Below are 57,671 nucleotides of genomic sequence, written 5' to 3' on the forward strand. Positions count from 1 at the left end.
TTAAACAAGTATTTAAAAATGGTCTGCCTGATTTTTGGAATATTGATAAGTTAGCAGACGGTACATGTTATGCATGGACGGATAATTACGATACAGCTGCTACCTACAGCGTCTCTTACATCAGCCTAGATAAATCCCCGGTGTCAAGCATAACAGGGGTGTATGCAGCCACTGAAAAGGGACAGCTACATGATCTTACGGATGGAGTAACTGAAGCTCTAGCGCGGGTATCCGTCGTTGAAGCAAAAAAAGCGGAGAAGGATGCAGGGCCTTGGATTACACCGTCCGCAGTGCTAAGCGGATTTACTGCTTTCGATTTAGCTTATCGCGTGAATAAAGGATTTATTGAATTTCGTGGGTACGTATATTACAACATTACTGACGTACCAGCGGGTACAAAGATTTTTAATTTGCCGACGCAATTTCGACCTGTGCGAATCTCTAGAATGCTTACATCCTCATGGACATCAAAAGTAGATCCAATGTCGAGCGCAGTGTCAGTAGGTGTAAATGGAGATATAACAACAGAGGTCAACGTAAAGCAAAATATTATATTTGATGGTCTACGGTTTCCGTTAGATTAAAGGAGGCGATATTATGAGAAAAGCAGTACCGAAAGTAGACCTAAACGGACTGTATATAGAAGATGTAGAACCGGACGACTCTTTAATAGGGGTCGTCCCTATTTATGCCCAGCCAGTGCAGGAAGAAGCTCCTGAGCTGCCGGAAGACGAAGAGATCGAAGATGAACCGGACGCGCTAGAAGAACCAGAACAGCCAAGAGAGATCATCGGTTATCTCGTAGGCATTCCGTTGCCGACCGGGTTGTATCATCCGCGTTTCGATCTGTTAACATGGGATGCATATCAGGACGCTGTACTAGAGGCACAGAGCGATTATGCCGACGAGCTACATGATTGGCGGGAGCAATGGGCGGAGGGCGAGGAACAAGGTCCTGAACCAGTTTACACACCTCCAGCACAGCCTGATAATTTATGGATCGAGGGCTTAACGCCAGAAGAGATTGCTGAGTTGACGAAGCCTGGAGAACTCTCAGAAATTGAGATGCTAAAAAAAGAAAACATGCTCTTAAAAGCACAGAACAACGCAATAACTGAACGTGCCGATTTTATTGAGGATATCATTGCTGAGATGGCAATGCAGATATACCAATGATAGCGCGCATTTTTTACTGGTTCATGTCAAAGAGGAAAGGGGGTGACATCATGATGGCTATGTTTTTCGCACAGCGCGTAATCTTAGGTAAGACCAAATATATTGAGGTTCCATCGACTTTGAGACCAGGAGTAAAAGAGATTTTGGTTGATAGCGGACTTGAATTCCTTGCTGAAGAAGAATAAATAAAGTTGGCGCCCATTGAGGCGTTTTTATTTTGCCCTCGGATCCCCGGGGGCTATTTTTAAAATCAGAGATAGAAGGGGCGGGGGCGTATGGATGACAAGGCTCAAATCATAAAAGCTGTATCAACAGCAGCAGGCGTTGTTGTTGGATACATTTGGGGAGGATGGACTGTTATGTTACAAGCACTTCTTGTGTTAGTATGCGTAGATTTTGTAACAGGATGGATCGCCGCCTGGATAAACGGAGAATTAAGAAGTATGAAGGGTTACATTGGTGTGGCGAAGAAAGTATCTATTTTTATGTTTGTTGTGGTCGCTCACTTCATAGATGTTGTACTCGGTGATATGCACTACTTGCGGGATGCAGTAGTGTTTTTTTATTTGGCAAACGAGCTTTTGAGCATTATTGAGAACGCTGGGAAAATGGGCTTACCTATGCCGCCAATCCTGCGGGATGCTGTTGCAGTCTTGGAGTCTAAATCTGGTGGAAAGAAGGAGGGGAAGAACGATGTTGACGCTGGATCAAGTAAAGAGTAAATCATCTACGAGATTGATTGGTTTACATCCCGTAGTTTTAGCAGCTGCGACAGTTTTAATTGAACGCTGTTACGCTGGGGGAGTGCCTATTTTGATAACTCAGGGGTTGCGGACAATAGCTGAGCAAAACGCTTTATACGAGCAAGGGCGCTCAAAGCCAGGAGTAATCGTCACCAATGCCCGAGGTGGATATAGCTATCACAATTTTGGACTCGCTGTTGACTTTGCTTTACTGCTGCCTAATGGGTCGAGTGTTTCATGGGATATGAACCGAGACTACAACGGAAACAACATCAAAGACTGGATTGAAGTAGTGGAAGAGGCTAAGAAGCTCGGCTTTGATTGGGGCGGTGACTGGACATCATTTAAGGATTACCCTCATTTCCAAATGGTCTTTGGCTTAACTCTTACTCAGCTGAGAGCTGGTAGCAAACCATCAGAAATAGCAATGGCAAAAGCAACAGCTATTATAGATCGACTAAAAGAGGAGGTAAAGGAAGACATGAGTAGAATTGAGGAGTTAGAAGCAATCGTAGTGAAGCAAGATGAACGCCTAGCAGCCGTAGAAAAACGATTAAACATCTCAGGCAAGGAAACATATGCCATCAATTATACTGAGGCTATTACGGCTGCTAAAGCAGTAGGGGCAATCACCACATCGGCTGACAAGTCAAAGCTTGAGCTTAATATTATTCAGATGTTCTTTAATCTAGGTTTATTTAGGAAAGGGGATAAATAATTAATGGACAATCAAAACTTAACAGATGTTCTAGCGTTCGCCTCGGTGATCGCTGTTTTTGTATTAGCAGGGGTACAGTTCGTAAAGAAAACTTTCAATGTTCCTAACAACGTGCTTCCTGCAATCGGTTTAGTCATTGGCTTGTTAATCGGGGTTGTAGCTTATCCATTTACAGACTTATCTTTAGTGTTGCGTTTATGGTCTGGTGGCCTTGCGGGATTGTCAGCTACTGGGTTGTTTGAACTTGCATTTAGTAATAGATCAGGGACAACTAAAGAATAAATTCTCAAATATTTGTAACTATAACAAAGCCCCGCCTTTTTATGGGCGGGGCTTTACTTACCATGTATTATAGTTCGATTGATACTTAACTTGTTTGTTCTCATAGTTCTCATTAGGATAATCACGTTTGACAGACTGCAAGTAGCCTGAAATTGCAAATGCTGCAGTAAGCCCTCCTACAATACCTGTGACTAAACTGAAAGCCGAAAATCCGAATGTGGCAGTGACCCCAACTGCAGACAATGCCACAAGCAATAGACTGAATAATTTCATCTTTATAAACACCTCCAGTCTGTATCTGTAGTAATTTGGAAATAAAGATTGTTACGTTACTTTGTTTGATCGGTTTCAATATTAGCTAGGCTTCATACTATTTTAAGCTAATAGGATTATAGTAATTACATAACCTCTTTATGATATAAATGTTGACCCTGTCATCATATGCAGGGTCATTTTATCATTCTTATTATTTAGAAGTATTTCCGTATGATAGTGAAATCTTCTTTTTTATTCCACAAATAGAAAGGGGAACTGAATTTAATGTCGAAGTATTATAAGAAATAAGTCACAAAAAGTCTAAGGAGAATTTCTGTATGTCAATGCGTATGATGATCTTTATACCAGGGATCAAAGGGTCTGAGCTATGGGAGGGAAGTAATAAAAGATGGTTTCCGAGAAAGAAAGAGGATCTTTATGCTAGCACGATTACTAATGAACTACGAGTCGAAACCCCTCTTTCATCCGTAAATGCATTTGGTTATACTAAAATTATTTATGAATATATTTTAGATTTTTATCCAAAAGAAATATTTGAATTTCATGCGTATGACTGGAGGAAGCCGATAGGAGAGAGTGTTGATCGTTTAATTAGAACAATTAAAGCTCAAAACGAACTCGGTTACAATGTGTATCTTGTAGCACATAGCATGGGAGGATTGCTTGCTAAATTAGCTATACAAGAACTGGAGAAAGAAGGGGTGTCGTCTTTAGTTTCGCGTTTGATTACCATTGGAACACCATGGAGAGGCGCGCCGGATGCATTCAAAGTTCTTTCTTATGGTGAACCAGGTTTATATAGTGATATATTTCAATTTCGCGAATTATTCGATGACAAAGAAACAAGGGATCTCGCCATGCAGTTTCCTTCAGTTTATCAATTATTACCCAGTGAAGAATATTATTCACACCAAAACGAAACGGAAGATAATCCTGGAAAATTCATTGCACCAAACAGTGAGAATATATATTTATCTTATATGGATGTCATAAGTAAGGTGCAAAACTTCTATATTGATGCCGGGAAAGTTACTGGGATTTATGAAGATGTTTTTTTGAAACATATGAAACCATTGCAAGATGCAATGCTCCAACCTCTACCTGAGGGCTTTAAACATGATTGTTTAATTGCTTGTAATTTTCCGACATTACACCAAATGCCACTAGAAAGTTCAGATAAAAGAAGGACTTTCAAAGGGGAATGCAAACTAGATGACGGAGATAGTGTTGTTCCCTTATATAGTGCAACACCTCCACATGTGGCAAATACATATTATGTATCTGGTCAGCACAGTGATTTATTGACATTAACTCCTGTACTAAGTTTTATTGATTGGTGCTTTAATGATAAGAGTGGTGATCAACCAGATTTCATTTATGATGCCCCTCTAGGAAACATATTCAAAAAGAGTTTGCTCGCAAAAATAATGTGTCCAGTTGATACAACTATTTTAGATAATGAAGGGAACTTTATAACAGGCACATTTGATCCCAGCGTAAAAGGGATAAGTGAACTCGCTTATGATAAAGATACATTGTTTTTAAACATTGGTGAATCTAAGTACGTTTTCATTAGGGATAATGAAGAGGAAAACATTAATTTGAAAATCAATTCCTATGATTTTGGGGTTGCTGATATTTCTATCAAAATCTTCGATGATGAAGAAAATTATACTGAAGTTAAGTTCGATCCACTACCTGTTAACTCTGAAATTTCGGCGGAATTAAAAATTCCAGTAAAGTCTAACTTAAATGAGGCAACCCTTAAATCAAACAAAAAAACACAGTCTGCTCGACTTGTTAAAAAAATGAAAAAACGGGATGAGATTGTTGTACCTGTTCCAAGGTTGCATATCTCTATTATAAATGCAGATGATGTTCAAAAAGCATTATATAGAAAGGTGTTCTCTGGAGATGTAATAATCAAAATTGAATCTGATGCCGATGAACTTATGGAAGACATTTATTATATTATTAATGATCAAATGCCTGTTCGGTACGAAGGTGAGACGATTGTCAATTTGAAGTCTGGAGAATATAATATCAGAGCATTTGGGAAAGATATCTACAATCGACCTACTTTGGATACAACTGTAAAATTCAAAATTGATGATGATGTACCAGAAACCAAAATTATTCTCGAAGTTAATCCGGAGGGATTATTACTTTCCTTTAAGCCACTAACTCAAGGTGCTAAGACAAAAACTTATTATAATGTTAATGATAAAGAGTCTACACCTGTTTCAGAAAATGAAATAATCCCTGTAACATGGGGGAAACTCCTAAACAATAGGAATGATTTTATTGAAATTGAGTACTATTCCGAGAATGAATTTGGATCGGTTGAAGCTCCTAAAAAATTCAGAATTTCATTAGGTGAGATTGGACTTTTGATGTGGGAAGATTACAGTGTTTGGGTTACTCCGGAAGTGATCTGGGGTAATGTATTTAAACATAATGACATATCTATTACTGATGCGAATGCATTTTTCATTGGTAAAAATGCTACAGCGGCTACACTTAATCAAAGAGTTCCTGATGACGTTAAGGGAGTTAAATTTATTTCGAGATTATTTGAAGTCGATGTAATGTATGCCGAAAAATATTCTTTATTCTTTACTGGACCTCCTACAGAAGTGTTGAAAATAGGTCAAGTTTATGACTTTACTTTTGAATTAATTGCTGAAAGGTCTAAAGAAAGAATATTACACTCAAAACCTGAAGCTCACTTAGTACCAATTAAATCTAAAATGAAAAACCAAAAATTAGATGTTCATTTGGAAAATGGTATTTTTAAAAGTCAATTTGTAGTTGATACTAGTTTTTTAACACAGAAATATAAGTTGGTTATATCTGATATCAAAAACACTAGTCCTGCTCTTAGAGAAATCCCATTAACATTAGGAGACGAAGAGCAGAAATAAAAATAAGGAGGCAGCGATTTATGTGGATTACAATGCAATTTATGCTTATTGTTTTTTGGATAATCGCTGCCTTCTTATTTTACCAGTACAAAGGTTGGAAAATTGGGAGCCCCCTAGATCCTATAACGGGTCTGTATTTGATAATTAGATTTGCTCTTATATTTGGTTTATTATCATCAATTTTGTTAGGATTCATTTATTTAGCATTTACAATGAGTAAGGCGGAATTTATTCCAATATTCACCTTAATGGTTGTGCCTGTGGTCTTGGTCATCGGTTTTTTTGCTAAATATTATTTTACAACATCTGTATCCAATAAAAGAGATAGTGACTTAATTAATAAAACAAATGAATGCAGAGAATGGGTACAGAAATTCCCATTTATAAATAATGAAATGATTGAAATAAAAATTTATATCTCTAATGGCAAGGCTACTGGAAGATTGATTGTTCATGATGTAAGTAAAAGTCAGAGGGAAGAAATAAATAAGAATAAACAAGGACTACCTGATGATATTCATTTGGTCGTCATCGCTGCTGATAAAGCCGATTACATTAACGATCCAAACGACAAACCTTTCCATTGAATTGTTATTAGATAAAAACCCGCCTGTTAGGCGGGTTTTTATTATATTTCGACTAGAAAATTAGTTTTCTTGTTTTATATTTTGTTTTAAGTTTAATCGATAGCTCTACAACAATAACATGTTGGAGTGGTTTTGAGTTAAGTAAAATTCTCTTTATCCTCACATACATAATGTGGAAAACGGTTTACATTAAGAATATACGGAAGCACAATACCTTGCCATTATGGGCGGGGTACTTCTTTGAGTTCAGGAAAATTTTCCTTACCAGTGATATAGAGTGCATATACATAATGTTCCAAATATATTATATTGTAGTTAAGGTCTCGCGAGGAAGCTCGTGAGTTTTTTTGCTGAGGAGGATAAAAATTGCTTAAGGTGTTAATTTTTGCTGGTATTATTGTAGTTGTTAGTATAATTGCTGTAGTTCTACTTTTATCGAAAAGAAAGCCACAGTACTCGAAAGGTGAAGTAATCGATCCTCTGAAGATTACAATCAAGGACATAGATCAGATGGAGGATGGATCAGACTTTGAAGAATATTTATATCTCCTATTTTTAGCTTTGGGATATAAGGATGCTTACAAAACTCCAAGAAGTAGAGACTTTGGTACTGATTTAGTTTTTACAGATCGTGAAGGGTATCGTAATGTAGTCCAGGCGAAGCGCTATTCGTACCCAGTAGGCTTAGGAGCTGTTCAAGAGGTATATAGCTCAATGAGGTACTATCAAGCCAAGAAATCTATGGTAATAGCCTCAAATGCGTACACTGCTGCTTGTGATGAACTTGCAGGATATAACGGTGTTAAATTACATAGTAGAAATGATCTTATTGAGATAATTAATTTATTTAAGATGGGACAATTAGACAAGGTCAAGGATATTATTGAAGGAGATCCACACTGGAAGTATGACTCTTGGGATAATTACATGAATAGTAATAAAGTTATTAAGAAGGATTTTAAGGCGGAAAAACGACTGGTCACGAAGAATAGATAGGAGTGATCGTATTGAGTAATATATACAAAGTCCTAAAGACAGACTCAGAATTTCTAACTGCAGCTTTAAAACAGTCTGAAGTTGATATACTTGAACGTCATGGTGATCTGGCAAGGTGTATAGTTGATTGTGGTGGCTCGATTCAGAAATGGAGTCCAGTTAGTGTTAAAGTTGCTGATTCTTATTATATGAGAAATGAATTTGAATTTAGGATGGTTTTGGCATAATTATTTAAATATCCCTGTCTACCTTAAATGGTAGGCGGGGATTTGTTTGCGTTCTGAGTTTCATCCTACCTAGTAGAATCTACGTCTTGTTTTATTATGTCTATCATTTGTTGCATAGCTGTCTTTGCTTCTGGAATAGGAAATACAGGGAACACGTGATTCATTTGGGGATACTCAAAATAGTTGATGCTTACTTTTTCTTTTTCGGCTAATCCCTTGAATTTTCGAGCATCGGGAAGGAATAACTCATGAGTACCTACAAATAGGGAGATTTTTCCTAAACCTTGTATAGGTCCATTAATCGGACTTAATAAATAATTACTTGTTGCTGCTTTCCCGGCATAAATTTTACCGACCTCGATCAAAAGTTTCGCATCGAGCATAGGTTCTTTGCTCTCCATTGTTGCTATATCCGGATGACTGAGTGTGATGTCTAGCCATGGGGAAAGAAGTATAATGTTGCCTGGCTGCGAAATATCATTTTCCAATAAGAATTGTGCTAGAGCAAGTGCAAAGCCACCGCCTGCTGAATCACCCATCAGTACAATATTCTCTGGTTGAACCTTGGTTAATAAGTCTTTATAAATAGGAAGAACCTGCTCAAAGGCTTCTTTGTAATTATGATTTGGAGCTTTAGGATACACAGGTACATATATTGTTCCATTCACCTTTTGGGATAATTTATATAAAAAACGCCAATGCCATGATAGTGGTTGTTCAATATATCCTCCGCCGTGTAGATACAAAATTACTTTTGTATGTGGATCTGAGGTTGATTCCAAAATATATGTGTCTAATGAATAGGTATTATCTTTCAGTATATGATATTTTTGTTGAAGCTTAGCTGGTATTACATAAGGGGTTTGATTAGCTATTCTTTTTTGTTCAATATAATTGGCAGTGTTGATCTTCTTTTTATTTAGTAATAATAAATGTTCGACAAGGAAACTTTGCCAACTTCTCATCCTGATGACCTCCAATAATGATAACATGCATAAATGTTCTGCTATATATTCATAATACCAACTCACCATGATAAAATATATTTAAATATAATTAAGGTTCCTAAATATATATTTAAGGATGAGACTGATGAATATCACGCAATTACAGTATTTGATTTCAGCTGCTAATTATGGGACTTTTACTAAGGCTGCTAGTGTGCATCATTTGACAGTACCTACGATTAGTCAATCGGTACGGCAGCTAGAAGATGAATTGGATACAGTTATCTTTCATCGTACAAAGAAAGGAATCGCCCCAACGAAAGAAGGACAGTTAATCCTCCAACATTCTGTATCCATTCTTAAAAGTGTGGAGATAATGAAGCGGGAGCTATCACTTCTTAAAGAAGAATCATCAGAAAATATTATCATCTCTACCATACCAGGAATGGTTCCACAGGTTGTTCAAACTACCATTGAGTTTGCTAAAAGATATCCTTTACTGAATGTTCAAATGTTAGAGGGTGATACAGAAACAGTACAAAGTCACGTGAATGAAGGATATGCAAGTATGGGTTTGGTTACTTACAGTTCTGAGCAACAAAAGGATGCTTCTTTTGATTGGATGCCTTTAATAGAAGGTAAGGCTGTACTGATCGTGAACAAGAATTCCCCATTACGTTTTTTAAACTCAGTAACTGCTGAAAATCTAAGAGATGAAGTGTTTGTCTTATATAAAGATGAATTTATCGAATCAATTGCTCATGGTTTGATTTCCGCACATCCCACTAATCGCATTGCGCTATCTACCAATAATATGGATGCCTTATACCAAATGGTTGTCAAAGGAGATACCATTACGATCGGACCTGATTTTATTATTCACTCGTTCCCTTCGAGTTATCAAAAACAGCTTGTAACTATTCCATTGAAACAGTACAATTCCGAGCCTGTAGTGTTAGGGAGGATTACTAGAAAACAAGAACAAGCTACGAAGATGGTTGAGGAGTTCACATCCCGATTAACAGAATTATTTATGGGGACTCAAAATAGTTTTGAAACAGACGATAAATAGAAGCGCGCTGTTCTCTATGATTATGGTTGGAAATAATAAATTCGTCATTTCGATGATGATTGAGACTGGATTATGATTGTGGATATTATAGATAAACTATATAACAAAACCCCGTCAGTGATTATACTGGCAGGGCTTATTTAATGTATCATCCCCATTTCACGGAGCCTATCTTTAATTTTTTTCAAACGAGCTTCCCTTTCATTTATTTCTTGTACCTTCAATAAATCTACTGGATTTTCTTTGTATTTTCCAATGAAGTTATTTAAGGTCAATTCTCCGATATCCTTTTCATTGCGCACTATAACCGTTGGGGCGATTTTGTGATTTTCTATTGTCTTGGGATCTGCAGAAATTCGTTCTAGTAAACTAATTAAAAGTTCGTGTTTTTTAACACCTATTCTTCGCGCCTGACATATTTCTTTCCAAGTACAGTTTAATAAACGATCAAGATCTAAATAACCTTGGACGTATAAGGCATTTATGAGCCCCGTTAAATTGTGTCCTTGTTCTTCTTCATGAGCCACGGTTTTTAAACAATCGATATCCATATAATAAAGATGTGCTGGAAGTGGGAAATAGTGTCTTAATGCTGTGTTTTCATCGATGATGTTTTCCATGGTGATTTACCTCCATCAAATTATATGGTCACTATATCATGTTTATCTTTGTGGTGAAAGTTATATAAATACCATGGCAAAATCCCTACCAACCTAATACAGGGGGGAGGGACTTTTTATTTATATCTCAACTTCTTCCCATCCTGGTGGTAATGGATCCTCAGGTGCAGGTTCTAGATATTCAGGTAGTTCACTAATAAGTAATGGCTCGCCAATATCCAGCAGAACTGTTTGTGTTCCTTTCGCTATAACAATACCGATCTTACTGATATGGAAACCGTATGTGATGCGGACTCGAACGCCAAGTGTTAACTCTTCTACTTTCACTTCTTCCATCCCCTAAAGTTAATTTTGCTTACTTAGTACTATTAAGTGTCGTTGTTATATGAACATGGTCTTAACTGTTAAAGTTTGTATTTAATTACCGATAGTCATTTCGACATATAGCGACAGTAATTTGATATTAAAGGTATTACAATGCACGTAAGATCATTTACGAACCTATAGGTTCGTTTTTTATCCGAGGGAGTGCGACCAAAGTCGCCCTGCCTGTTCAATCTTTCTCAACGACCTTCCAAGTATATAATGCCTCCATAGGAACGCCTAAAATTAACGAAGCAGTATGCATGGCCTCGACACTCATAGGTTTACTGTTGTCACACCAATAATAAACCATACGTGAAGACCAACCGCTTCGACGGGCAAATTCTGCAGGAGTCATTTCTTGGTTGTTCAGAATAGATTGCAGCAGACAGTTCCCACGGAAGGATCTGATCACTGCGGTAAGCCCCTTCGATTAAGATGTTGATTTCGAAGGAATTATAACACACTACACATCATGAGGTGAGGAAATGAGACGAATTGATTTGAATGATTTATCATTCGCTGCAAAATTAAAATCGGACTTAATGATACTACTCTGGGATCTTGAAAAGGAAAGCTTGCCTCAACAAGAAAATTTTTTAGACGAGTTCCGTTCTGTTATTGGTGAATTTATTGAGTTCGAAAGTATTCTACAAGAATCCTTTAAACCGAATTCCAACAATTAGAAATATATAGGATATTGAAATAGGAACATGGGTTCGTGTATAATGCAAGTACAACAATGAGAGGGTGAGAAAAGTTGAAAGAAAATGACAAAGCAGAATTAGATAAGTTCATTCAAAGAGTAGGGATTGTTTTTGAAAAAATCAAAGACTTTTATGAGGAACATGACGGTAACGTAGAGGACGATGATCGTCCAGATGTTTCATGTCCAGAATGTGGAAAGCCCACGAACAACTACATCTGCTTGTGGAGTATGAATAAACACATTCATTTTTCTTGTCCACACTGTGAATGTCTTGTAAGACAATAAATTTACAACATGAAAGGGTGATACTCATGGCAGCCGTTCCAAAGCCGTCAAAAAGCAAACAGACTGAAAATATCCGCCCAAAACTCGATGAGTTTACGCAAGAAGAGATTGCAGAAAAACTAAGAGAAGCACAGGAAAGTCACAAACCAATTTTTATCTCAGCTTGGAAACGGGAACCATTCAAAGGCGAAGTCATTGAATTAGATGGCCAGACACAACGCATACATATCCGAAGGGGATACGATGACACTTTAAAAATACCTTTTAAAGATATACTGAAAGTGGACGACCCGGGGGAATAATCCCGGGTCTTTACTTTGTGGACTTTCCCACATCTTTCCCACAATAATTAAAAATCAGATACTTTTCTTAATGTAAGCAATGTACTCACTGGAATTAAAAACCGCGCCGTTATGCGAATAAAATAATTAATGTAATTGCCGGACAACGGTGCCATAATGCAGGTGATTATGGAAAATATAGCGGTCCCGGAGCGAAAGCTATCGCGGATATGCTGCTTGCCTATGAATTATATCCCTCGGCTTTTGTAAGCGCTATCCCATTGCCTGAAAGTGATGGATCTACGCCAGATGTGCTGCTGGAATGCAAGGTGGAGCTCGATTGGTTGTTTAAAATGCAAGACTCCGCAACAGGTGGTGTATACCATAAATTGACTACGTTAAGCTTTCCTGGTCTGGATGTTATGCCTGAGGACGATACAGCAGACCTGTACTTCTCACCAATATCTGCTACTGCAACTGGGGATTTTGCTGGTGTTATGGCTATGGCTGCAAGAGTGTACAAGCCTTTTGATGCTGCTTATGCGCGGAAATGTCTGGATGCTGCGGGGGCAGCATGGGAATGGCTTGTACAGCATCCAGATGTACCCGGTTTTACGAATCCGCCTGAGATTAGCACTGGAGAATACGGGGATGGAGTCGATAAGGACGAGCGGTATTGGGCAGCGGCGGAGCTGTATCGTACGACAGGGAAAGAGGAATATCATCAAGCTGTTCTGCAGCTAGTGCAGCTGACTTTTCCAAAATACAGTTTAGGCTGGGGTGATATGGGGGGCTATGGCACTATTGCTTATCTGTTAAATGGTGAGGAGCAAGCAGACCGTGCTTTATATGCCTCGTTAAAAGAAGGGCTTGTTGCTGAGGCACAACGATTAGCGGAACAGAGTCGTGAGGAGGGCTATAGGATCTCCTTAAAAGAGGAGGACTATATCTGGGGCAGCAATATGCTAGTAATGAACAATGCAATGCTGCTGCTTGCGGCTGAATATTTTAGTGGAGACTCCAGTTTTGCGGACTGTGCCTTAGATCATCTACATTATCTGATGGGGCGTAACGTTCTGGATATCAGCTATGTTACCGGGTTTGGGGATCATGCCGTGATGAATCCGCATCATCGCCCTTCTGTAGGTGACCATGTGGCTGATCCGGTGCCGGGATTGGTGTCAGGGGGGCCAGATCGTGGGCTGCATGATGAATATGTAGTTGAGCATTTACAAGGAAAACCAGCTGCGCAGTGCTTTGTCGATCATGAGCTTAGCTATTCTACGAATGAAGTGACGATCTATTGGAATTCACCTGCGGTGTTTGTTGTGGCCCGGTTTAATCAATAAAAAGCAATAGTTCGAATAGGGAAAGACGTCCTGAAACTGGATGTCTTTCTCTTTTTTATAGCTGAAATGCTATAATACTAGACGGTATGCTATTTTAGCGGATGGTATTAGGAGGTAGGGGATTGAGTAGTATTTTTGAGATTCAGAGACTTGCAAAACTTAACTGGAAAAGTAACGACCAAACTTCGAAATATCTTTTCTCGGAGATCTCCGCAGACATAGCTGAATCGGACCGCATCGCATTGATTGGTGCCTCTGGCCAAGGGAAAAGTACACTCCTTAGAATCTTAGCTCTCTTGGATGCTCCGGATGAGGGAGATATGTTGGTAAAGGGGACTTCATATAAAAGTATGGATGCGAGATTATGGAGGATGAAAATAGGGTTTGTAGCACAACAAGCGGTCATGCTGTCTGGCAGTGTGGAGGATAATTTAAGAACTGTCAGCAGACTGCATGACAAACCTTATGATCTTAAACTAGCGCAGCGACTAATTGGGCAATTGGGGCTGGAGCATTTGGATTTAAGCAAAAAAGCGGCAGATTGTTCGGGTGGTGAAAAGCAGCGGATTTCTTTAATTCGATCCTTGCTGCTCCGACCTACGGTATTATTGCTCGATGAAATCACCGCTTCGCTCGATGTCAACAGCACTCAAATGGTTGAAAAGCTACTAGAGGATTGGCATAAGGAAGAAGGCACTTCGATGATTTGGGTCACTCATGATCTTAAGCAGGCGAGCAGAATAAGCACAACTACATGGTTTATGGGAAAAGGCAGGTTGGAACAGCATGTGAGCGAGTCTTTTTTTGCTGAATCTGCGGAAGAATTGGCTAAAAGGTTCGTTCGGCCTTCGGAAGGAGCGTCGTTGTTATGAGTTATACAGCACTAAGTTTCACGCTTCTGTTTGTATTAGGGACAATGTTGGTCTCCGTGTGGCAAAAGCTCGGACTGGAAAAAGATATCATTGTAGGCACAGTGCGGTCGGCCATTCAATTGCTTGCGGTGGGGTATGTGCTGCAATTTATTTTTAAATCGGATCAGGTCATTTATGTAATTGTGATAATACTCTTTATGATCAGTGTAGCCGCATGGAATGCAGCCAAAAGAGGCAAAGGCTTGCGCGGATTAGTCTGGAGAATTGGACTGGCTATTGCTACTATGGAACTGCTCATGATGGGCATTCTGCTCAGCTTACATATCATTGAGGCTACGCCACAATATATCATTCCGATTAGCGGCATGACCATTGGCAGTGCTATGGTGGTTTCAGGGTTGTTCATTAACCATATCAAGCATGAAATTCAGCAGAGCAAAGGGGAGATTGAAACGTTGTTGTCTCTTGGCGCAACGATCCCACAGGCGATCCAGGAAGTTAGAAAAAGATCTGTAAAATTCAGCATGATTCCTACCATCGACGGTATGAAGACGGTTGGGCTTGTTCAACTCCCTGGAATGATGACCGGAATGATCATCGCGGGCGCTGATCCTGTAGTAGCTGTTCGTTATCAGATATTAATTGTGTTCTCGTTCACTGCCTCTGCTGCCATAACGAGTATGCTGCTCAGTGTACTGAGCTACCGACTCTTTTTCACGCCGGATCTAAGGCTCAAGCAAATAGTGGAGCAAGGCTAAGCCTATTTCTCACAAGCGATTCCGTCTTTGTCACGGTCGCTTTTTTTATTGGCATTATAGAGTTCTTTCGATACGTAGGGTTTGTATTTCGTTTTGCCGCCTTTGTTCTTGGTTGAGCTGGAAATGGCAACTCCACCTTTGTAATCTTTGTTTAGCTCCGTGCAGTTTTTGTAGGTTTTGACCTTGGATTCAGCGCTTGCTGTATTCAGGGTAGCGACGGATAGAGTGAGTAGCAGACCTGCTACTAGACAAATGTTTAAGATTTTTTTCATGGGAACACTCCTATAAAAATCTAATGGAATTAATGATTGTGTAGTATCGTTGTATTTTATATTACCAGTTTAATTCATTGAGGTATACATTATTGGGGGATTTGGAAACTGTGTACATATTTATGAGTGAAGTGGGGGAATAATTAGATTCAATTCACATGTAGTGAACAGGCTACGAATGAGGTGATTCTAATTAGCAAAATGAAAATGGCGACTGCCCTAATTGCGGGATTGTTGCTTCTGCCGGGAATGGCTATGGGTGCATCAGCCCCCGTTACTATGACTCACGTTAATGGAGAACTGCTATCGGCTATGCCCAAGCCAGCTCCGGAGTCTAGGCGCATTATATTACCTTCTGCAATTCAAGCGTCAGAGCTATACGGGTTCGGATTACAGCATCGGAATGCCTCGATTCAGTATTCGATCTTCTCTAAAGATTTCAAAAAGATTATGTATCCGCGGTTTGTTGAACTAAACTGGGTGACGGGTGTCTCAAGTCCTTGGATCACGAACTACGAGGTCACTAAAGAAACGATAATTAACAAGAATTCAGAGGTCATAGAAATGCGTCTGGATACTGCGACTTCAAGTGGGGCAGCACCTTCTATACTTTTGACAATTTCACTTGTGCAAGAGAAGAATAGCTGGGTGATTACCGGAGTGACATCGGACCCCGAGCTGCCGCGTGGCGGATTGCCTAGGAAGTAGGTTGGTTATGGATAGGAAAAAGAGCAAACGTAGTAGGGGGTTCCCATACGCTTGCTCTTTTTTTAATTCGAAAGCACAATCGTTTAGTCCACGTGGTCTGTTTCTCCAAATGATCAGTGACAATGTTCAACCCAGGGTGGCAATGCCAACTCAGCGTCATAAATCATCAGCTTACGTTGGTGATTACTTAAGAGCACAGATCGTTACGGACCGTATTGCAGCTATTTTTGCTGCACTGCACGATCGTTACGGACCGTATTGCAGCTATTTTTGCTGCACTACACAATCGTTACGGACCGTATTGCAGCTATTTTTGCTGCACTACACGATCGTTACGGACCGTATTGCAGCTATTTTGGCATTATGGTCGTTCTGGCGAGAGTTTCGGACTGTATGGCTCTTATTCCCCTAAAATCACGCATTATAGGAGTACATTTGGGCGAATAGCTGCATCTGAGTCCGATAGCATGGCTAAATCGCTGAAATTATGAAAATAAGAGCTCCTCGGTCCGATCATCGCCAAACTCTAGTGTATTTAAAGTCGCAATGTTCAGCTCAGAGTGACAATGCCAGCTCAAAGTCGCAATGTTCAGCTCAGCATGGCAAGGCCAACTCAGAGTCACATAACCCAGACCAGCGTCACCAGCCTAGCTTGCTCACAAAGCGCAGCTCGAGCCGCCAGCTCAGCTCACATCGCATAGCCCAACTCACATCGCATAGCCCGGCCCAGCGTCATCAGCCCAACTCACGTCGCATAGCTCAGCTCACATCTCATAGCTCAGCTCACATCGCATAGCCCAACTCACATCGCATAGCCCGGCCCAGCGTCATCAGCTCAGCTCACATCGCATAGCCCAACTCACATTACACAGCTCAGCACCAAAAACCCCAGCTCAAGCCACAACAGCTACCTAGATTATCCAGATGTTAAGCGACTAATCTCTTCCCGCCTTCACCATTAATTCCGCCAGCATTTTGGGTTCGGTTCGAACGGTGGTCATGTGATCTCCTTTGCCCTCGATGAAGCGGAAGATGCCTAAATGACTGGATTGTGTAGGGTGGAATCCGTATGGACCTTGCGGTATAGCGGTGTCCTCCGTTAGATAAAGGTAACTTTTAGGGATCTGGAGACTGTAAAATTTCTTGAGATCAAGCTTTTCGAAAAGTGGACTTGCTGGCTCAGGAGGAGCTTGTTTGTAAAAAGTTTGCGCTTCCGCAAGACTGGCGGTGTTGACGAATGTATCCCGGAAAAGAGGGAAAGGGAGCGTTATGGTGTTATTGCCGGAAGTATCTCTCAGCTGTTCAAAGTACTTCAGCGAATCAGCTGGAAATTGGTCCGCCACACTTTGCCCATCCAGCGGTACGAAGGCGTCGAAGAATACCAGACGTTTGATTCGATCCGGTACTTCCTGAGAGACGGTTTGGATCACCGAACCACCAAAGCTATGTCCGAGCAGAATGATATCCTTTAAGTCTTTTTGCTTGATATAGTCGACAACAGACTGTGTGATTTGCGCATGCGTTACATTATTGTTTTTGTCCCCCCCATGTCCGGCATATTCCGGAGTATAGACGGTGTGCCCTAAGCTGCGAAGTGCGGCGGCCGTTTGATCCCAAAAACCAGCAGTAGCCCAAGACCCATGAACTAGAACAAATGTAAGAGGCGCCTGTTTCGCTGATGTTTTGTTATTGGCTGCCTCAACTGTGGAGCTAAGATTCATAGGCTGGAAACCCATAATTGTAAAGACAGTGATACATAAAGCTAACACTATTTTTGTGCGAATCGATTTCATACTGTGCCTCCTATGTGGGGTGAGAGTGTAATACTTAGAGGATGCCCCGTTTAGAAAAGAAAGATGAATTTTTATCAGGAGTAGTGAATCTCCGCACCTAGGCATAGGCAAACGCATATCTTGTGTTTAGGGAAAGCAAAAATTTATAGCAACAGAAAGGTAGGAAAAAAAGTGACTTCATACATGGACTATACGTCCCCCAATACAGAGTTTACTTTTGATGTGAACACTAATACACTTTTTAAAAAAGATGCCAACAACTTCATTAACTTGCTGTCGTTTAAACAATTGAATACGCTCGAGAACATATCACTGCTGGATATTTTTCTTAGCAAATCAAATGTGGTTGAACCTCATTATCATCAAAATGCTGCAGAGCTTGTGTATTGTATCTGCGGTTCAGCGGTAGTGTCTTTAATCAATCCGTTCACAAATGAACTTCTGCATTTTCCGATTTGTCCGGGTCAAGTGGCAAATGTGCCGCAAGGCTGGTGGCATTATGAGATAGCTACTGTCGATAATACACATCTGCTCGCGATTTTTGACGCACCTATTCCTGAGGTTATCTTAGGTTCGGATATTCTTAGCAAAACCCCGGCAAATGTATTAGCCCATACTTACTGCTTAAATGAAGCTAAGGTAAAAGAAGCTTTAGCTCCAATCAAGCCTGGAACCTTCATCGGCCCTCCTGCTGACTGCTGCGAAGAAGATAAAGTAATGGGCAGCACCAATATGGCCCCTAACATGGCTCCAAATATGCAAGCCAATGTTAAACCAAATATGCATCCTAATATGCAGCCAAATATGAATCCTTACGCTCATATGCAGGCGCAACCCATCCCGATATCTTCACAAATGCCTCCAGCTACACAAGCCTTTAATTATCAGCCTTACCCGATGCAAGGGTACTACACGCAGGGTTATGATCAGCATTATCGCCAACAACCCTATGTACAGCAGCAGCCGCATTACCAATATCCGAATAACCAAGAGTAAACTAAACAAACCTCCCGGAACTCTAGATTCCGGGAGGTTTCGTAATTAAACCTAGGATAAACGGACAAGTACTCTTCCTCTAAGGTTTCCTTGTAGAATATCTTCCAATGCTTGCGGTAGCTCGTTTAACGTGACTTCACGATCCACGAGGTTCTCCAGCAGACTTGGCTTCAGATCGCTCGCCATCCGTTTCCAAGCCTGCTGGCGAAGGTCTGCAGGACATTCCACAGAATCTATACCGAGAAGGTTAACACCCCGAAGAATAAACGGAAGTACTGTAGTTGGAACTGAAGTGCCTCCGGTTAAGCCACTTGCAGCTACAGAACCTCTGTAGGTGATTTTACTCAGAACTGCGGCAAGGGTGTCACCACCCACCGAATCTACTGCGCCTTGCCATAATTGTTTGTCCAAGGGTTTGCTGGCGCCGCCAATGACCTCTTCACGTGAGATCACGTCTTCGGCTCCTATACCTCTAAGGTAATCGGCAGCTTCGGCGTTACCTGTGCTTGCCACTACGCTATACCCTTTTGCGCCAAGCATGGCAATAGCAGATCCACCTACACCGCCGGTAGCGCCTGTTACAAGTACTTTGCCTTTGTCCGGGGAAACGTCATGATCTTCCAGAGCTAGTATGGACAAGGCGGCTGTCAGTCCTGCAGTACCGTAGATCATAGCTTCTTTAAGCGTCAGGCCTTCTGGAAGGGGAGTGATCCAACCTGCGGGAATACGAGCGTATTCGCTAAAGCCACCAAAGTGTGATACGCCAACACCATATCCTGTCGCAATGACTTGCTGCCCTTTATGAAACCGCTCGTCTGTGGAAGATACCACAATACCGGATAAATCTATCCCTGGAATAAAGGGATATGTTCTTAGAATTTTACCGTTTGGAATACTGGTTAAACCGTCTTTATAGTTTACACTGGAGTATGCAACCTTAATTACAACCTCTCCAGCTGGCAGATCCTCTAGGGTAACCGGTTTAACAGCTACGGAGAAGGATGATTCTGTTTTGTCGACAACTAACGCTTGAAATGATTCTGTCATAAGTGTGAGCTCCTTCAACTACGTTATAGGTAAGACATGTATATAATATTTATTCTGCCCGGTCAACTTGTGATTGTCTATGATATAGCGCAATTGTTTATTAAGGTTCCGTTAAATCGCGTGATAGAGGGTGAAACTTATGAAATGGAAAAATTTAAGGGTTACAGTCTTAGTGGGTATCACATTAGTCTCACTTGGTTTTAATGGATATTCTTTTTATAACAAGCCACCAAAAGAGACTAACCCAACTACCAAGGAGCTAGTTCAAACTATGGGTGTGATTTCAATCCAATCTAACTCTGAGAGCGGAGTGCAGGGTGAGAGTGTGGAGGAACTGAAAAAAATTATTTATAAGTTACCGCAAGTGGAGAAAAAATTAGCTTTTATAAAGGGCGTTATCACAGAAGGGAATACGGTTTATCTGGATCTGGATGAGGTGGAATGGTTCGGTGGAGCGGCGGCAGAAATTGCAGCTAAAGAAGATGGTGTAATAGAACCCGAATCATTGCCTAATGGATTCTATATCCGAAATGCAAGCGAAGAAATCAAGCGGTTTAAGCTGGAGACTGATGTAACTATAGCTGAACTAAACGGGGCGAGACATCAGCAAGGGGACTATACGAGTTTTATTAGCGAAGAGCTAATGGATAGATTATTCCATCTGACATTTGTAGAAGGTAAGGTTGTTTTGCTAGAAGAGCAGTACAGACCTTAGTGAAGGAGAACAACTAGAAAGGGCCAGTGGAGAAAAGAAATCGGCAGGATGCTCTACAACATGCAGAAAAGGTAATGAAGAGTAGAAGAGCTTACGGTTTGTTTATGCTTACATACACTTAAGATTATGATGAATTTTATTTTTATGGGAAAAATGGCTCTGTGCCCGTAGCTGTCATACCTGATGTATTTGGGTCGGGTGCGGATGGGGATACTGTAAGAAGAAAAATTTTTCGTTGATCTAGTTAATAGGCGGAAGATATGTTTAAATGGGAAAGTATAGTATTTTTTAAATAATAGGATTGAAGAAAGAGAGGCTAATTCATGTCGATTGCGACTACAATGATTATCAGGCTCGAAATTCGGAAATCGGTTGCATCTTTTGGCGATGTTGCTTCAGGAATTGCCGCAGCTGGCGGAGATATTGTTGCTATTGACGTGATACGTGCAGGGAAGGATGTCACTACCCGAGATATAACAGTGAATGTGCAAGACGCAGCTAATGGAGATATTATCTCAATATTATCGAAGATGCCGGGAATTAAAATAATCAACGTGTCGGATCGGACCTTTCTGGCTCATCTTGGCGGAAAAATTGAAATCACACCTAAAATGCCGATTAAAAATCGGGAAGATTTATCCTTAGTGTATACGCCGGGGGTAGCCCGGGTATGTACGGCGATTGCCGAAGATCCCAGAAAAGCTTATTCTCTGACGATGAAAAGAAATACAGTTGCAGTCGTTTCGGACGGCACTGCTGTGCTTGGACTAGGGGATATCGGGCCGGAAGCCGCTATGCCTGTCATGGAAGGTAAGGCGATGCTGTTTAAGCAATTGGCGAACATTGATGCTTTTCCGCTGTGCTTAAATACCAAAGATCCGGATGAAATTATCAATATCGTAAAAGCAGTTTCTCCTGGCTTTGGAGGGATAAACTTAGAGGATATAAGTTCGCCACGCTGCTTTGAAATCGAACGCCGGCTTGCGGAAGAACTGGACATTCCGGTATTTCATGATGATCAGCATGGAACATCCGTGGTGGCTTTTGCAGGACTTTTGAATGCGCTTAAAGTTGTAAATAAATCTATTGAAAATGCACGGATTGTTGTTGTGGGTATTGGGGCGGCTGGGGTGTCCATATGTAATCTGCTGCTGGCAGCGGGTGCGCGTTATATTTATGCGGTTGATCGTGAAGGCGTTCTCAGAAAAGATCTCCAGTATGATAATCCGGAATGGCAGAAGCTTGCTGCCGCAACCAATCCTGAGGGAATTGAGGGTGGAATAACGGAGGTTATACGAGGGGCAGATGTCTTTATTGGGGTGTCCCGTGGGGGAATTCTAACCGTGGATCATCTCAAAAGCATGGCCAGTGATAACATCGTTTTTGCGATGGCTAATCCTACACCGGAGATTGAACCGGATTTGGCAGAACCTTTTGTTCGCGTTCTAGCGACAGGCAGAAGTGATTATCCGAACCAGATCAACAATGTGTTATGTTTTCCGGGTATTTTCCGTGGCGCACTTGATTGCCGGGCTAGAACTGTGAATCTGGAAATGAAGCTGGCTGCGGCAAAAGCCATTGCATCAGTCGTTCATCCGGATGAACTCAATGAGCAATATATCATCCCGAGTATTTTTAACGAAAAAGTAGTTGAGCAGGTGCGCCTGGCAGTAATCCAAGCGGCTATATCCACGGATGCAGCACGCCGGATTCCTAAAGACGTAGCAGCTATAACGGAATAAGATTTATACGATAAATGGACTGCTTTGCTTACTTAGAGAGCAGTCTATTTGTTTTTATACTTGGAGGAAAATTGCCCGAATTGCAACTTTAAATCCACTTAAAGGTGAGGGAAGGTATGAGAAGAATTCATATTATGGGAGCCTCAGGCGTAGGAACGAGTACATTAGGTTACGAATTAGCTAAAGTGTTGCCACATGTCCAGTTAGACAGTGACGACTATTTTTGGGAGCATAAATTCACTAAGCAGCGTGAGGTCAATGCGCGATTAGCGAAACTTACAAGCGATTTGACCCATAAGGAGCCTTGGATTTTAAGCGGTGCGGTATGTGGCTGGGGAGATGGCCTTCGACCATTATTCGATTTGGTTATTTTTCTAGGACTTCCACCGGAAATTCGTTTAGATAGATTAAGAGCCAGAGAGTACGAGAGATATGGTGATCATATTTTGCCTGGAGGAAGTAAATACGAAGCATATCAGACCTTTATGGAGTGGGCGGCATTATATGATGTTGCTGGAGTTGAAGTCAGGAGCAAAGTGCTGCATGAGGAATGGATGTCCGCACTGGAATGTCCTATTTTACGAATAGAGGAAGATTTATCGGTTGGAGAGCGCGTTGAGATCGTGCTGAGATATTTACAAATGGTATAGGAGGAACTTTTGGTCGGCGGAATTTATTCAACAGGATACAGAAGAATTCAGCAATAATGTTGAGGGAGTCAAAGGTGAGTTGAAGTCCGTACATTCTGGGATTGGTGCGTTTGAGCGAGAGGATTCTATCATCAAAGTGGTAGTAGAGTGGGATGGACAGAAAGACGAATTCGAGTTGAAGGAAGTTTGGAATTATGGGCATTACTCTTTATGAAGGTATTAATACAGCAGTTGGTCCAAAGAGGTTATAATGGAAAGCGAATATCTCATCCACGGAATGGCGGACTGTATGTGTATGAGCAGGGCTGTTAATTTAAAAGAAAGCAGGATGAACAATCATGGTTGTTATTAAAGAAATAGAAATGGAATCTCTTCCTGAACTGGGGAATTTATATCAAGAGCTGATGAATAAACCGTCTGACCTTAATAGGCTTGAAGAAGTATTTAAAGGGGTCAAGGCGGATAACCGCTACATCCTGTTGGGTGCTTTTGTAGAAGGAGAGTTACTAGGGTCTTTGATGGGGATCGTGTGTCAGGACTTAGTGGGGGACTGCAAACCGTTTATGGTGATTGAGAATGTGGTGGTTTCAGCGCGGGCACGCCGTCAAGGCGTTGGCAAAAAACTTATGAACGCCATTGAACAAGCGGCCCGGGAAAGAGACTGCTATTATATCATTTTAGTCTCCGGTGAGCAGCGGAAGGAAGCGCATGTGTTCTATGAATCGTTAGGTTATAGAGATGAAAAGGTGGAGGGATACCGAAAACATTTAAGCTCCCATTAAAAAGTACACAACTTTCTAGGAGGTTTTTAACCTGCAAACATTTTTTCAATATAACTGGATGGTCCGTGAACAATGGTATGAGTGGTGTGGAGATATTTCTGAGGAGGAGTTGCTCGCAACACGTATAGGTGGTGTAGGCAGTATTCTTAAGACGCTTTTTCACATTGTTGATGTGGAGTGGAGCTGGATTCAAGTATTGCAAGGAAAGCCGGATTTCCAAGAGGATTTTGAGCGGTACAAGACTTTGCAGCAAGTACGAGAATTGGATGCAAAATTCCACACAGAGGTGGAACCCTTTGTAACGGCTTGGCATGAGGGGCTGGAGCAGAGGATTTTTGAGGATCATCTTCCGGATGGCAGGATCGTGACTGATGCCTGGGGTGAGGTAATGCGCCATGTGATTGCTCATGAGATTCATCATGTCGGGCAATTATCGGTCTGGGCTAGAGAGATCGGAAAACCGCCGGTTTCAGCTAATCTGATTGGCAGAGGGCTGATAAACAGCCTACCTGGCAAAGCATAGACAAGCTATTCAGCGTATATTCAGATTCATATTTTACAATCTCCTTGAACTGCGAAAACATAAATCTGTACTTCAGGAGGATTACACATGGTGAAGAAGAAAAATTTGCTGAGAAAGTTCATGGCAGCTACACTAAGTCTTGCTATCGTCTCAACGGCGTTTGGTGTTGCTGGAAACACGCCCGTAGTTAGTGCGGCGGATGCAGGTGTAACGAAAGCGTATGAATCCCTGTTCGCGGGTGACAGAATCATTGATGTTAAAGTAACGATTGATGATGCGGATTGGAAAAGTATATTAGCAAGTCCCCTCGAAAAAGAATACAAAAAAGTTAAGGTTGAAGTTGACGGGAATGTTGTTGAAAATGTTGGATTTTCTACTAAAGGGAATCTGACGTTAAAATCGGTAGCCAGTATGACAGACTCGGATAGATACAGCTTCCGGCTGAAATTTGATAAATATGATAAGAAGCAAACGTTACTTGGTCTTGATAAAATGGTACTGAACAACAATTACTCAGACCCTTCGTATATTCGTGAATATTTACATTACGAAGCGCTTCGTTCTGTAGGTGTGGATGCACCTTTGACTGTGTTCACCAACCTGTATATCAACGGAGAATTATATGGTTTTTATGTAGGTGTGGAAGCGATAGATGATAGCTATCTAGAACGTACCTATGGAGAAAATTATGACGATGGTGTTCTGTATGATACAGAAGAAAAAAGTTATCTGCAGTACAAAGAAGGCAGTGACTACGAAACAATAACTTATGATACAGGTAAGGAAGATGATAAAGCTTCGTTGAAGAACTTCATCAAGGTGCTGGATGAGATGCCTGCCGGTGAGAAGGGTTCTATTGAAAGTGTGCTAGATGTGGATTCGGCACTGAAGTATATTGCCGCTAATGCTGTATTGGGTAATTATGACAGCTATAACGGGGATAAAGGTCATAATTATATGTTGTACGGGGATGCATCCGGTAAATTTAGTGTACTTCCATGGGATATGAACATGTCCTTTAACGGGTATTCTGGTGGCGGAGGCGGCAGAACAGGTACAACAGACACAACAGCTGCTGCGGGCACAACTTCTACATCGGCAACAACCCTTGCAGCCAATACCAACGCAGTAACTGCATCAATTGATAATCCAACGCTTGGGATAAGTTTAGATCAGGTCCCAATGATTGCTAATCTGTTGGAAGTGCCTGAATATAAGACTAAATACCTGAAATATGTATCTGAGCTGGTTGATTATTTGGAAGGAATTCAGAGCAGAATTACTGAATTGGCTACCTTGATCAAACCTTACGTTCAAGCAGACCCAACCAAATTTTATACCATGGAACAATTTGAAAGTAATGTTACTTACTCAGCAACAGGTGAAATGGGTGGTAGTGGAGGAATGACTCCGCCAGCTGGGATGGAAGGCATGACTCCTCCTGAAGGGATGGAGAGTATGACACCACCGGATGGAACGACACCGCCAGCACGTCCTGATAATACAGCGACTGCGACTGATGGCAATCCTACACCTCCAACAGGTAACGCTGGAGGCGGGGGACAAGGTATGGGGACAATGGCAGCAGGTTCGATTATGACCTTTGCGCTGAACAGACTTGCTAATCTGCAAGGCCAGCTAGGACTTAACGTCACACCTCTACCCTCTGTAACTACAACGCCATCAACAACGAATCCGAACACGACGGGCACTAAGGGAATATCCGTACTTTTAAACGGAACAGCGGTCAGCTTTGCAGATCAGCTTCCTGTGAATAAGGATGGCCGGGTGCTGGTGCCAGTGAATGCAATCTTTAATGCTCTGGGTGCTACAGTAACCATGGATCAAACGACTAAGAAAATCACCGCAGTAAAAGACAATACAACGATCGTAATGGCCATTGGCAGCAAGACTGCTTACATCAATGGCAAAGCACTCACACTCGACGTTCCTCCGCAAATTATCGGAAACCGGACACTGGTTCCGGTAAGATTTATTTCCGAGGGATTGAACATGGATGTGAAGTGGGATGCAGGGACTTCTACAGTTACAGCTACGACTAAAACAGCAGCTTTATAATTAGCTTTATCGCAAATGCGGAAATCCGGGGCAAGCTCTGGATTTCCGCATTTTTTACTTCAAGCAGATCAATTCGTGCTGCTAGAGAGCAGTGGCGGAAACCAGACATGACGAAGATCAACCCAACCCTGGCTATTGAAGCTAACTCCACGGACAGAAGGGAGATAAGCAGTCTGAGTAGGTTTTTCATACAAAATATGTAGGTGGTGCTCTTCAATCAGACGGTTCTCGATGATACTGAAACTTTCCGCTCGGGCCACCGGATTAGGTTCGCGCGCGATGGTATATAACCAGCCTTCAATATCCGCTCTAGTATGCGGTTCAATATGCTTAGAGAGTGTGAGGTATAGATCAAACAAACGAAGTTGTTCATCCTCGTCACGGAATAATGAGAAAACAATCAGGTCTGATTCCAGCCGAATCGGACCTTTAAATTCCTCTGGAGACACGGAAATGACATTGCATTTATAACCTTGTTGCTCTAGTCTAGTGGCAATAAAATCAGCATCGCCAGCATATTGTGGAATCGTAGAGATTTGCAACGTGATTTCTTGATCTATTATCGCTTCTTGCTCGATGGACGCTGAATCGTCTTTTAAACAGGAGACTATTTTTGCCCGAAGCAGGGGATCGCTTAGCGGTCCCTTTTTTTGCGTATTGCAGGTGACGAATTTCCGAATGGAAGACTCCGAATGAATTCGGCTCCAGGTCGAAGAACTGGCGGATGAGGGATTCTGAATCACGTGAAAAGCAGAACCCGTATCAGAGGATGACGTTTCGGTATCCCACGGGACATAAAGGATTTCAACCCGATCTAAATGAGCCCGTCCTTGAAAATAATAAGGAAAAACCTCCAGCACACAAGTGTCCTCGGTCATATCCACAACCTTAAAGGGACCAGTCCCCACGGGTCTACGGCCAAAGCTCTGCTCATCCATTCCTTCTAAATCACGCGGTACAATTGCGGCTCTGCTCGTACACAAAAATGGCAGAAATAGTTCATTAGGCTGCTTAAGCGTAATTTGAACGGTAGATGGATTTAATGCGGTGACCCGCTGGATTTCTTTGAAAATATAGCTATAGAGTGTCCGTTTAGAGGTTTGCATCAACCGTCCCAGGGAATAGACTACATCCTTGGCTGTCAGCACTTTTCCATGATGGAATAACACCTCTTTGCGTAGAAAAAAAGTCCAGAGCGTCCGGCTCTCATCGACTTCCCAGGCGTGAGCCAGACAGGGAACAATTTTGTCCCGTTCACCACTTCGTTTCACTAACCCGTCGAAAACATGGCTGGAAACAAATGACTCTGCCAGCAGATTCATATAGAGCGGATCGAAGGTATGGAGCTGCTGGGTAATAGGCAGCCGGAGAGTATCAATTTGTTTGTCACTACGAATTTCAGAATGATGCCCAAAATAGGTCAGCAGCCAACCCTGCAGTGTATCCTGCAGTGAGGTGGAGCTGGCATGGGTTTTGATGCCTTCTATAGCGTTGTGGACATCTTTGCGGCTAATCGCCTGCATCATGGATTGAAGGGCTATTTCTTCGGAGGGAACAAGAAATTGCAGCAAAGAGCGGCTTCCCCGTCCACGCTTAGGCGTCCATTTGATCCATTCCTGCAACATCATTTTATTCACAATATGCATGGCATTGCGGTGTGTACAGCCGAAAATCAATGCCAACTCATCCATCGTCACTGAGATTTCTGTGGCTCCCCCAAAATGAGATTGCAGCTTTAAAAATTGGCTATGCAGCTTCATTGTTTTGGTTCCTTTCGGAAAATAGGAAATTATAAATAAATTCTTTCTCTTTTTTTTCTTATTTTATCACGTAAAATAAGGATGAGAAAGTAAGAAAATGGGGGTAATTACCATGACCGAGGAAATGGAAATGGAAACGGGAACGGGACTTAGGCTTAATCGATCGCTTGCTGCTTTGCTTGCCGCGTTCTTACTGGCAATAGTTCATCAGTATTTATTTTATGGAAAGCTGGCGGGCCTATCGTATCCAATCTTTGTATGTCTGTTCTATGCGTTCATGCTTTATTATGCCAAGGCTAAAATCCGCAAGCTTAACAAATTCAGTTACTTCTGGTTTGGAGCGATTTTTCTACTTTCATTAACCTATTTATTCTTACATAATTTTTTCTTCTTTGGGCTGAACCTGCTGGTGATCCCGGTGTTGATTTTATTACATATGACTTATTTGCTTAGTGATAAACGGCCGGCTTGGAGCCGGCTTGGATTAGTGGGGAACACGCTGGAGCATGTGCTTCCACAGAATTTCCGCCATTGGAGCACTGTGTTTACGATCATTAAAAGGTCTGGCGGCAGTAAAATGAAGGACGAGCGTAAGCAGGTCATGGGGAAAGTGCTGATAGGACTTGCGATCTCTTTTCCAATATTGCTGGTTGTGGTGACTCTGCTGTCCTCAGCGGACGGAGTGTTTCATCATGTACTGCTGGCGCTGCCGAATGTGCTGGATCGGATTTCATTTGGGGAAGGTTTTGTGCGGGTGCTGTGGATTATCCTGTTGGGCATGGGCTTGTTCGGCTTAGTGTGGGGGTATGTGGATTCGAAAATCTATGACTGGAATATGCAGCCTAAGGAATATGGTCCAGTGCTGGCGCCTGTAAGCTTTAAAATGGATCCGATAATTATGACGACGATTCTTATAGCCATTAACACGGTATATGTATTGTTTGTTTTCGTACAGTTTTCTTACTTGTTTGGAGCATGGGAAGGGATTTTACCAGAGGGCAGCTCATATGCTGATTACGCACGTAGTGGATTTTTTGAGCTGATTATGGTGGCTGCGATTAATTTCGTGATTTTGCTGCTGGCTTTGGTATCGGAAGGAAAAAGAAGTGGGGGGCTGCAAAAATTCATTAATGTCCTGCTCTACATTCTGGTTGGTTGCTCGACAGTTATGTTATATTCCGCCTATACCCGTCTGACTCTATATGAAGAGGTGTACGGCTATACCACGACTCGGTTTTTAGTGCATGCATTTATGATATTTATGGGCTTATTGTTGGTGGTTGCAGCCTTACGGATAGCTGTTCAGCGTGTGCCATTGGCGAAATGTTATATTGTGCTGGGCTTGATCTCCTACGTCGTCATGAACTATATCGGGATGGATGTTATTATCGCTAATAAAAATATGGATCGCTATGCGGCAAGTGGTAAATTGGACGCCAATTATTTGGTCCGTTTATCTCCGGAGGTCATCCCTTCTCTGATAAGGTTTAGTGAACAGGAAGATGGGATGCTGGATGATTTTTTAAAGAATGAATGGAGAGAACTCAATAAGCGTGAGCAGGCATGGCAGTCGTTTAATTTCCCGCAATATCTGGCGCAGCGTGAGCTGGCTGAATATTTTGCACAGTAAAGGTAAGAAGAAGGTGTGAGGTCAGTGAGGAAGAAGCCATTTAAAAGAGGCTGGTCATTTATCATTATTTTTATTACGGTAGGTTTAAGTTACGGGATCTATCATATCTATTTATACAATGCGCCCAAACAAAATCATTACTCGCGTGTTTCCAGCACCCATCTTGAACAGGAAAGTCTGGGCGGCATTCAGCTGCTTCAAAGCCTTGATTCAATCGCTAGGGAACCTAAGCCAAATAATGATATAGAGCGGTATCAGTATTATGATCTGGGTCACGAGACAACAATAGCCACAGCACGTGGTGATGATAAGATCATTCTAATCAGCGTCTATTCCGATCATACGATGAGTACGGCAAGAGATATTCATATTGGAGCTTCAGCAGACGAAGTGATCAAGGCTTATGGCACTTCTTATTATAAAAGAGGGGAGCAAGGGGCTGAGATTATCGGATACGTGGATAAAATCAACCATCGGAGTATTGAATTTTGGCTGCAGGATCAGAAGGTAGATATGATTCGTTATTGTGTGGATTCTGTTGTAATGTAAAGTGTCATAGGAAAACCTTATTAAAAAGGACATATGTCCTTTTTTTGTGGGGTATTCTAAATTACACTGGAGCAAACAATAGAGGGGGCACTACATGCAGACGATAAATGACCGTGAGGCTGTCCGTGCCTTGGCAGTGAAGAACGGTCTGGACGGAATATTTAGCCCGCTGGTAACGCATAAAATGGAGTTGAGACGTTACGCGGATGAAGAAAAGCTGTGTCTGGTTGGCGATCAATTGGATGGGATGTTCATATTGGTTGAGGGCAAGCTCAAAATTCAGACCTTGCTGCCAAATGGCAAATCTATGCTGGTGCGGTTTACAAATCCGATATCTGTGATTGGGGATGTAGAGCTCCTTCACCGGTTCCCTGTTAAGAACCAAGTGGAGTCTGTGGGTGAGAGCTTGATTCTTTTTGCAGGGAGAAGACTACTCCTGAGAGAGCTTGAGGAAAATACAGCGTTGTTACGTTTTCTCGTCGGAGAACTTAGTCACAAATTGCATACGCTCGGTCAAGCCTCCGCACTTAACCTGTTGTATCCTGTGGAGAATCGATTTGCCAGTTATTTAATGTCTTTGTTCGCAGATAAAAATGGTGACCGGCGGGTGGAGGAGATTCGGACCTCAAGTCTTATTGAGACAGCAGAATTGCTTGGCACAAGCTATCGGCATCTTAATCGAATCGTACGGCGTTTTATTGATGAAGGAATCATTACACGAAATCGTGGACGCTTAAGTGTACTGGATGAATCGAAGCTGGCAGAGCTGGCTAACGGAAATTTATACGAATAAAAAGATCTCAAGAGACTATTAGTTCCTGCCTCGGCCGGAAATAGGGGTCTTTTTGTTTTTTTAAGCAAACATTCAGTTCAAATTCAGAGAGGCTTAAGGGAGAGCTAGTAGGATAAAAGTACCAAATAGATCTACATACATATAGAGATGAGGAAAACCGATGGTGAAAAGTATCCGTGGGAAAATAGTCTTAGGATTTACTGCTGTGATTATAGTCTTTCTAGTGGCGATAGCCGGAAACACATTGTTTCAGGGGAAGGTTACCCAATTGACAGATCAGGTTAATCGTAACTGGGACAAGCTGTCACTTGTTCAACGCTTAACGGATAAGATTCGTACCGCAGATGAGCTGGGTGCTCGTTATGTGATGAGCAACACAGATGATGAGCGGAATTCATATCTGGCGCAGTATGAAGAAATGCTCCCATTGATTGAAAATGCTATTACAGAGCTGGAGAATGCCCGGTTAAGTGAAGCTGAGTTAAAGGGTGTAACTGAGCTGAAGAGCAAATGGAATGATTATTTGATCGTTCTGAAGGAAGCTTTTGCCTTAGCTAAGGAAGGAAATTTCCCGGAAGCACAGAAGAAATTCACGGACCTGTCATTAGACGCTATGATTGAATCTCAGATTGTGTTTCAGAACATGCTCATGGAGGAAATAGAGAATGGACAAAGCCTGGCAAATTCGCATCGTAATAACGCTTTGATTACTAGCTTTGGTGTGACCGGATTGTCGGTAGTGCTCGCGGTGGTCCTTGCGCTGCTAATTTCTGGACGGATTATTAAACCGCTTCGTGATGTGAACACTCAGTTGAAGGAAATTGCAGATGGGGATGCCGATCTTACGCGCAAGTTAAGTGTTCGTTCTAAAGATGAGATTGGTGAACTGGCGTTTAACTTTAATAAAATGACAGATAATCTGGGCACGATGATTGAACAGGTGAAGTTATCAGCAAATAGTCTCGCGAGTTCCTCTACAAAGCTTAGGTCAGATAGTGGAGTGACGGCAGGCGCCACAGAACGAATATCGGATATTATGGGTGAAGTCGCTTCCGGAACAGCCAGACAGATGAATGATTTGCAGACCAATACAATTACAATCTCAGAAATATCACTAGGAATCGGTCAAATTGCTGCCAGTGTCCAGGACATCTCGGAAGCCTCCCATCGCTCTGCGGCATTTGCCATTACAGGAGATGAATCCCTTCAGGCCGCTGGGCAGCAAATGGAATCTGTTAATCACTCCATACAATCTTTATCACAGCAGGTCCAAGGTTTTGTGAATCGATCTCAGGAGATTGGCAGTATTGTAGGAGTCATAAAAGGAATCGCTTCGCAGACGAATATGCTGGCCCTAAATGCGACGATTGAGGCAGCTCGTGCTGGTGAGCAAGGTAGAGGTTTTGCTGTGGTTGCCGATCAGGTCCGTAAGCTGGCAGAGCAGTCCGCGGAATCCGCCAATCAAATTGCAGAAATGGCGACTGGGATCCAAAGTGAAGCAGATGATGCCATGAAGGTGATGATGAGCAGCATGCGTGAAGTAAAGGGAGGTACGGAGATTATCGAGGAAGCGGGACGTTCCTTCGGTGAGATTCGATTATCTATAGATTCACTTGCTGAACAGGTTCAGGAAGTATCTGGAGCCGTGGAGGAGATTACGGCGGCTGCGGATGAGATTGTAGAGTCAATTCGTAACGTTACGCAAATCTCGGAAACAACCGCTGCGAGTACTCAGCATGTGTCAGCAGCCTCACAAGAGCAAATGGCTTCGGTCGAACAAATTGCATCCTCTGCAAGTGAATTAAGTACAATGGCGCATGGACTGCAAGGGTTGGTAGCTAGATTTAATGTATAACATGAAGCGTCGGAGAGTTAAGGGGCAATATAGTCCCCTTGGCCTCTCCGGGGCTTTTTTTGTTGAACGTAATATCCCACATACAAAGCATAGAAATCGCCATCGACGGCCATCTACCTATAACTTATATTATTAGCGTTATTAGTTAGCTTGTATCCGTAATCCATCATTTCAAATGTAGGAGGCGAATGTCTATAAAACTACTGTTTTGAAAGCGCATCCTTTTTGCTGTGTAGCTCCACAAAATTTTGGAAGGTGGTTATTCAATGATAGCAGCTTCTAAAAGATTTACCGGGAAGACGGCAGTACTTTATTGTTTGATTGTTATATTATTTGTAGGTCAGTTAGGATTATATCCCTCGGTGAGTTTAGCCGCGGGGAATTTAGCCCAAGGGAAGACTATTACTTCAAGCTCCTTCGGTGATGTATACGTAGCAGCCAATGCTAATGACGGCAGCCAAGGAACGTATTGGGAGAGCGCAAGCGGTGTTTTTCCGCAATGGGTTAAAGTGGATTTAGGGGCAGCAAGCAGCGTGAATCAGGTTGTGCTAAAGCTGCCTACGAATTGGGAAACAAGAACTCAAACGTTAGCGGTGCAAGGGAGTACAGATGATGCAGCTTACAATAACTTAGTAGATTCCGCCAATTATACATTTAATCCAACGAGTGATTCCAATACAGTGACCATCAGCTTTACAGCTGCGAATGTCAGATATGTTAAACTGAATTTCACATCCAATACAGTCTGGCCAGCAGCACAGTTAGCGGAATTTGAGGTTCATGGTAATACAACTACAACTCCATCCTCAGGATATGAAGCGGAGAATGCCGCATTATCCGGTGGTGCCAAGGTTAACACGGATCATACAGGTTATACAGGTACAGGATTTATTGATGGTTACCTAAATCAAGGTGCTGCGACTACATTTAGCGTTAATGTGGCTTCTGCTGGTAACTATGATGCTACATTAAGATTTTCAAATGCATCAGGCAGTACAAAAACCATTAGTGTTTATGTGAATGGAACTAAAATTAAACAAACCTCACTTGCGAATCTGGCCAATTGGAATACTTGGTCAACAAAGATTGAGACGCTGGCTCTGAATGCTGGCGCTAACACGATTACTTATAAGTACGATGCAGGAGACACTGGAAATGTGAATCTAGATAATTTGAACGTCACTCCAGCTTCTGCGACAACACCTACGCCAACGCCGACGGCAACTCCGACACCAACGGCAACACCTACCCCAACTCCAACGGTAACACCGACAGTAACACCTACGCCAACACCGACAGTATCACCTACACCAACGCCAACGGTAACACCGACCCCGACACCAACAGTTACACCAACGCCTGGGGCGGGTTCCAATCTGGCTTTGAACAAAAGCATCAACGCTTCCTCTTCCGTCTTTACCTTTGTTCCTACAAATGCGAATGACGGTGATGTAACTACTTACTGGGAAGGAGCAGGAGGAAGTTATCCCAATACATTATCTGTAAACCTGAGTAGTAATGCCGATATTACATCCATTGTCCTCAAACTGAATCCATCATCGGCCTGGTCCACACGTACTCAGACTGTTCAAGTGCTTGGGCATACTCAGAATACAACAGCCTTTACTAGTCTTGTGCCAGCAACCGTGTATACTTTTAATCCGGCAACTGGCAATACGGTCACTATTCCGGTAACGGCCACGGCTAGTGAAGTACAGTTGAAGATTACCACCAATACTGGTTCAACCGCTGGACAAATCGCTGAATTCCAAGTGATGGGTGCACCAGCTGCTAATCCGGATTTGGCGATAACCGGTCTTACATGGTCACCTTCAGCTCCAGTAGAGACCAATGCCATTACTTTAAATGCAACGGTAAAAAACCTTGGAACGTTAGCTTCCATAGCGACTAATGTGAATTTCTACTTGGGCAGCACACTTGTAGGCACTAGCCCAGTGGGGGCATTAGCGGCTGGCGCATCTACGAACGTCACTTTAAATATGGGCGCAAAGGATGCTGCTACCTATACTTTAACTGCAAAGGTTGACGAGAATAATACGGTTATTGAATTGAACGAAGGCAATAACAGCTTCACTAGCCCAAATTCTCTTATTATAGCTCCCGTATCCAGTTCTGATCTAGTAGCTTCCCCTGTTAGCTGGACACCAAGCAATCCAGCAGGCGGCAATGTGGTCAGATTCTCGGTGGCAATCAAGAATCAAGGGACAGCAGCATCCGCAGGGGGTGCGCATAACATAACCTTGAAGGTTCTGGATGCTACTACGAATGCTGTACTCCAAACCTTAACTGGAACCTATAACGGCGTGATTGGCAGTGGAGTAACAGCGCCTCCTGTTAGTCTTGGCACTTGGACAGCAGCTAATGGCAAATATACTGTGAAGACGGAAATTGCCGTAGACACTAATGAGCTGCCAGTTAAACAGGCCAATAATATTCAAACACAGTCTCTTTTTGTAGGTCGTGGAGCCAATATGCCTTACGACATGTATGAGGCTGAGGAGGGTGTGATTGGTGGCGGGGCTGTGAAGCTTACTGCTAATCGGACCATTGGAGATCTTGCGGGTGAGGCTTCAGGCAGAAGAGCAGTCACACTGAATACTACAGGCAGTTATGTAGAATTCACTACTAAGGCTGACACTAATACACTGGTCACCCGCTTCTCCATTCCAGATTCGGCGAGTGGAGACGGTACGAATGCTACACTGAACATCTATGTGAACGGAGTTTATACCAAGGCGATTAATCTGACCTCTAAATATGCATGGCTGTACGGTTCAGAGATAAGTCCCGGCAATTCACCAAGCGCGGGTTCTCCGCGGCATATTTATGATGAAGCTAACATTATGTTCGACAGCACGATTCCGAAAGGTAGTACGATTCGACTGCAAAAGGATGTGGCAAATACCTCGCAGTATGCCATTGATTTCATCAGTCTGGAGCAGGTATCACCGATTACCAATCCAGATCCGGCCAAATATACGGTCCCAGCCGGCTTTACACATCAGGATGTGCAAAATGCGCTAGATAAAGTACGCATGGATACGACCGGAAATCTCGTAGGTGTGTATTTACCAGCCGGTAACTATCAGACCTCCAGTAAATTTCAGGTCTATGGAAAAGCAGTGAAGATCATTGGTGCGGGCCCATGGTATACGAGATTTTACGCTCCAACGAATCAGGAGAATACGGATATCGGTTTCCGGGCAAGCGATACCGCTAACGGCTCTACTTTTGCGAATTTTGCTTACTTTGGGAACTACACATCACGTATTGATGGCCCGGGTAAAGTATTTGATTTCTCCAATGTGGCAAATATTACGATCGATAACATCTGGACCGAACATCAGGTGTGTATGTATTGGGGAGCTAATACGGATTACATGGTGATCAAAAACTCCCGTATCCGCAACACCTTCGCTGACGGCATCAATATGACGAATGGCAGCACGAATAATCTCGTGTCCAATATTGAGGCACGGGCAACAGGGGATGATAGCTTTGCATTGTTTTCGGCTATTGATTCCGGTGGTGCAGATATGAAGGATAATATTTATGAGAATCTCACTTCAATCTTGACCTGGCGGGCAGCAGGTGTAGCCGTCTATGGCGGATATGCCAATACCTTCCGCAACATTTATATTGCTGACACGCTTTGCTATTCTGGAATTACGATCAGCTCACTTGACTTCGGGTATCCAATGAACGGCTTTGGCGCTTCACCGACAACGAATTTTGAGAATATTTCCATTGTTCGTGCAGGTGGACATTTCTGGGGGGCACAGACCTTCCCGGCAATCTGGGTATTCTCAGCCTCTAAGGTATTCCAAGGCATTCGTGTCAGTGATGTGGATATCATTGATCCAACCTATCATGGCATCATGTTCCAGACCAACTATGTCGGCTCCACGCCGCAATTCCCAGTGACAGATACCCTCTTCACGAATGTCACAATTTCCGGTGCGCAAAAGAGTGGAGATGCTTTTGACAGCAAATCCGGAGTGGGCATCTGGGTAAATGAAGCGGCTGAGGCTGGGCAAGGTCCTGCCAGAGGGTCAGCCACCTTTAACAATCTGAAGATTACCAACACGGTAACGAATATTAAAAATAATACGTCTACTTTTACGATTAACGTTAATCCTTAAAAATAAATGCTGCCAGTACTGAACAGCCGTCTCCCGCTTTCGTGGGGGGCGGTTGTTTTCAGGTTGCAGAAACTAAGGTTCTGAATCGACAGGAGGTGCTGCTCACGTTACAATAATGGAAGGTACAGAAATGAAGGAGGCTCTAAAATGACATCCTTAGTGGTTAACAATATAACAGAGCTGATTGGGAATACACCGGTTGTAAGATTAAATCGGCTGACTAGCCCCCAAGATGCAGAACTATACGTGAAGCTGGAGCTTTTTAATCCAAGTGGCAGTGTAAAAGACCGGGCAGCTTATAATCTAATCCTGCAAGCCGAGCTAGCAGGTTTGCTGGAGCCGGGCGGGACGATTATTGAGCCGACTAGTGGAAATACAGGGATAGGCTTAGCGATGAATGCCGCGGCAAAAGGGTATAAAGCGATTCTTGTCATGCCTGATAATATGACCAAGGAACGAATCAATATTCTAAAGGCTTATGGTGCGGATGTTGTGCTGACGCCCGCAGCAGAACGGATGCCGGGAGCTATTGCAAAAGCGATTGAGCTGGGAAAAGAAGTGGAGAACAGTTTTATTCCACAGCAATTCGAGAACAAAGCCAACCCGGATATTCACCGGACAACGACCGCTCTGGAAATCCTGGAGCAAATGGAAGGTAAGCTGGACGTGTTTGTTGCTTCATCAGGAACTGGGGGCACGATAACTGGAACCGGTGAGGTTTTGCGTGAGCATCTACCTGATATCCGGGTTCTAGTGGTTGAGCCGCAAGGCTCGCCCGTATTATCTGGAGGAAAGCCAGGACCACATAAGCTGGTAGGAACGAGTCCGGGCTTCGTACCCGCCATTTTGAATACAAAGGTCTACGATGACATCGTTCAGGTTGCGGATGAAGCTGCCTTGGAGACGGTAAGAACGCTGGCTGCAAAAGAAGGAATTCTGCTGGGTCCATCCGGTGGTGCCACTGTATGGGCGGCGTTGCAGGAAGCACGTCGTCTAGGGGCTGGCAAACGCGTGCTTTGCATTGCACCTGACACAGGGGAACGGTATCTTAGTATGGGAATATTTTAGTTTCGTCTGGAGGAATGGGAATGAATAAGCTCAGTGTGAGTTTCCTTATTGTTCTACTGCTGGCGGGCTGCTCAGGCTCTAACAATCCAAACCCTTCTCCAAGTGCAGAGCCGACACCAACGGCAAGCATGCAGCAGCCAGCAGCTTATCTGGAAGCTGAAAAGCTGAAGGCGAATTTTGGTTTTGCAGATGAGTCTGGCAAGAGCATCTTAGTCACCGGGCAGGAAAAAGGGCTGGATGCGCAAATGCAACAATTGAATGAGGCGATCGGCGATCATGGGCAAGTGCTAAAAGTGAAATTGAATAAATGGCAGGAGGGTACGGAGAACAGTAATGGCCGGGAGATGGCTCACAATTTTGTGAATCTGCCAGGGTATCTTTATACGGTTGAAGAGGGGAATGCGACCCCTGATGAGACCTATTACCTGACGGATCAGGCAGAGTTTAATGCGAATGCGTTAATCTCTGTTAAGCCTACGGAGGTTAAGCAAGCCTCGCTAAATGTTGCAGAAAGTGTGCGGCAGAATATTGTTTCTGCGAAAAATCGTGAAGTAGAGCACATTTGGAAACTTGCTGACCTGTCTGGTGATCGGCAGCTGTATCTCGTTCAATTCATTAGGCAGGATCAGGAGATGTTATTTAGTCTTGTGCTGGAAGATAAGGCCGGGCTTACCTTTATGGATTATCCGGCTGTCATTCAAGGCGATGAATTTTCCGTCTGGAGAGTGGATGATGGAGGGGAAGTGATACCTGAGATGTTCTCTATTCTTTTTGCGGCGGAAACTGCTGAAGGTCCATTACTCGGTATGGAGTGGTGGGGAGCGGAAGGCGTAAACACATTTTTCCTGAAAAAAGAGGGAGATGTTTTTAAAGAAATGGACATTCAATACGGACGCTACACATCACCACTATAACTGGGATGCAGATACATCGAAGGATGTATCTTTTTTTTGCTACAATATAAGAAAGTATAAATTTTCACTATATATTGCTTATAATATTATGAAGGATAGCATTATTTTTTTAAAATACTTAAATTTGTAACAATAAGAACTTTAAATAGCCCGATCGAGTCATGTAGCAGAATTGTGACGGTGATATTGTTAATCATAAGATGTACGGGAGGGGACAGCAACGTATAACCGAATCAAGTATATGATCCTGTTACTGCCAACGCTAATGGTAGGGATCTGGGAGGTCGTGCGCCATCAGTTTCTAATGCCTTATATCTCGATGGATCTGGGGAATTATTTGACACCTGTCCTCGTATTTTTGTTCACTCTTGTATTGCTCGTCCCTTTGTTTTCGCTGATGGAGCGGAATCAGCGGGAGCTGGAGCAGGAACGTGCGCTCAAAGAGGCAATGAAAGCCCGGGAAGGGCTAGCTAAGGAACTGCATGATGGAATGGCGCAATCTTTATTTCTTTTATCTGTCAAAATAGATCGTTTGGAAGCAAGCCGCAGGAATGGGGAAGTCAGCGAAGAAAATGTGGATCAGATCAAAAAGACCGTCCACGAGGTGAACCGTTATGTTCGACAGGCGATCGCCAATCTGAAGGTACCAGTGTCTGAGCAGCACTCTTTTTCATTGGAACAGTCGGTTAAAGATCAGCTTGCTCAAATGGCTAACGAGATTATGATTGAGGTTTCCTTGGATTGGAGTCTACAGGATGAAGCCCTCTCTCCTTCGGAAAAAGCAGAGCTGCTATCTTGTATCCGAGAGGCTATTATTAATGTGCGTAAGCATACAAGAGCGGCGAAGGTTTCTATAACAGGTGCAGGCACTGAGAAAAACTGGAGCGTGGCGATTGTCGACAATGGCGAAGGATTTCAGCATGATCCCTTTGAGGTGAACGGAAGTTACGGCCTTCAGATCATGAAGGAACGTGTCGAAGGAATGGGATGGAAGCTTCAGGTGAGCTCCGGCAATACGGGGACAAATGTGGAAATTACGAAAGGAGGGGGAAGTTTATGAGCCGGTACCGGGTTTTGGTTGTGGATGATCATGCGCATGCGCGTGAGGCGATGTGTGAGATTTTGTCCATGGATGATAGTTTTGAGGTCATTGGTGTAGTGGAGAGTGGTCCTGAGGCGATCGCGTTCACGGCCCAGTGGATGCCTGATCTTATTCTTATCGACATTCAGATGCCGGAGATGGACGGGCTGGAGACTACTCGCCGGATCAAGCAGGAATATCCCTATGTCAAAATCGTTATCGTTACAGTATCGGACGAAATTTCCCACCTCCTCGAAGCATTGAAGCAAGGCGCACAAGGGTACTTACTCAAGAATCTGGCACCTTCCACCTGGATTGAATATTTGCAAGCCATTGTGAATGAAGAAGCACCGCTAAGCCGGGAGCTGGCTTTTCAAATCTTGAAAGAATTTACCGTTCCTTCAGTAACGGACGAAGGAGAGTCATTGACGGCAAGGGAGAAGGAGATTTTAAGCTGTGTGTCTTCCGGATCGACGAATAAAGAGATTGCCATAAGCCTGTCGATTTCGGAGCATACCGTAAAAAACCATCTGAAAAACATCCTTCAGAAGCTTCAACTCCAAAATCGTACGCAGCTAACGCGTTATGCTCTGGAGCAGGGGCTTGCTTCACGTAAACGTGATTTTCCGCGGTAAATATGAGGATAGAGATGAAAGTGAAAAATGATAAAATTACTTAAAGAAAGAGGCACTCTAACTATGAACAGATTATCTCGCAAAATAATGACACTCTTCGCACCAGCCGCTGCAACACTTCTGTTGTTCGCAGCCGTGGCTAGCGCGCACGTAACCGTAGCACCAGCACAATCCAGTACCGGAGCATGGGAGACTTACACACTTAAAGTTCCTTCAGAAAAAGATGTGGCGACTGTACAAGTCGATCTACGAATCCCGGCGGGTGCCGAGTTCAAGCAATATGAGGCTACACCGGGCTGGGATGTTACCATTGAGGGGAACAAAGTTAGCTGGATAGCTAATGGAGAAGGAATTAAAGCAGGGCAATTCCAACGTTTCTATTTCACAGCAAAGAATCCTGATACTGCAGGCGACATTGCTTGGGATGCTTATCAGCATTATGCCGATGGCAGCTTGGTGCAGTGGTCTGGTGAGGCAGGAACAGAAAGTCCGCATTCTATTACTTCGATTGTGCAAGCCTCCGGTGGGGATGAACATTCTCATGGTTCCAGTGACAATGGCATGAGCATGGAAGAACATAATGCCATCATGGAAAGCGAGAACAACTCCACCAGTGTCAACCCAATGGTCTATATCGCATTAGGGATCTCTTTACTAGCCTTTTTAATAGCAACCATAAGTATATTGCGCGGGCGAAAAGAGTAAGCGGGAACTAGTTGTGATACAAGAATATAGTGTTCATGCAAGAAGCCTCCGTCGTTTATTGGCGGAGGCTTCTTGCATGAATTAATTGGTGATAAGGATACTTTTTACTTATCTACAGCCGTTTGCGTTTGTAAAAGGTTACGAAAGCAGCGGTTAGTATTAGGAGAAGGATGGCGACGCCAGTTGTGATGGCTTCACTCGTGCTGCCTTTTTGCTGCATAGTACCAGCACCACCAAAGTCGCCACCGCCCATACCACCAGGCATACCGCCACCAAAGCCACCGCCGCCCATGCCGCCACCACCAGGACCATTTCCGCCGCCTTCAGGGAAAGCGGGTCCGCCCATAGCACCAGGCTCACCACCCGCGCCGCCGTCAAATCCACCTTGAGCAGCTTGGCCATTAGTGTTGGCCTGTCCCTCTTGAGCAGCTTGGCCGTTAGTGTTGGCCTGTCCACCCTGAGCAGTTTGCCCTGTTTGTGTAGTCTGCCCACCCGCAGCTGCTTGTGAGTTACTGCCAGGCCCCTCGCCGCCATTAGGGATAGCCGGTCCGCCCATGGCACCAGGTTCACCACCTGCACCGCCTTGGGCAGTCTGTCCACCCGTAGCCGCTTGCCCTTCGGTATTTGGTGCAGCTGCATTTGCGCCAGCATTACCAGTAGCGCCAACCGCACCTGTGGCCTGCCCAGCAGCCGCAGCGCCTTGAGCTGCGCCATTTTTAGCGCCGCCACCAAAGCCACCGCCGCCCATGCCACCACCACTTCCTGATCCGTCACCGGAGGAAGGAATGGTACCGTCGAGTTGCTGCTGGATACTTGTGGCCATGTTCGACATGAAGGTCTCAACAGCCTTTATCCCATTTTCATACTGTTCGAAAGTGTAGAAGGCGGATGGATCCGCTTTGACATAGCTGGAAATCATCGTGTTCAGCTCATCCATCCGAGCCTGGAACGTATCGTCCGCTAGATAGCCAGTAATCATCTCACTAACAATCTCATGATATTTCGTTTTGTATTCATCATTAGCGAGCAGTTTCGCAATCAGTGGTCGTTCTGCCAACGCACCTTGGGTAGGCTCGTCAATTAACACATCTGCGCTTCCCATGCCGCCAAAAGCCATATTGTAATCCCACGGCAGAATCGAGAAGACCCCATCGTCTTCATATAAGTAATAATTCTGCTTATTTCCACCTAAATAACTGTCCATATTACCCGTGACCGCATTTAGAGCGATATACTTCAGCGATTCCTCTACGTCGATGTATTTTTCATAATCGGTGCCGTTGTTTAGCTCATTCAGCATGTCGACAAGAATATCATCGTTGGACTTATCGGATTTCATTTCTAGTCCAGTATAGAGGGATGGATCATCGCCCAGCCAAGTCAAATCACTGCCCTGACCGGTCATTACACCTTTATAAAGTGCACCATAAGTGTTGCCGAAATTGCGTTCCAGATAAGCATCACTGATCTGTTCTACTGCAAGATAGAAACCCTTCAGTTCATTGTTTACATACACATTGACGAAGGAATATTTCGGCGTCGGGAGACCGACACTTTCAGCGAGCTCATAAGTCAGAAATTCACGCATATAAGAAGCATCGCTGTAATTATTATTCAGGTTGATCTTAGTAATGCCGAATAAATTCTGGTTAACATACTCATCAAAAGAAATTTTGAAGCTGTAGCGGTCAGAGTCTGTCATCTGTACTACGCTTCTGAGACTGAGATTTCCTTTGGTCCGTACAGCTACATTATCGTATTTCATACCGTTGTACTCGACGGAAGCCATTTTATATTCTTCAGCACTGGCATTATCCAGCATATCCTGAAAATCGTCCGGGTCCAAGGTGATTTTGACATCCACGACCTTATCTTTTGGAAAGACCTGCTCGTCTAGCTTTTTCTCATCGCTCGAAATGACCTTGTCCTGAGCATCAGACGTTGGATTATTTATTGCAGACGGACTTGCATTCTGACACCCGGCTACGGCGATGACCAGCAGCAGGCAGCAAAAACTCAGCAGGATTGACTTACCTCTGGTTTTCATCTGGGGCACCGCCTTTCATCTCGTTGTAATTAAGATACATAGTCACCGCTATAGCTGATCAAGAGTGCATTTTTGACACCTTTTAGGTCAGAGACTGTGTTGACAAAGCCGCCTACTTTATCATCCAGACGAAGCTCCAGCGTCAATTCAATATTGTTTGCGGAGACTGTTTTTTGCTTCACATTGTAGCGTTTTACGGATTTGGTGATATGGCTGTGTACTTCACGTTCGCTTTCATCACTGTCGCAGTTAATGACCAGTAAGTATGGCGTTTCGATAGAAGAGTGTTTAATGAACAGGAACAAAATAAGGCCGATAATGATCGAACCGATAATAGCCAAGGTGAAAAATCCTGCTCCAGTTACAATCCCTGCTACAGCTGCCCAGAACAAGAAGATCAGATCAGTTGGATCTTTGATCGGTGTTCTGAAACGAACGATGGATAATGCGCCGACCATACCGAGGGACAGCACAAGGTTAGAGTTAATCGCGATAATGACAGTAGCTGTAATCATGGTCATGCCCATGAGTGAGACGTTAAAGCTTTTGGAATATAAAACGCCGCTAAAGACACGTTTGTAGAGCAGGTAAATGAAGTATCCGATCAGAAAAGCTACGCCCAAGGTAATCAGCATCTTGGAGATACTAATATCAGATACAAAATTGTCGATCACCGAGTTTTTAATAATGTCTGAAAAATTATTTGTAGTATCTGTAGTCGTTGTTGTAGCTGCTAGCGGTGCTAGTGATGCATTCATAATCAATAATCCTCCCAAGTGTTAGTTTTTAAGAATTTGCGGCAGATCACGTATTTCGAAGCGGACTGCCTATTCAGTCCCTCCAGCTGCAACGCGATTTTAATGTACTCCGGAATATACTCATCGAATTTCACTTCGAAAATTATGAAGTTCTCATCAATCGCCCGAATCGGATGCAAATCCTTATCGAAAATATCCGTAGAGTGCAGGCCCGTACGTAGTTCTTTATCGAACGTTATTCGCACATTTCCGTTGTGGCAAACATAAGGCTCGCGAACATAATCCACGATGACCTTGGGTCGCAGCAGGTTATGGCGCATCTGATCGTATAACTCCAAGAACAGCGGACTGTCCGGGACGTTCAGCACTTCGTAGTTGCCCGCCATAATCTCGTCGTACATTTGCCGGGTTAGTGGTTCTTTGATTTTGGCGATATAATCGTCCATTTTAATTTTTTTCTCAAAGTGAATGATGTTGTCTTGAATGTTGTAAATGCGAATCCGGTATTTGGCCCGCTCTCTGAGACCGCCGAGCTTGTCTGCAAGTGCCGTGTTGTTGATATCGTCAAAATACAAACTCCGAATGTGGTATTCTCCACTCTCATTAGCGTGTTGATCTTTATCAATCAAGCTTTGCAATCGCTGGCGCAATATAAGGTATTGATGATAGTTAATGAAAAATTTAAGTTCATGCCGGAATTGAAGCTTCTTATTCATTTTCACACCTCGTTTCTCTCTCTATCTCTGGCTAACCTTCCTGCTTGACTAATTCTAGGAGACAGACCTTATGCTTAACTTAAAATAGACTGAATGTTTGCTGAATGTTTTACACTGCGTTAACAAAAGTCTGTATAAAGATTCGTGTGCAAATTTGACTTCTGACTTTGCAGGGGGCTATCTTATTTAGAAGGCTAGAGAGAAATTTTCATAAGGAGGTACCGTGATGAGAGACTATAAATTTGCCATAATCATAGGAGTGCTTGTGATTGTGGTTATTTTAGTGGCTTATGGGTTGGAACGATCGAAAAGCGGAAGTAATGCAAATTCACCAGCACCGTATGATCTCGTGACTACCTTTAAGGGAGATGCGAGCACAAGCCGCGCGTTTACTTGGTATACAAGTGATTCGAGTGCAGCAGGCATTCTGGAGATTGTAAAGGGACAAGTGTCCTCTTTTGCAAATACGGATGTACAAAGGGTAGATGCGAAAAGTAGTTCCATCAAAACAGACAATGGCACCAAAGGTGTTCATAAAGTGGAAGCTACGGGTCTTGAACCCGGGACGTTATATACTTATAGAGTGGGTAGTGGCGTTGAAGGAGAATGGAGTCCGGCAGCGGAATTTACAACGGAAGAAGATGGACTGGCAAGTGTGTCTTTTATCAACGTAACGGATTCTCAAGGGGAAACGGCAGAGGATTTTAAGCTGTGGGGAAATACGCTGAACAAGGCTTTTCAGACATTTCCTGAAGCTGAATTTATTGTGCATAACGGCGATTTGACGGAGAATCCGGAGGATTCGGCAGGCTGGGATGATTTTTTTGGCAATGTGCAGGGCTGGATTTCGGGGATTCCGTTAATGCCGGTAACAGGCAATCATGATGAGGTGGATGAGGATGCAACGCATTATACTTCACACTTCAACCTGCCGGATAATGGGGCAAAGGGTTCAATTGCAGGCACCTCGTATTCCTTCGATTATGGACCAGTGCATGTAACGGTACTGAATACAGAGAGCAATCTAAAAAAGCAAACGGAGTGGCTAAAGGAAGATCTGAAGAACACAGACAAGAAGTGGAAAATCGTTGCGATGCACCGACCGGCTTACGGGGGGAACTCCTATAAGAAAGTTGAAAATTGGACGGATATTTTTGATACGTATGAGGTTGATTTAGTGCTGCAGGGTCATAATCATGAATACTCCAGATCCTACCCGTTACGTGGCGGAAAAATAGTTCCAGAAGGTGAGATTTCCAAAGATGCTAAACGAGGGACAGTCTATGTGGTGACCAACGCTTCTGGAGGGAAATTTAACGAGAAAAAAGAAGATCAGTTCTATCATGCGGTGCATTTTCAGAACTATAAGCAAATGTTTGCGGGCATTAACGTTACCGGGGATACATTAACCTATCAGGCCTATGATGTGGATGGAAAGCTGCTGGATGAGTTTGTGTTGACACATTGAGCTAAGAGAATTGGATAATATTATTTAAATACCTTCTCTGCTGTAAAGTCGGGGAGGTATTTTTTGATTTGCATTAAAACACTAAATTCAGCGCAACAACTGTGTATCTTAAGCCGTTTTTTCACATGTCTACCTTTTCCGTCATATAAGCTGTTAACTTTATAATGATAAAATAGATTTAGTTATATTTGGATTTCATTTGAAGTGAAGGGGAAGTAATATGTTTATCAGAAAAATGGTTTTTATCGGTATCATTTGTATGTTAGGTTTGACAGGTTGTGCAACGAACACTAAATCAGGTGCTGAAGGAGAGGGAGATAAGCGTGCAGAGGAGCTGCTCAGCATGTCTCGGAGTGAACTGGCTAAGCAGGAGAGCTATACTATAGAAATGGAGAAACAAGAAGAAACATCCAGCAAATCGGAAAAAAGTGAAGATAAACATTGGTTGAGCGCTGTTTCATTTCATGTCGACTATGTTAGAAATCCTTATACCGTATATCTAAAATCGGAGACTGCGGAAGGAAAGGAACGAGAAGAATACATATCGGATACTGAATATCATACAAAGGTAATGGATGATTTATTTATTAAGCAGGACGATTATATTCCAGCGAAAGAAAAACAAATCGCACAAAGATTTATTGACCCGTATGATTATATAGACATATACCGGATAGATTCTCAGGGGATCGTTGTTTCTGAGGAGGAACAAGAATACATACTTTCGATAGAGATATCGTCTCATGATGCGAGTAAGGAAACGATGAAATTGATGAAGCAGAATTTGACAGACAAGATTAAACTAAGATATACGCTGGATAAAACTACACTTTTGCCGCATAAAGTGGAGGCAGAAATATTCACTTCATTGAAATCAGAAAACTTAAATTCAGAGTCAGTGCTCACGTTGCAAACAACTATCAGCAATTTTAATGGTATAAAAGAGATTGTTATGCCTGTAGATACTAGTGAAGAATAGTTATATCAGAAGCCTCTGGGATTTATTCCGGAGGTTTTTTTTATCAGCAGAATTATTTTCAATCAAAATTTAGTGAAATTGTATCCAGAAGTGTGAAAATGGTACGATTTTTAGAGACAATCTTCTGCAAAATATAACCATTTTCTCTCGATAATGAAAAACCTTACCATTATAATGAAAGCGTTATCAGAAAATGGAGTCTAAGTTCTGAAGGTATGGATTAAGGGGGAGGGAGGAGCAGGGATATAGAGTAAGAAGAAGGCATAAACAAACCAATTATATCGTAGGAGGCGTAAAACGTGATTCGTAACCGTATCCGGAAAACAGGACTTTTGGTCCTGCTTGGCGCGATGGTAGGCTCTTTATTCTCTGCATTCCCAGCTACTACCCATGCAGCCTCAAGTGAACCTTACACCTGGAAAAGCGTTGTAACGGGAGCTGGCGGGGGCTTTGTACCCGGAATTATTTTTAATCAAACTGAACCGAATCTGATTTATGCCAGAACAGATATTGGCGGGGCCTATCGCTGGAATCAAGCTACATCTAGCTGGACATCAATTAGTGACTCGGTAGGCTGGGTGGATTGGAACAAGAATGGTGTTGATGCTCTGGCTACAGACCCAATTGATCCTAATAAAGTCTACATGGCAACGGGTACGTATACTAATCATTGGGATAATAATGGCCAGATTATGCGCTCTAATGACCGGGGGAACACCTGGCAAACTACTCCACTGCCTTTTAAAGTAGGTGGCAATATGCCTGGCCGTTCCGCTGGTGAACGTCTAGTCATCGACCCCAATAAGAACAACATTCTCTATTTTGGAGCTAGAAGTGGTAATGGTCTCTGGAAGAGTATTGATTCGGGTGTAACTTGGTCAAAGGTAACCTCTTTTCCAAACGTAGGAACGTATATTCAGAATCCGACACTTGATTATGGGAATGATCTTGTCGGATTGTCTTGGATCACGTTCGATAAGAGCACAGGTACACTTGGCAACGCTACTCAAACGATATATGTCGGTGTGGCCGATACGGCTAGCAGCGTATATCGGAGTACAGATGGTGGAGTAACCTGGACAGCTCTGGCTGGACAACCTACGGGGTTCTTGCCACATCACGGCGAGCTGTCATCCACAGGTGATCTCTATATTACTTATAGTAATGGTGTAGGTCCCTATGATGGCAGTAAGGGTGAAGTTTGGAAATACAACAAAACTAGTGGGGCTTGGACCAATATCAGTCCTACGACCGGTGAAGATAACTGGTATGGCTTTGGTGGATTGGCGCTGGATGCTCAGCACCCTAACACATTGATGGTATCCAGCTTAAACGCTTGGTGGCCTGATGAAGTTATTTTCCGCAGTACCAATGGTGGGGCTACTTGGAGTCGCATTTGGGATTGGGGCAATTATCCAGAACGGACTTATAAGTTCAGCATGGACATCACCGCTGCTCCATGGCTCGATCATGGAACCACTTCAACATCCCTGGATCCTTCACCGAAGCTAGGCTGGATGATGGGTGATTTGGAAATTGATCCATTTAACTCGAATCGAATGATGTACGGCACTGGAGCAACAATTTATGGGTCGAACAATTTGACCTCATGGGATACCGGAGGCAAGGTAAATATCTCTGTCATGGCAAAAGGTGTGGAGGAAACTGCAGTGCTGGGGCTAATTAGCCCGCCAACGGGAACCTCCCATTTGATCACTGCACTTGGTGACGTTTCCGGTTTCCGTCATGAGGATTTGTCGGTAGCGCCGACTAAATTCCAGACCAGTCCTTCATGGGCAACGACGATGAGTATTGACTATGCTGAACTGAGTCCGTCCTATATGGTGCGGGTAGGCAGTGCAGATAAAGAAAAAACGCCAAGTATGAAGTCCATTGGTATCTCTAACGATGGTGGAGTGAACTGGTACATGCCAAACTCCGAGCCTTCCAATGGAACCAAAACAACGGTTGGCCATGGACAAGTAGCTGTCTCTGCAAGTGGTAATTCCATTCTGTGGAGCACCTCAGATATCGGGGTGTATTATTCCAAAACCTCAGGCAATTCTTGGACAGCAAGTGCAGGATTACCGGCTGGAGCGAAGATAGCGTCTGATCGCGTGAATCCTAACAAATACTATGGATTTTATGCAGGAACCTTCTATGTAAGTGTGGATGGTGGAGCTACATTTACTGCCACCGCAGCTTCGGGCTTCCCGACCAATAATGTGGCTGGATTACAGCCGAATGAAGCCCAAATCAGTATGAAGGCAGTTCCAGGTATTGAAGGTGACATCTGGTTCGCCGGAGGGAATACGGTTGAGAATAAATATGGTCTATGGCACTCCACTAATTCAGGTGCGAGCTTCACGAAGTTAACGAATGTAGAAGAAGCTGATCTTATTGGATATGGGAAGGCTGCTCCGGGCCAAACTTATATGGCATTGTACACCGTAGCTAAGATTGATGGTGTACGGGGCGTATTCCGTTCCGATGATGTTGGCGCAACTTGGGTTCGTATTAATGACGATGCTCACCAATACGCTAAGATCAATATGGCGATTACTGGGGATCCAAGAATCTATGGACGTGTATATCTCGGTACGAATGGCCGAGGCACCTTGTATGCTGATCCTGTAAATCCACCAGCTACAGGCTCGACCATTACGCCAATAACTGCAAGCTTTGATAAGAAGACAGCGAATCAGACAGACGTCGCAGTAACTATGACGTTGAACGGAAATACGCTGAGCACGATCAAGAACGGAACGGCAACCCTCGTAGCCGGAACGGATTATACGGTAAGTGGATCAACAGTGACGATTAAAAAAGCGTATTTAGCGACGCAAGCGGTAGGAACGACAACGCTGACGTTCAGCTTTAGCGCTGGAGCTACACAATCCTTGGCGGTAGCGGTAACGGATACTACAACACCGGTATCCAACTCCACGATAACGCCAACAAGCGCGGGATTTGATAAGAAAACAGCGAATCAGGCAGACGTGGCAGTAACTATGACGTTGAACGGAAATACACTGAGCACGATCAAGAACGGAACGGCAACCCTCGTAGCCGGAACGGATTATACGGTAAGTGGATCAACAGTAACGATTAAAAAAGCGTATTTAGCGACACAAGCGGTAGGAACGACAACGCTGACGTTCAGCTTTAGCGCTGGAGCTACACAATCCTTGGCGGTAGCGGTAACGGATACTACAACACCGGTATCCAACTCCACGATAACGCCAACAAGCGCGGGATTTGATAAGAAAACAGCGAATCAGGCAGACGTGGCAGTAACTATGACGTTGAACGGAAATACACTGAGCAAGAACGGAACGGCAACCCTCAGGCGGATTATACGGTAAGTGGATCAACAGTAACGATTAAAAAAGCGTATTTAGCGACACAAGCGGTAGGAACGACAACGCTGACGTTCAGCTTTACGCTGGAGCTGAGCGGTAACGGATACTACAACACCGGTATCCAACTCCACGATAACGCCAACAAGCGCGGGATCAAAATCAGGCAGACGTGGCAGTAACTATGACGTTGAACGGAAATACAAGCACGATCAAGAACGGAACGGCAACCCTCGTAGCCGGAACGGATTATACGGTAAGTGGATCAACATTCACTCTCAAGAAGGAGTATTTGGCAACTCAAGCGGTAGGAACGACAACGCTGACCTTTGAGTTTAGTGCCGGAGCGGCACAATCCTTGGTTGTCACTCTCTCAGATACGTCAGTAGCTCCTACAGCAGCACTGAAAGTGCAGATGTATAACGGTACAGTGACTGCTTCCGGAAATACGCTAAATCCAAAGTTTAAGCTGGTGAACACAAGTACAAGTGCCGTTGCACTTTCTGATGTGAAATTAAGATATTATTACACAATTGACGGAGAGAAGGCACAAAGCTTCTTCTGCGATTGGTCACAGGCTGGAAGCGCGAATGTAACGGGCACGTTTGTGAAGCTGCCAACGGCTAAAGCGGATGCGGATTATTATCTGGAGCTTGGATTCTCGAGTGCAGCAGGTTCACTAGCTGCGGGTGCGAGCATCGATATCCAAGTGCGAGTAGCTAAAGAGGATTGGTCAAATTACACTCAAACCGGAGATTACTCCTTTAATGCGGTTGATACCAATTTTGTAGACTGGACAAAAGCGCCCGCCTACATCTCAGGTAACCTGATCTGGGGTAATGAACCTAACTAAGAATCTTCACCAATAGTTATGCTGAAGAGGCTGTCCTAAAAAGTAGAAAATTCTACTTTTGGGGCTGTTTCTTACTTTAACCCTCAGCTATAGGTGGTATGTACGCTATGTGCTACGTTCTATGAATCATGTGGTATGTGCTACGTTCTATGAGAGGGGGTGTGGTATACGTTATGTGGTATGTCGGATGCATTTATGGTTCCTATAGTGTTGGCTATATAATAATTAGGGAAAACCTCCCTGAAAATAGCCGATATTTGCTTTAAATCAACGAAATCAGGGAATTCTTCCCTGAAAATCAGGCGTATTCGTTAGTTTCCAGCAAATTAACCAATAATTAGGGAGTTTTTCCCTAATTATTGGCTGGATGACCAAAAAACTTAGAATTTTAGGGAGAAATTCCCCAATTATGCTATCAACGCTTCACTTCCTCCTGTACGGTACGCAAAAACCAGCTAATGATATTTAAAAGTAGTTCTGACATACCATTTGCTGTTTTGGCTGTTACAATGTTTGTCCGCTATCTATAGTAATGATCTGTCCAGTCATTGCTTCCTGTTCTAGCGCAGCGCAGACGAACTGGGCGATATTCTCGGCGGTTGAAATATGCTGAAGCAGCAGATTAGGGGCTAGTTTATGCATTTGTTCTTCTCGTCCAGACCACCATCTAGTAGCAACGGCTCCCGGTGCTACACAGTTAACTCTAATATGGGGAGCCAGCGCGTGTGCCAGCGATTTGGTAAGACCGTGGACAGCCGCTTTGGAGACGGCATAAGGAAGGGATGAGCCTAAGCCTGTCTGTCCAGCGATGCTGCCGAGATTGAGGATGGCTCCTGAATTTTTTTGGTTCATATACGGTGCAACCGCTCTGGCGCAGAAAAACATTCCTTTCACATTTACATCATATAACTCATCCCATACTTCCTCTGTTGCCTTTTCCAGATCTCCGAGAGCAATATGTTTAGTTATACTGGCGTTATTCACTAGCAGATCTATTGTCCCGAAATGCTGAATAATCGAATCGACCATACTTCGCACTTCCTGATCTTTAGACACATTCGCTTGTATTGCTATAGCCTGCCCTCCTTGATTCAGAATCGTCTTTACGGTTTCATTGGCTTCATCCTCAGATCTAGAATAGTTCACTACGACGTGGGCTCCGCGTTTGGATAACTCCAAGCTTACAGCTTTGCCAATTCCAGTCCCTCCACCGGTTACTAATGCGACTTTATTGTTGAGATCCACCCTCAATCACTCCTTATGTTGGCGTATGTTGTTGTTATAAAGTATTCTATAGAGAAAAGTGGATTTCGTATAATTGAATATAATGAAGGTTTGGTTCAATTAATTTGAATTGAATAGGGGAGGGCACTAGGATGGATCTGAAAACAATAAAAACCTTTCAAACGATCGTAACTTCCGGAAGCTTTAATCGCGCAGCAGAAGAATTGAACTATGCCCAATCTACAGTTACGATGCAGATGCAAAGGCTTGAATCAGATCTGGGATGTCAATTGCTTGAGCGGGGGAAGCAAATCAGCTTAACAGAAGCAGGCAGATTGTTTTATGAAGAGAGCTTACATATCGTTAAAGATATGGAACGATTACAGAGCCGTTTGGCTGATTTAAAAATAGGGGAAGCTGGCAACGTGCGATTAGGGGTAACGGACCCTACGGCGAGCTATCGTTTGCCGCAGCTTTTAAGTAGGTTTATGGTGCAATTTCCTAAAGTGAAAGTCTCCGTGGATATTGCGGGAACCGCCGCACTTAGTGAACTACTCCTGCGTGGTGAAATTGATTTGGCAGTGTGCTCGGCACCAGAGCTCGGTAAGGAGCTTTATTTTGAACCGTTATTTGCGGAGGAATTCTTGTTACTTTTGCCAGAAGAGCATCCGCTAGCATCCAAGGAACGTATCACCCCAGAGAATCTACAGAGTCATCGCTTACTGATTACGGCAGCGAATTGTCCTTATCGTAAAAAATTAGAAAGTGTGCTGCAGGAATCAGGCGGGCCGCCACTAGATACAATGGAGATTGGGAGCATGACAGCGCTGAAATATTTTGTGGGAAGTGGTTTAGGTGTGGCACTTGTTCCTGAGATTGTGCTGAATCCAGCCCCAGCAGGAACTATAGTACGGAAGCTGGAGGGGAAGGTTATTGATATGACCTGTGGGATCCTATGTAAACTTTCAGATTATCCGCTTAAGCAAGCGAGCTCCAGATTGTATCATTTTTTAAAACAGGAACTAACTGTGACAAGGATATTTTGAATTTTAAACGAATTGTTAAGAAATAGAAAAAATAGAAAGGGCGGTGTTTGATGTTTTTTAGGAGGAAATTCAGTTTCTGGCTTTCGATTATAAGTATCATCATCTGTCTGAGTGACTATCTGGGGGTGGGGATCGCGAATATTATTCTTGTACGTTTGAACCCTATTATAGATACACTGATCTTTACAGAACCTTTTGTAAGCTTCATGGTTGATGTAAATAATCCGAGATGGGGAACCAATAGTGCGTTAATCAGCGTCAGATTCCCAACTTATATTATTCATTTTGGAACGTTTTTGATTTTGGGTATTCTAATGGATTACCTTATTCGTATATTAAAACAGAAGTAGAAGTGTAGATGAGCCTAGAAGAGGAAAGGTGAGCTGAGATGAGCGGAGCAAAGGGAAAACTTGATTTGGAGAGAATTGTTTTTATTGGCAGAACCTATGAGGAATATATACGTATGTTTGATTTGCTGGAATCAGATCTTATCGGCCAGAGCATTCTGGATTGTCCTGCGGGTGCTTGCTCTTTTACAGCAATAGCGAATCAGTTGGGTGGTGAAGTAACGGCTGCTGATATTGCTTACTATTACTCTGAAGTTGAGCTGGCAGACAAAGGGGCTCAAGATATTGCGCATGCGATGTCCGGAATGGAAAAAGTACAGGATAATTTCGTTTGGAACTACTTTAAATCAATCGAGGGACTGACCGAAGCGAGGAACGCAGCGTTAACCGCCAGCACTAAGGATCGAAGACAAACCCCGCAGCGATATGTTCCTGTGATACTTCCGGATCTGCCTTTTGCGGATGAAGCATTTGATCTGACATTATCTGCTCACTTTCTATTTATGTACAGCGATCGGCTGGACTATAAATTTCATCTGGAGACTGTTAAGGAACTCATGCGGGTAACGAGAGGCGAGCTCCGAATCTTTCCGCTAGTCGACCTTTCTTGCAAAAGGTATGAGCATTTAGACCGCCTAATTGATGATTTGGTGAGGCAAGGATTTACTGCAGAGGAACTAGAGGTTCCTTATGAATTTCAAAAAGGTGCAAAGCAGATGTTGAAGATTAGAAGAGCAGAATTGTTCCTCTGAAATATAAAAAACGAGGGTGCCTCAAGCCATGATGACTTTGGGAGCACCCTCGTTTTTTGTATAAATATCTATAAAGCTTACGCTACAGTTTCTTTCCGTTCTGCTACAAAACAAGCTATGCCTATTACCAGACCAAGGCCCACTAGAACCGCACCGACCCAAGGAAGCGAAGTGATCGCTAGATGAGAAATAACCCAACCGCCAATAAAGGCACCCGCTGCGTTACCGAGATTCCCGGCGGAGTGGCTGGTCGTTGAAGCAAGTGCAGGGGCTGCCTGAGCCAGACTCATAATCCGTATTTGCAGACCTGGCATGACCGCAAAGGACACCATACCCCAGAAAAATATTGTGATTACCGCAGCTATTGGGCTATGCATCGTGAAGGAAAAGATCGTTAGAATCATACTGACTGCAAAATAAAGTCCCACGATAGAAGGCATCAGCTTCCAATCCGCAAGTTTTCCGCCAACGATGTTCCCGATGGTCACCCCACAGCCGAATAAGACTAGAATCCAAGTCACACTATGTTCAGCAAAACCGGTCACTTCTTCAAGCAGTGGAGTAATATATGTGAACACGGTGAACAAGCTGGCGTTCCCTAATGCTCCGATCAATAAGAATAGCAGCAGCTTTGGATTAGCCAGCGCAGCAATCTGCTGGATAACACTCGCTGGTTTCTCTTGTTTAAGCTTTGGAATAAAAATGAGGATGCCGATCAGCGCGGCGACTCCCATGACAGCAATCGCTGCAAATGAGGCCCGCCAGCCCATACTTTGTCCAATAAATGTTCCTAGAGGAACTCCGACAATATTGGCTATCGTTAAACCTGCCATCATAATAGATACGGCTCCGGCCCGCTTATTGGGTTGTACAAGATTGGATGCAATGACTGCGCCAACCCCAAAAAAAGTACCATGAGTTAAAGCTGTAATTATACGAGCTACCATGAGAACGGTATAGTTTGGTGCAAACACAGAGATTCCGTTGCCCAGTATAAAAAGAATCATGAGAAGACATAACAGTTTCTTTTGCGGAATGCGCTGCGTGAGAATGGTCAGGATGGGTGCGCCAACGGCCACTCCAAGTGCGTACATTGTAATGAGTTGGCCAGCAGTCGAAATACTAACCTGTAAATCGTTGGCGACATTTGGTAAAATACCCATAATAACAAACTCAGTCATACCAATCGCAAAAGCGCCTACCGTAAGAGAAAGTATAGAGATGGGAAAGGGCTCTTTCCCTGCTCGTTCTTTGCGTGATTGTGCCTTGTTGAGGTTTGGAATTGCGTTCATGATGCCGATGTTCAACCTTTCTTCTGCCTGTAATGAAGCTCCACCTTGGTTAAGATGATAGATCCGACATGTAAGTATTGCTTTTCTATTATTTAGTTTTCTGAAAATATTTTCAAGATAAATATTTTTTCAGATAGTTTTCATTTTTATAGATCATTGAAGGGATGGTTATTTATGAATGATGAAGGCCAAGTCCAAGTGCTTGAATTGCCGGAAATGAAGCGAGAATTTAATAGCAGTTTGCAGAGTAATGATCGTGGATTGGTTATAGAAATCTATCAATTTGCGAACCCTTTCTGGCCCGATGAGACTGAATTGTTCCTTCCTTTGCGATGAGAAAAAATTATAAGCAGGCAGCTTTAATAGCGCTTCAGAACTTTGACCTGGATTGGACGCAGATTCGTTTTAACCAGCTATCGGATACCTGTACCTTTGTTATCGAAACTAATAAAGAGGGAACTTTTTTACTGCGCCTTCATTCGGGGAGATCTAAAGAGGAAATTAACTCCGAAATCGCGTGGCTGGAGCTTTTGAAGAGCAAAATTGATGTCCCCCTGCCAAAAGGTGTTCATGATCGCACGGGTGCTGTAACGTTCAGAGTGGAACAGGGAAATGGAGAAGGTGTTTATGCCTCTTTAATGCGCTGGGTTGAAGGGGAACGTGCGAATGAAAATCTTACCGAAGAACAAATTTACAAAGAAGGCGTTCTATTAGCCAAGCTACATAAGGCGGCACAGGAGCTGGAGTTACCCCCTGGCTTTAATCGTCCTGTTTGGGATGAACATAGCTTTCGAAAAGCAATGCTTCGTTTAAAGCTGCATTATCATTGTTTTCTTACGGATGATGAGTTTGTGCTGTATCAGTCGGCAGCTGAGAAATTATTCAACTGGTTAAGCAAGCAGCATAAAAATAAGAACAGAAGGTCTTATGGCGTTATTCATGGAGATTTACATCAAGGCAACATCATATTTAAAGAGGGTGAGCCTCGGCCGATTGATTTTGGGAGATGTGGTTGGGGGTATTATCTTTATGACGTAGCACATACCCTTCTTGGACTGTATCCATTGCAAAGAGAAGGGGTCATTAAGGGGTACGAAAGTATCGCCAAGCTTGATGGGGAGTGGGATCAGACTTTAGAGAATTTTACGGTCATGGTTATGATCGAAAATTATTGCCATCACGCAT

Annotated in this window: 58 protein-coding genes and 2 pseudogenes (2 of these 60 running past the window's edge); 46 read left to right on the forward strand and 14 right to left on the reverse strand. The window is 43.2% G+C overall.

The window, feature by feature from the left end; translation table 11 throughout:
* The 6 genes from NYE58_RS14065 to NYE58_RS14090 form a co-directional block, all read left to right on the forward strand.
* Window positions 1-584, forward strand: the 3' portion of a protein-coding gene (locus NYE58_RS14065; protein ID WP_341001865.1) for a hypothetical protein. 2,287 nt of this gene lie to the left of the window's left edge; only the last 584 of its 2,871 coding nucleotides appear in the window; its start codon lies beyond the left edge, outside the window; the stop codon is at window positions 582-584.
* A 13-nt stretch (window positions 585-597) separates the two neighbouring features.
* On the forward strand, window positions 598-1,176 hold the full coding sequence (locus NYE58_RS14070) for a hypothetical protein (protein ID WP_341001866.1): 579 nt from the start codon (window positions 598-600) through the stop codon (window positions 1,174-1,176).
* 23 nt (window positions 1,177-1,199) lie between these two features.
* Window positions 1,200-1,361, forward strand: coding sequence for a hypothetical protein (locus NYE58_RS14075; RefSeq protein ID WP_341001867.1), 162 nt, complete (start codon window positions 1,200-1,202; stop codon window positions 1,359-1,361).
* A gap of 90 nt (window positions 1,362-1,451) precedes the next feature.
* Window positions 1,452-1,898 carry a phage holin family protein gene (locus tag NYE58_RS14080; protein WP_076316032.1) on the forward strand — a complete coding sequence of 149 codons (447 nt, stop codon included), beginning with the start codon at window positions 1,452-1,454 and terminating at the stop codon, window positions 1,896-1,898.
* Window positions 1,870-2,637, forward strand: a complete 768-nt coding sequence (locus tag NYE58_RS14085) for a M15 family metallopeptidase (RefSeq protein ID WP_341002132.1) — start codon at window positions 1,870-1,872, stop codon at window positions 2,635-2,637. The genes NYE58_RS14080 and NYE58_RS14085 overlap by 29 nt, the downstream gene beginning before the upstream one ends.
* Before the next feature lie 3 nt (window positions 2,638-2,640).
* Window positions 2,641-2,919, forward strand: coding sequence for a holin (locus tag NYE58_RS14090; protein WP_341002134.1), 279 nt, complete (start codon window positions 2,641-2,643; stop codon window positions 2,917-2,919).
* Between the two features lie 57 nt (window positions 2,920-2,976).
* Here NYE58_RS14090 and NYE58_RS14095 read toward each other — a convergent pair whose 3' ends face one another.
* Window positions 2,977-3,192 carry a hypothetical protein gene (locus NYE58_RS14095; RefSeq protein WP_341002135.1) on the reverse strand — a complete coding sequence of 72 codons (216 nt, stop codon included), beginning with the start codon at window positions 3,190-3,192 and terminating at the stop codon, window positions 2,977-2,979.
* Window positions 3,193-3,512: 320 nt separating this feature from the next.
* Here NYE58_RS14095 and NYE58_RS14100 point away from each other — a divergent pair, with 320 nt between their 5' ends.
* From NYE58_RS14100 to NYE58_RS14115, 4 genes are all read left to right on the forward strand, one after another.
* Window positions 3,513-6,119 (forward strand): lipase/acyltransferase domain-containing protein, encoded by a 2,607-nt coding sequence (locus NYE58_RS14100; RefSeq protein WP_341002136.1) that lies wholly within the window; start codon window positions 3,513-3,515, stop codon window positions 6,117-6,119.
* A gap of 20 nt (window positions 6,120-6,139) precedes the next feature.
* On the forward strand, window positions 6,140-6,706 hold the full coding sequence (locus NYE58_RS14105; RefSeq protein WP_341002138.1) for a hypothetical protein: 567 nt from the start codon (window positions 6,140-6,142) through the stop codon (window positions 6,704-6,706).
* A gap of 375 nt (window positions 6,707-7,081) precedes the next feature.
* Window positions 7,082-7,702: a restriction endonuclease gene (locus NYE58_RS14110; protein WP_341004261.1), complete on the forward strand. Its 621-nt coding sequence runs from the start codon at window positions 7,082-7,084 to the stop codon at window positions 7,700-7,702.
* 11 nt (window positions 7,703-7,713) lie between these two features.
* On the forward strand, window positions 7,714-7,929 hold the full coding sequence (locus NYE58_RS14115) for a hypothetical protein (protein WP_341002392.1): 216 nt from the start codon (window positions 7,714-7,716) through the stop codon (window positions 7,927-7,929).
* Between the two features lie 65 nt (window positions 7,930-7,994).
* Here the strand turns inward: NYE58_RS14115 and NYE58_RS14120 are convergent, their stop codons facing one another.
* Window positions 7,995-8,894: an alpha/beta hydrolase gene (locus NYE58_RS14120; RefSeq protein ID WP_341002140.1), complete on the reverse strand. Its 900-nt coding sequence runs from the start codon at window positions 8,892-8,894 to the stop codon at window positions 7,995-7,997.
* Between the two features lie 127 nt (window positions 8,895-9,021).
* On the opposite strand from NYE58_RS14120, the gene NYE58_RS14125 reads away from it, so the two are divergent.
* Window positions 9,022-9,948 (forward strand): LysR family transcriptional regulator, encoded by a 927-nt coding sequence (locus NYE58_RS14125; RefSeq protein ID WP_341002141.1) that lies wholly within the window; start codon window positions 9,022-9,024, stop codon window positions 9,946-9,948.
* A gap of 140 nt (window positions 9,949-10,088) precedes the next feature.
* Here the strand turns inward: NYE58_RS14125 and NYE58_RS14130 are convergent, their stop codons facing one another.
* The 3 genes from NYE58_RS14130 to NYE58_RS14140 all read right to left on the reverse strand — a co-directional run bounded on the left by NYE58_RS14130 (window position 10,089) and on the right by NYE58_RS14140 (window position 11,346).
* Window positions 10,089-10,568, reverse strand: coding sequence for a hypothetical protein (locus tag NYE58_RS14130; protein ID WP_341002142.1), 480 nt, complete (start codon window positions 10,566-10,568; stop codon window positions 10,089-10,091).
* Window positions 10,569-10,688: 120 nt separating this feature from the next.
* A complete protein-coding gene (locus NYE58_RS14135) occupies window positions 10,689-10,895 on the reverse strand; it encodes a hypothetical protein (protein ID WP_341002143.1) in 207 nt (68 codons plus the stop codon).
* Between the two features lie 226 nt (window positions 10,896-11,121).
* Entirely contained in the window at window positions 11,122-11,346 is a 225-nt protein-coding gene (locus NYE58_RS14140) for a helix-turn-helix domain-containing protein (protein ID WP_341002144.1), read from the reverse strand.
* 73 nt (window positions 11,347-11,419) lie between these two features.
* Here NYE58_RS14140 and NYE58_RS14145 point away from each other — a divergent pair, with 73 nt between their 5' ends.
* From NYE58_RS14145 to NYE58_RS14170, 6 genes are all read left to right on the forward strand, one after another.
* Window positions 11,420-11,617: a hypothetical protein gene (locus NYE58_RS14145; protein WP_341002146.1), complete on the forward strand. Its 198-nt coding sequence runs from the start codon at window positions 11,420-11,422 to the stop codon at window positions 11,615-11,617.
* 74 nt (window positions 11,618-11,691) lie between these two features.
* A complete protein-coding gene (locus tag NYE58_RS14150; protein WP_341002147.1) occupies window positions 11,692-11,925 on the forward strand; it encodes a hypothetical protein in 234 nt (77 codons plus the stop codon).
* Window positions 11,926-11,951: 26 nt separating this feature from the next.
* Entirely contained in the window at window positions 11,952-12,227 is a 276-nt protein-coding gene (locus tag NYE58_RS14155; RefSeq protein ID WP_341002149.1) for a YolD-like family protein, read from the forward strand.
* 209 nt (window positions 12,228-12,436) lie between these two features.
* Window positions 12,437-13,555: a glycoside hydrolase family 9 protein gene (locus NYE58_RS14160; RefSeq protein ID WP_445671760.1), complete on the forward strand. Its 1,119-nt coding sequence runs from the start codon at window positions 12,437-12,439 to the stop codon at window positions 13,553-13,555.
* Between the two features lie 122 nt (window positions 13,556-13,677).
* Window positions 13,678-14,427, forward strand: a complete 750-nt coding sequence (locus NYE58_RS14165; RefSeq protein WP_179087052.1) for an ABC transporter ATP-binding protein — start codon at window positions 13,678-13,680, stop codon at window positions 14,425-14,427.
* Window positions 14,424-15,185 carry an ABC transporter permease gene (locus tag NYE58_RS14170; RefSeq protein WP_076193865.1) on the forward strand — a complete coding sequence of 254 codons (762 nt, stop codon included), beginning with the start codon at window positions 14,424-14,426 and terminating at the stop codon, window positions 15,183-15,185. The genes NYE58_RS14165 and NYE58_RS14170 overlap by 4 nt, the downstream gene beginning before the upstream one ends.
* Before the next feature lie 2 nt (window positions 15,186-15,187).
* Here the strand turns inward: NYE58_RS14170 and NYE58_RS14175 are convergent, their stop codons facing one another.
* Window positions 15,188-15,457 (reverse strand): excalibur calcium-binding domain-containing protein, encoded by a 270-nt coding sequence (locus NYE58_RS14175; protein WP_076218737.1) that lies wholly within the window; start codon window positions 15,455-15,457, stop codon window positions 15,188-15,190.
* Between the two features lie 207 nt (window positions 15,458-15,664).
* Here NYE58_RS14175 and NYE58_RS14180 point away from each other — a divergent pair, with 207 nt between their 5' ends.
* The gene (locus NYE58_RS14180; protein ID WP_143761987.1) at window positions 15,665-16,165 is read left to right on the forward strand and encodes a hypothetical protein; all 501 of its coding nucleotides are present in this window, start codon (window positions 15,665-15,667) and stop codon (window positions 16,163-16,165) included.
* Window positions 16,166-16,172: 7 nt separating this feature from the next.
* Entirely contained in the window at window positions 16,173-16,577 is a 405-nt protein-coding gene (locus NYE58_RS14185) for a hypothetical protein (RefSeq protein WP_341002150.1), read from the forward strand.
* A gap of 523 nt (window positions 16,578-17,100) precedes the next feature.
* Here NYE58_RS14185 and NYE58_RS14190 read toward each other — a convergent pair.
* Window positions 17,101-17,958, reverse strand: a complete 858-nt coding sequence (locus tag NYE58_RS14190) for an alpha/beta hydrolase (RefSeq protein WP_081398246.1) — start codon at window positions 17,956-17,958, stop codon at window positions 17,101-17,103.
* A gap of 171 nt (window positions 17,959-18,129) precedes the next feature.
* Between NYE58_RS14190 and NYE58_RS14195 the strand changes: the two are divergent.
* Window positions 18,130-18,717 (forward strand): annotated as a pseudogene (locus NYE58_RS14195) (cupin domain-containing protein); the annotation flags it as partial.
* 288 nt (window positions 18,718-19,005) lie between these two features.
* On the opposite strand, the gene NYE58_RS14200 reads toward NYE58_RS14195, so the two are convergent.
* On the reverse strand, window positions 19,006-20,001 hold the full coding sequence (locus NYE58_RS14200; protein WP_341002152.1) for an acrylyl-CoA reductase family protein: 996 nt from the start codon (window positions 19,999-20,001) through the stop codon (window positions 19,006-19,008).
* Between the two features lie 139 nt (window positions 20,002-20,140).
* On the opposite strand from NYE58_RS14200, the gene NYE58_RS14205 reads away from it, so the two are divergent.
* The 7 genes from NYE58_RS14205 to NYE58_RS14235 all read left to right on the forward strand — a co-directional run bounded on the left by NYE58_RS14205 (window position 20,141) and on the right by NYE58_RS14235 (window position 26,492).
* A complete protein-coding gene (locus NYE58_RS14205) occupies window positions 20,141-20,716 on the forward strand; it encodes a hypothetical protein (protein WP_076219443.1) in 576 nt (191 codons plus the stop codon).
* A gap of 323 nt (window positions 20,717-21,039) precedes the next feature.
* Complete coding sequence (locus tag NYE58_RS14210; RefSeq protein ID WP_076130640.1) at window positions 21,040-22,458, forward strand: NAD-dependent malic enzyme; 1,419 nt, start codon at window positions 21,040-21,042, stop codon at window positions 22,456-22,458.
* 116 nt (window positions 22,459-22,574) lie between these two features.
* Window positions 22,575-23,108, forward strand: coding sequence for an AAA family ATPase (locus tag NYE58_RS14215; RefSeq protein ID WP_076219442.1), 534 nt, complete (start codon window positions 22,575-22,577; stop codon window positions 23,106-23,108).
* Between the two features lie 79 nt (window positions 23,109-23,187).
* On the forward strand, window positions 23,188-23,322 hold the full coding sequence (locus tag NYE58_RS14220) for a hypothetical protein (protein ID WP_256715869.1): 135 nt from the start codon (window positions 23,188-23,190) through the stop codon (window positions 23,320-23,322).
* A gap of 124 nt (window positions 23,323-23,446) precedes the next feature.
* Window positions 23,447-23,890 (forward strand): GNAT family N-acetyltransferase, encoded by a 444-nt coding sequence (locus NYE58_RS14225; RefSeq protein WP_076219441.1) that lies wholly within the window; start codon window positions 23,447-23,449, stop codon window positions 23,888-23,890.
* Window positions 23,891-23,921: 31 nt separating this feature from the next.
* Window positions 23,922-24,413, forward strand: a complete 492-nt coding sequence (locus NYE58_RS14230; RefSeq protein WP_341004264.1) for a DinB family protein — start codon at window positions 23,922-23,924, stop codon at window positions 24,411-24,413.
* An 87-nt stretch (window positions 24,414-24,500) separates the two neighbouring features.
* On the forward strand, window positions 24,501-26,492 hold the full coding sequence (locus tag NYE58_RS14235) for a CotH kinase family protein (protein WP_341002153.1): 1,992 nt from the start codon (window positions 24,501-24,503) through the stop codon (window positions 26,490-26,492).
* Between the two features lie 68 nt (window positions 26,493-26,560).
* Here the strand turns inward: NYE58_RS14235 and NYE58_RS14240 are convergent, their stop codons facing one another.
* Complete coding sequence (locus NYE58_RS14240) at window positions 26,561-28,252, reverse strand: ABC transporter substrate-binding protein (RefSeq protein WP_341002154.1); 1,692 nt, start codon at window positions 28,250-28,252, stop codon at window positions 26,561-26,563.
* Window positions 28,253-28,364: 112 nt separating this feature from the next.
* Here NYE58_RS14240 and NYE58_RS14245 point away from each other — a divergent pair, with 112 nt between their 5' ends.
* The 10 genes from NYE58_RS14245 to NYE58_RS14290 all read left to right on the forward strand — a co-directional run bounded on the left by NYE58_RS14245 (window position 28,365) and on the right by NYE58_RS14290 (window position 41,645).
* On the forward strand, window positions 28,365-29,882 hold the full coding sequence (locus tag NYE58_RS14245) for a DUF4153 domain-containing protein (RefSeq protein WP_341002156.1): 1,518 nt from the start codon (window positions 28,365-28,367) through the stop codon (window positions 29,880-29,882).
* A gap of 24 nt (window positions 29,883-29,906) precedes the next feature.
* Window positions 29,907-30,431, forward strand: a complete 525-nt coding sequence (locus NYE58_RS14250) for a hypothetical protein (protein WP_076130648.1) — start codon at window positions 29,907-29,909, stop codon at window positions 30,429-30,431.
* Between the two features lie 94 nt (window positions 30,432-30,525).
* Window positions 30,526-31,224: a Crp/Fnr family transcriptional regulator gene (locus NYE58_RS14255; protein WP_036683474.1), complete on the forward strand. Its 699-nt coding sequence runs from the start codon at window positions 30,526-30,528 to the stop codon at window positions 31,222-31,224.
* 160 nt (window positions 31,225-31,384) lie between these two features.
* Window positions 31,385-33,079 carry a methyl-accepting chemotaxis protein gene (locus NYE58_RS14260; RefSeq protein WP_341002157.1) on the forward strand — a complete coding sequence of 565 codons (1,695 nt, stop codon included), beginning with the start codon at window positions 31,385-31,387 and terminating at the stop codon, window positions 33,077-33,079.
* A gap of 266 nt (window positions 33,080-33,345) precedes the next feature.
* Window positions 33,346-37,242 carry a discoidin domain-containing protein gene (locus NYE58_RS14265; protein ID WP_341002158.1) on the forward strand — a complete coding sequence of 1,299 codons (3,897 nt, stop codon included), beginning with the start codon at window positions 33,346-33,348 and terminating at the stop codon, window positions 37,240-37,242.
* Window positions 37,243-37,389: 147 nt separating this feature from the next.
* Window positions 37,390-38,310 carry a cysteine synthase A gene (gene cysK, locus NYE58_RS14270; protein ID WP_341002160.1) on the forward strand — a complete coding sequence of 307 codons (921 nt, stop codon included), beginning with the start codon at window positions 37,390-37,392 and terminating at the stop codon, window positions 38,308-38,310.
* A 20-nt stretch (window positions 38,311-38,330) separates the two neighbouring features.
* Window positions 38,331-39,224 carry a hypothetical protein gene (locus NYE58_RS14275; protein ID WP_341002161.1) on the forward strand — a complete coding sequence of 298 codons (894 nt, stop codon included), beginning with the start codon at window positions 38,331-38,333 and terminating at the stop codon, window positions 39,222-39,224.
* A gap of 241 nt (window positions 39,225-39,465) precedes the next feature.
* Window positions 39,466-40,284: a sensor histidine kinase gene (locus tag NYE58_RS14280; protein ID WP_076130653.1), complete on the forward strand. Its 819-nt coding sequence runs from the start codon at window positions 39,466-39,468 to the stop codon at window positions 40,282-40,284.
* On the forward strand, window positions 40,281-40,940 hold the full coding sequence (locus tag NYE58_RS14285; RefSeq protein ID WP_038570057.1) for a response regulator: 660 nt from the start codon (window positions 40,281-40,283) through the stop codon (window positions 40,938-40,940). Before NYE58_RS14280 ends, NYE58_RS14285 begins: the two co-directional genes overlap by 4 nt.
* A 63-nt stretch (window positions 40,941-41,003) precedes the next feature.
* Window positions 41,004-41,645: a DUF1775 domain-containing protein gene (locus NYE58_RS14290; protein WP_076130655.1), complete on the forward strand. Its 642-nt coding sequence runs from the start codon at window positions 41,004-41,006 to the stop codon at window positions 41,643-41,645.
* A 112-nt stretch (window positions 41,646-41,757) separates the two neighbouring features.
* On the opposite strand, the gene NYE58_RS14295 is transcribed toward NYE58_RS14290, so the two are convergent.
* From NYE58_RS14295 to NYE58_RS14305, 3 genes are read right to left on the reverse strand one after another with little or no spacing between them, the layout of a single operon-like run.
* Window positions 41,758-43,692 (reverse strand): CotH kinase family protein, encoded by a 1,935-nt coding sequence (locus NYE58_RS14295; protein WP_341002164.1) that lies wholly within the window; start codon window positions 43,690-43,692, stop codon window positions 41,758-41,760.
* Between the two features lie 29 nt (window positions 43,693-43,721).
* Complete coding sequence (locus NYE58_RS14300) at window positions 43,722-44,450, reverse strand: DUF4956 domain-containing protein (RefSeq protein WP_036683492.1); 729 nt, start codon at window positions 44,448-44,450, stop codon at window positions 43,722-43,724.
* A 2-nt stretch (window positions 44,451-44,452) separates the two neighbouring features.
* Window positions 44,453-45,166, reverse strand: coding sequence for a polyphosphate polymerase domain-containing protein (locus NYE58_RS14305; protein WP_076193893.1), 714 nt, complete (start codon window positions 45,164-45,166; stop codon window positions 44,453-44,455).
* Window positions 45,167-45,392: 226 nt separating this feature from the next.
* Here NYE58_RS14305 and NYE58_RS14310 point away from each other — a divergent pair, with 226 nt between their 5' ends.
* The 4 genes and pseudogenes from NYE58_RS14310 (at window position 45,393) to NYE58_RS14330 (ending at window position 51,825) form a co-directional block, all read left to right on the forward strand.
* The gene (locus NYE58_RS14310) at window positions 45,393-46,634 is read left to right on the forward strand and encodes a purple acid phosphatase family protein (protein WP_341002165.1); all 1,242 of its coding nucleotides are present in this window, start codon (window positions 45,393-45,395) and stop codon (window positions 46,632-46,634) included.
* Window positions 46,635-46,854: 220 nt separating this feature from the next.
* Window positions 46,855-47,613 carry a DUF6612 family protein gene (locus NYE58_RS14315; protein WP_076309246.1) on the forward strand — a complete coding sequence of 253 codons (759 nt, stop codon included), beginning with the start codon at window positions 46,855-46,857 and terminating at the stop codon, window positions 47,611-47,613.
* 1,316 nt (window positions 47,614-48,929) lie between these two features.
* Window positions 48,930-51,154 (forward strand): annotated as a pseudogene (locus NYE58_RS14320) (X2-like carbohydrate binding domain-containing protein).
* A gap of 2 nt (window positions 51,155-51,156) precedes the next feature.
* Complete coding sequence (locus NYE58_RS14330) at window positions 51,157-51,825, forward strand: cellulose binding domain-containing protein (protein WP_341002166.1); 669 nt, start codon at window positions 51,157-51,159, stop codon at window positions 51,823-51,825.
* Between the two features lie 504 nt (window positions 51,826-52,329).
* Here the strand turns inward: NYE58_RS14330 and NYE58_RS14335 are convergent.
* The gene (locus NYE58_RS14335; protein ID WP_076129915.1) at window positions 52,330-53,070 is read right to left on the reverse strand and encodes an SDR family NAD(P)-dependent oxidoreductase; all 741 of its coding nucleotides are present in this window, start codon (window positions 53,068-53,070) and stop codon (window positions 52,330-52,332) included.
* A 131-nt stretch (window positions 53,071-53,201) separates the two neighbouring features.
* Between NYE58_RS14335 and NYE58_RS14340 the strand changes: the two genes are divergently transcribed.
* The 3 genes from NYE58_RS14340 to NYE58_RS14350 are packed head-to-tail and all read left to right on the forward strand — an operon-like array spanning window position 53,202 to window position 55,194.
* Window positions 53,202-54,095 carry a LysR family transcriptional regulator gene (locus NYE58_RS14340; protein ID WP_076220259.1) on the forward strand — a complete coding sequence of 298 codons (894 nt, stop codon included), beginning with the start codon at window positions 53,202-53,204 and terminating at the stop codon, window positions 54,093-54,095.
* A 50-nt stretch (window positions 54,096-54,145) separates the two neighbouring features.
* Complete coding sequence (locus NYE58_RS14345; protein WP_076220258.1) at window positions 54,146-54,445, forward strand: hypothetical protein; 300 nt, start codon at window positions 54,146-54,148, stop codon at window positions 54,443-54,445.
* A gap of 38 nt (window positions 54,446-54,483) precedes the next feature.
* Window positions 54,484-55,194 carry an SAM-dependent methyltransferase gene (locus NYE58_RS14350; RefSeq protein WP_341002167.1) on the forward strand — a complete coding sequence of 237 codons (711 nt, stop codon included), beginning with the start codon at window positions 54,484-54,486 and terminating at the stop codon, window positions 55,192-55,194.
* Between the two features lie 77 nt (window positions 55,195-55,271).
* On the opposite strand, the gene NYE58_RS14355 is transcribed toward NYE58_RS14350, so the two are convergent.
* A complete protein-coding gene (locus tag NYE58_RS14355) occupies window positions 55,272-56,486 on the reverse strand; it encodes an MFS transporter (protein WP_341002168.1) in 1,215 nt (404 codons plus the stop codon).
* A gap of 174 nt (window positions 56,487-56,660) precedes the next feature.
* Here NYE58_RS14355 and NYE58_RS14360 point away from each other — a divergent pair, with 174 nt between their 5' ends.
* Both NYE58_RS14360 and NYE58_RS14365 read left to right on the forward strand, forming a co-directional pair.
* Window positions 56,661-56,822: a hypothetical protein gene (locus tag NYE58_RS14360; protein WP_341002169.1), complete on the forward strand. Its 162-nt coding sequence runs from the start codon at window positions 56,661-56,663 to the stop codon at window positions 56,820-56,822.
* Window positions 56,819-57,671 carry the 5' portion of a phosphotransferase enzyme family protein gene (locus tag NYE58_RS14365; protein ID WP_341002171.1) on the forward strand. It continues 110 nt past the right edge of the window, so only the first 853 of its 963 coding nucleotides appear in the window; the start codon lies at window positions 56,819-56,821; its stop codon lies beyond the right edge, outside the window. The genes NYE58_RS14360 and NYE58_RS14365 overlap by 4 nt, the downstream gene beginning before the upstream one ends.

This window comes from Paenibacillus sp. FSL L8-0708 (genome assembly GCF_038009325.1).
Taxonomy (GTDB): Bacteria; Bacillota; Bacilli; order Paenibacillales; family Paenibacillaceae; genus Paenibacillus_AQ; species Paenibacillus_AQ odorifer.

Excerpts from the sequence above, each read along its gene's own strand:
- NYE58_RS14295 (WP_341002164.1), bottom strand. The coding sequence starts at position 43,692 with ATGAAAACCAGAGGTAAGTCAATCCTGCTGAGTTTTTGCTGCCTGCTG.
- NYE58_RS14215 (WP_076219442.1), top strand. The coding sequence starts at position 22,575 with ATGAGAAGAATTCATATTATGGGAGCCTCAGGCGTAGGAACGAGTACA.
- NYE58_RS14100 (WP_341002136.1), top strand. The coding sequence starts at position 3,513 with ATGTCAATGCGTATGATGATCTTTATACCAGGGATCAAAGGGTCTGAG.
- NYE58_RS14145 (WP_341002146.1), top strand. The coding sequence starts at position 11,420 with ATGAGACGAATTGATTTGAATGATTTATCATTCGCTGCAAAATTAAAA.
- NYE58_RS14245 (WP_341002156.1), top strand. The coding sequence starts at position 28,365 with ATGACCGAGGAAATGGAAATGGAAACGGGAACGGGACTTAGGCTTAAT.
- NYE58_RS14085 (WP_341002132.1), top strand. The coding sequence starts at position 1,870 with ATGTTGACGCTGGATCAAGTAAAGAGTAAATCATCTACGAGATTGATT.
- NYE58_RS14155 (WP_341002149.1), top strand. The coding sequence starts at position 11,952 with ATGGCAGCCGTTCCAAAGCCGTCAAAAAGCAAACAGACTGAAAATATC.
- NYE58_RS14240 (WP_341002154.1), bottom strand. The coding sequence starts at position 28,252 with ATGAAGCTGCATAGCCAATTTTTAAAGCTGCAATCTCATTTTGGGGGA.
- NYE58_RS14355 (WP_341002168.1), bottom strand. The coding sequence starts at position 56,486 with ATGAACGCAATTCCAAACCTCAACAAGGCACAATCACGCAAAGAACGA.
- NYE58_RS14225 (WP_076219441.1), top strand. The coding sequence starts at position 23,447 with ATGGTTGTTATTAAAGAAATAGAAATGGAATCTCTTCCTGAACTGGGG.
- NYE58_RS14090 (WP_341002134.1), top strand. The coding sequence starts at position 2,641 with ATGGACAATCAAAACTTAACAGATGTTCTAGCGTTCGCCTCGGTGATC.
- NYE58_RS14260 (WP_341002157.1), top strand. The coding sequence starts at position 31,385 with ATGGTGAAAAGTATCCGTGGGAAAATAGTCTTAGGATTTACTGCTGTG.
- cysK (WP_341002160.1), top strand. The coding sequence starts at position 37,390 with ATGACATCCTTAGTGGTTAACAATATAACAGAGCTGATTGGGAATACA.
- NYE58_RS14125 (WP_341002141.1), top strand. The coding sequence starts at position 9,022 with ATGAATATCACGCAATTACAGTATTTGATTTCAGCTGCTAATTATGGG.
- NYE58_RS14275 (WP_341002161.1), top strand. The coding sequence starts at position 38,331 with ATGAATAAGCTCAGTGTGAGTTTCCTTATTGTTCTACTGCTGGCGGGC.
- NYE58_RS14235 (WP_341002153.1), top strand. The coding sequence starts at position 24,501 with ATGGTGAAGAAGAAAAATTTGCTGAGAAAGTTCATGGCAGCTACACTA.
- NYE58_RS14095 (WP_341002135.1), bottom strand. The coding sequence starts at position 3,192 with ATGAAATTATTCAGTCTATTGCTTGTGGCATTGTCTGCAGTTGGGGTC.
- NYE58_RS14285 (WP_038570057.1), top strand. The coding sequence starts at position 40,281 with ATGAGCCGGTACCGGGTTTTGGTTGTGGATGATCATGCGCATGCGCGT.
- NYE58_RS14290 (WP_076130655.1), top strand. The coding sequence starts at position 41,004 with ATGAACAGATTATCTCGCAAAATAATGACACTCTTCGCACCAGCCGCT.
- NYE58_RS14105 (WP_341002138.1), top strand. The coding sequence starts at position 6,140 with ATGTGGATTACAATGCAATTTATGCTTATTGTTTTTTGGATAATCGCT.
- NYE58_RS14185 (WP_341002150.1), top strand. The coding sequence starts at position 16,173 with ATGGATAGGAAAAAGAGCAAACGTAGTAGGGGGTTCCCATACGCTTGC.
- NYE58_RS14255 (WP_036683474.1), top strand. The coding sequence starts at position 30,526 with ATGCAGACGATAAATGACCGTGAGGCTGTCCGTGCCTTGGCAGTGAAG.
- NYE58_RS14075 (WP_341001867.1), top strand. The coding sequence starts at position 1,200 with ATGTCAAAGAGGAAAGGGGGTGACATCATGATGGCTATGTTTTTCGCA.
- NYE58_RS14205 (WP_076219443.1), top strand. The coding sequence starts at position 20,141 with ATGAAATGGAAAAATTTAAGGGTTACAGTCTTAGTGGGTATCACATTA.
- NYE58_RS14120 (WP_341002140.1), bottom strand. The coding sequence starts at position 8,894 with ATGAGAAGTTGGCAAAGTTTCCTTGTCGAACATTTATTATTACTAAAT.
- NYE58_RS14175 (WP_076218737.1), bottom strand. The coding sequence starts at position 15,457 with ATGAAAAAAATCTTAAACATTTGTCTAGTAGCAGGTCTGCTACTCACT.
- NYE58_RS14315 (WP_076309246.1), top strand. The coding sequence starts at position 46,855 with ATGTTTATCAGAAAAATGGTTTTTATCGGTATCATTTGTATGTTAGGT.
- NYE58_RS14350 (WP_341002167.1), top strand. The coding sequence starts at position 54,484 with ATGAGCGGAGCAAAGGGAAAACTTGATTTGGAGAGAATTGTTTTTATT.
- NYE58_RS14180 (WP_143761987.1), top strand. The coding sequence starts at position 15,665 with ATGGCGACTGCCCTAATTGCGGGATTGTTGCTTCTGCCGGGAATGGCT.
- NYE58_RS14340 (WP_076220259.1), top strand. The coding sequence starts at position 53,202 with ATGGATCTGAAAACAATAAAAACCTTTCAAACGATCGTAACTTCCGGA.
- NYE58_RS14080 (WP_076316032.1), top strand. The coding sequence starts at position 1,452 with ATGGATGACAAGGCTCAAATCATAAAAGCTGTATCAACAGCAGCAGGC.
- NYE58_RS14160 (WP_445671760.1), top strand. The coding sequence starts at position 12,437 with ATGCTGCTTGCCTATGAATTATATCCCTCGGCTTTTGTAAGCGCTATC.
- NYE58_RS14310 (WP_341002165.1), top strand. The coding sequence starts at position 45,393 with ATGAGAGACTATAAATTTGCCATAATCATAGGAGTGCTTGTGATTGTG.
- NYE58_RS14280 (WP_076130653.1), top strand. The coding sequence starts at position 39,466 with ATGATCCTGTTACTGCCAACGCTAATGGTAGGGATCTGGGAGGTCGTG.
- NYE58_RS14190 (WP_081398246.1), bottom strand. The coding sequence starts at position 17,958 with ATGAAATCGATTCGCACAAAAATAGTGTTAGCTTTATGTATCACTGTC.
- NYE58_RS14130 (WP_341002142.1), bottom strand. The coding sequence starts at position 10,568 with ATGGAAAACATCATCGATGAAAACACAGCATTAAGACACTATTTCCCA.
- NYE58_RS14265 (WP_341002158.1), top strand. The coding sequence starts at position 33,346 with ATGATAGCAGCTTCTAAAAGATTTACCGGGAAGACGGCAGTACTTTAT.
- NYE58_RS14210 (WP_076130640.1), top strand. The coding sequence starts at position 21,040 with ATGTCGATTGCGACTACAATGATTATCAGGCTCGAAATTCGGAAATCG.
- NYE58_RS14360 (WP_341002169.1), top strand. The coding sequence starts at position 56,661 with ATGAATGATGAAGGCCAAGTCCAAGTGCTTGAATTGCCGGAAATGAAG.
- NYE58_RS14070 (WP_341001866.1), top strand. The coding sequence starts at position 598 with ATGAGAAAAGCAGTACCGAAAGTAGACCTAAACGGACTGTATATAGAA.
- NYE58_RS14305 (WP_076193893.1), bottom strand. The coding sequence starts at position 45,166 with ATGAATAAGAAGCTTCAATTCCGGCATGAACTTAAATTTTTCATTAAC.
- NYE58_RS14330 (WP_341002166.1), top strand. The coding sequence starts at position 51,157 with ATGACGTTGAACGGAAATACAAGCACGATCAAGAACGGAACGGCAACC.
- NYE58_RS14345 (WP_076220258.1), top strand. The coding sequence starts at position 54,146 with ATGTTTTTTAGGAGGAAATTCAGTTTCTGGCTTTCGATTATAAGTATC.
- NYE58_RS14200 (WP_341002152.1), bottom strand. The coding sequence starts at position 20,001 with ATGACAGAATCATTTCAAGCGTTAGTTGTCGACAAAACAGAATCATCC.
- NYE58_RS14300 (WP_036683492.1), bottom strand. The coding sequence starts at position 44,450 with ATGAATGCATCACTAGCACCGCTAGCAGCTACAACAACGACTACAGAT.
- NYE58_RS14170 (WP_076193865.1), top strand. The coding sequence starts at position 14,424 with ATGAGTTATACAGCACTAAGTTTCACGCTTCTGTTTGTATTAGGGACA.